Raw genomic sequence first — 55,276 nt, 5'->3', positions numbered from 1 at the left:
CGGCGCGCTCGTTGAAGTAATAGAGCCCAAAGACGTAATCGACATTACCCAGACCGCCCACAGCCTGGAATTCCTGGCTGAACTGGCGGGCGTTGAGAAACGAGAGCGAATAGCGGCTGAACGACTGGCTGGGCAGGAACGAAGGGCTGCGGTGCGCGCCGCCCGAATTGTCCCACTGTTCCGAATCGACGGTCCGCCAGGCCGTGATCGAACGCAGCTCAAGCCCGTCCGCCACCTTCCAGCGCAGGTTGCTCGAAAAGCCCTTGGTCTTGCCCAGGCTGACCTGCTGCGGAACGCCGATATCGGCCACATCCATCCGATCACCGGTGACGACCACCATTGACGGCAGCGGCGCGATCATGCCGGCGGGCAACTGGTTGCCGTTGGCCTGGATCTGCGCAAGCGTGGCGACCGGGAAGCCATCCGGATTGAAATTGATCAGCTGGCTGTAGAACGGGGTGTTCTCATCACGGCTGATGTCAAAGGCCAAATCGGCGGTGAAGCCGTCCATCGGCTTCCAGCGTGCGGCCAGCCGCCCGCCATAGCGGTGGTACTGGTTCCATCCGGCCTGGCCTTGCAGCGGGTTCTTCACCGTCGGGTCCTGATGGCTGATCACGGTGTCGAGCTTGAGCGCGAAGCCGGCCACTTCGGGCAAGTTGAGGTGCAGGCCGGCGTTATAGCTGCCGATATTGCCAACCCCCACGTTCATGCGGCCGCCGAATTCTCCGGTCGGAGCCTTGCTGATCAGGCTGACCGCACCGCCTTCGGTGTTGCGGCCAAACAGGGTGCCCTGCGGGCCCTTCAGCACTTCGATCCGGTCCACTTCGAACAGTGCGGCGTTGAGGCCGTGCTGGCGGGCCAGGTAGATCCCGTCGATATAGACCCCGACACCCGGTTCGCGGGCCGGCTGGTTCGCATCGCCCGGAACGATCCCGCGGATCCCCACGGTCAGTGCGGTCTGGCGCGATTCATAGGTCGCCACACGCAGCGACGGGATCGAACCATCACCCAGATCGAGCAAGCTCTGCACCTTGCGTTCGCGGATCATTTCCGCGCCCATGACCGAGATCGAGATCGGGGTCTTCTGCAGATTGGTTTCGCGCTTGGTTGCGGTAACGACGATTTCGGTCAGCCCCGGGTCGCGGGTTTCGCTGCCAGCATCCTCGGGAGAACTTGTCGCGGGTTCGGCGGCAGCATCGGCATCGCCCGCGGCGGCATCGACGGTCACACGGTCGTCGGTCACCTTGACCGCAGCGTGCGCGGTGCCAGCCATCAGCAGGCTGGCCGCCAGCGCGGCAAAGGAAGCGGTCGAGCGGCAAGAATAGCGGATCATTGGGTTCATTCCCTGGTTCAAATGGCGTCTGTCTGGTTCGACGCCGGCCCGGGAAGGACCCCTGCGATATGCGAATCGCCCCCGTCCGGCCTCGCCGCCGAACTAGGCGGGCCGTGTGACTCCTCGGCGTAGCTGGGGTGACAGCGAGGTGACCGGAATGTGTCAGCCGTTATTCAATGTGGGCCGATTGCAGCATCGCCAGCCATTGCCCGCGCGATGCCGCGTCAAGGTCATCGCGTGACAGGACCGCCAGCATGAACAGCGAGCCCTTGCCCTGCACGATCAGGTAGATCGCATTGCGCGGATAGGAACCGGGGCACTTGTCGGCGCGCCGCTCGGCAAGAATGGTGCGCGCGTCCTGCGACAGAACCGCCAGATCGACGCCGCAGCGCCGCCGGGCATCGCCGCGCAATTCATCCAGCCATTGCGCGGCGGTTCGCACCTTTGCACCCGGAGCCCGGGCAATGATCACCAGCGCCTCGTCCCAGTCTTTGGCCGAACGCCCCCGCACGGCAATGACATCGGTGATATAGCGCGGGTTGGACCCATCGTAGTCGATCATCGCGGCGTTGCCGCTATCGAGCGCCGCCTTCAACGCGGGCACGAGCCGGTGATCGAACGACAGCTTTTCCGCCCAGGCCGGCCCCGCCAACGCAAGCAGGGCCAGGAACGCGCCAAGGCGCAGACGACGAAGCGGGTTCGACTTTGACATGTCCGCAGAATAGCGCCGCAAGCCGCAGGATTCATGCGTTTTCATGTGACAGCAATATGACAATCGCGGCGTAACCCGACTGTCACAATTCCATCACGAATCCGTCACTTGCGCAGCGCATATGATGTCGCTCAATCGTCAAAACTATGTCCGGTCATGAACAAGCATACGACACTTCTGCTTACCGCCCCGCCCGCCGGACTGCTGGCCGACATCGCGCGCAAACGGCCCGGTTGGGAGATCGTGCCGCTCGAAGAGCTGCCGCCATCCGGGCCACTGGATGGCAGGGTATGGGGCTTTATCGACTGGCTTTGCCCGACGATGTCGGGACTGGAGTTGTGCCGCCGTCTGCGCGAGACCGAAGCGACCCGCGACGCTCACCTCACTCTGGTCCTCGACGAGCCGAGCCAGGAAGCCCGCCGCCGCGCGCTTCAGGCCGGGGCTGACGACTATCTGATCGGCCCGCTCGACGTCACACGGCTGCTTGAACGGATCGACAGTGTGGCCGATGAACCCGCACCGCAGCGCCGCCAGCTCGTCAACGGCGCGATCAGCCTCGATCCGACCGCGCATCAGGTGCGCGTCCATGGCGCACCGGTGGCAATGCGCCCCAACGAGTTCCGCCTGCTGCTGCATTTCATGGAGCACCCCGACCAGGTCTTCAGCCGCACCGCCCTGATCGACCGGCTGGGCAAGGACGATGAAGCGATCGATGATCGGACTGTGGACGTCTGGATCGGCCGCCTGCGCCGCGCCCTGATCGCCTCCGGGGCGCCCGATCCGCTGCGCACAGTCCGCTCCCTGGGCTATGTGATGGATTCGGTGGAAGGCTGAGCGACAAGGCGACGGCCGCCCTTGCCCTTCGCGGCCCTTGGAGGCATAGGCGCCTTCGTTACCTCCCCCTTGCCAGCGAAAGGCCCGCCCCATGAAGGTCCGCGTATTCGTCTCCCTCAAGAACGGGGTGCTCGACCCGCAGGGCCGGGCGATCCACCATGCGATCGAAGGCCTGGGGATCAATGGCGTCAACGATGTTCGCGCCGGCAAGATGATCGAGCTTGATGTCGATGCCAGCGTGACCGACGACCAGCTGGAAACCATGTGCAAGCAGCTGCTCGCCAACATGGTGATCGAAAACTACCGGATCGAGAGGCTTGCAGCGTGAGCGCGTTCCGCTCCGCCGTCATCACTTTCCCCGGATCGAACTGCGATCGCGACATGGCGGTAGCGGTTGAGCAGGTCTGCGGAGGTGAAGTGCTGCGGGTCTGGCACGGCGATGCCGCATTGCCCGACCGGCTCGATTTCATCGCCCTGCCCGGCGGCTTCTCCTATGGCGACTACCTGCGTTCGGGCGCCATGGCCGCGCGCAGCCCGATCATGCAGGCCGTGGTCGAAGCGGCGGGGCGCGGGGTTCCGGTGCTGGGCGTGTGCAACGGCTTTCAGGTACTGACCGAAAGCGGGCTGCTGCCCGGCGCGCTGCTGCGCAATGCCGGCATGAATTTCGTCTGCCGCGAAGTGGCGCTGACGGTCGAAAACAACCAGAGCCTGTTCACCGCCGGCTACAGCGCGGGCCAGCAGATCACGATCCCGGTGGCGCATCACGATGGCAATTACTTCGCCGATGCCGAAACCCTGGACCGGCTGGAAGGCGAAGGACGCGTTGCCTTCCGCTATGCTGAGCAAGTCAACGGATCGGCCCGCCAGATCGCCGGTGTGCTCAATGCCGCGGGCAATGTGCTGGGCATGATGCCCCACCCCGAACGGATGATCGAACCGGCCCACGGCGGCAGCGATGGCCGCGCCCTGTTCGAAAACCTGGTGCGCGGTCTGGTTACCGCCTGACACCGGTCAGGCGCGGCGGATATTGGCCTCGCTGAACAGGTTGCGCGCTTCGGCCGAGGGCATCGGCCGCCCGAAGTAGAAGCCCTGGATCTTGCGGCAACCAAGGCCGCGGATGATCTCAAGCTCACGCTCGGTTTCGACGCCTTCGGCCGTGGTCGACATCTCAAGGCTTTCGGCCATCGCCACCACGGCGCGGATGATCGCCAGGCTTTCGGGGCTGCCGGCCGATGCGCCCTGCACGAATGTGCGGTCGATCTTGATCGTCGAAAAGCGCAGGTCGCGGATGTAGGCCAGCGAGGAATAGCCGGTGCCGAAATCGTCGAGCGCGATCCCGCAGCCCAGCGACATGATCTGTTCCAGCGCCTGCCGCGCGGTTGAGGCATCGCGCACGAAGATCGATTCCGTCACTTCCAGTTCCAGCCGCTGGGCCGGAAGCCCGCTCATGCTGAGCGCCTGGACGACCGAGGGAATGAACCCCGGATCAAGCAGCTGTTCGCCCGAGACGTTGACCGCCACCTTGACGTTTGCGGGCCAGCGCACCGCTTCGCGGCAGGCCTCGCGCAGGACCCATTCGCCGATCGGCACGATCAGACGGGTGTCTTCGGCCAGGGGGATGAACTTGCCCGGGCTGACGAAGCCGTGCTCCTCGCTGTTCCAGCGAACCAGCGCTTCGAAGCTCAGGATCTGTTCGTCCACAGCATCGACCACCGGCTGGTAATGCAGCACCAGCTCGTTCTTCTCGAGCGCGCGGCGCAGCGAGAATTCAAGCTTGCGGCGTTCTTCGGCATGGGCGTGCAGCGCAGGCTCATAGCCAAAGTGCAAGCCGCCGCCTTCTTCCTTGGAACGGTAGAGCGCGAGGTCAGCATTGCGCATCAATGTTTCGACGGTCGAACCGTCGCGCGGGCCGATTGCCGAGCCGACCGAGGCGCCGATGTACAGCGTGTGGTGATCGACTTCGTAGGGCCGCGACAGCAGTTCGATCACCGCTTCGGCCACACGGGTAACGCGGTTGTGGTCGCTGGCATCGCGGATCACCACGGCGAATTCATCGCCGCCCAGGCGTCCGCACAGTTCGTTGTCGGTAACCAGGCTCTTGAGCCGTTCCGAAACCCGCGCCAGCAGCTGGTCGCCCACCAGGTGACCCAGGGTATCGTTGACCGACTTGAACCGGTCGAGGTCGATCATCAGGAAGGCACAGCGGGTACGCCACTGATCGGCATAGCGCATGGCTTCGCCCAGCGCTTCGGTCACCATCATGCGGTTGGGCAGCCCAGTCAGCGTATCGAACCGCGCCATGTGCGCGATCTTTTCGCTCGATTCGCGCTGTTCGGTAACGTCCGAGCCAACCCCGCGGAACCCGTCGAAGGCGCCGCTATCGGTCAGCTTGGGGGTGCCCGATAGCTCCCACCAGCGCTGCTGGCCATTGATCGTCACGCGCACCAGCACGTTCGAGAAACTCTCGCGCCGCTTCAGCCGTTCGGCCAGATCGTGCAGGCTCGACGGGAACTGGCCCGTATCCCAGGCCGGCCCCGCGATCAGCTGAATGAAAGGCTTGCCTTCGATATCGTCAGGCGAAAGCCCCAGCGCAAAGGCAAAGCGCGGGCTGGCAGCGCGTACGCGGCGGGCGGTGTCGATCTGCCACAGCCAGTCAGCCTCACCCTCTTCGAATTCGCGCAGCAGCATCGAAACCACTTCGCTTTTTTCGGCCATCGCACTTTCGGCAATGCGCGCAGTCAGGAACGAACGCGCATTCTCGATTGCCCCCAGGGTGATGACCACCCCGAACAGGACAGCCAGCAGTGCCATTTCATAGGAACCGGCCCAGGCAAAGCTGGCCAGCGCGGAAACCGCCATGATCCCGGCAAAGACCAGGTTGGCCAACGGCACGGCGGAAAGCAGCACCGCCGAAGCGGTCAGCAGCATCGCAGTGATCGCCCACAACTCCAGTTGCTGGGACCCGTCACCGAAGGGCGCAAAGGCTGCCATCGGCACCACCCAGACCAGCGCAATGGCGATCGAACTGTAGGTCTGCTTCTGGACCTCGTCGCGCCCGATCCGGCGCCGATCGACATCGACCAGCGACTTGTCGATCATCGCACCGTGGTAAAGGCTGGCACCCAGCGCCGCGAACCAGCCGAGCAATGCGGCCAGGTGCACAGTGCCGAAATAGACCTTCATCGCCGCCAGCGCGGCGATGACATGGGCGATAACCCGGACCTGGGTGACGCGGGCAAGGCTGGAATATTGCAGCCCGCGCAGCCGGCCCCAATCGCCGTCTTGCGTATCGGACAGCCCAAGGACCGCCATCACGGGCAGGTCGCGGGGCAGTTTGGCGGGCTTGAACGTCTGGTCGGTCACGCCCGCGTAGTTAACCGCCAAATGTTAGCGTCACGTAAAGGTTGATACGGATTCAAACATTGCGGCGGGCGTTGGCGGCTTCCCAGTTCTGGCCATCGAACGGAACCACGCTGGCCTGCAATTCATGCCCGGAATCGAGGCAGCGATAGTGAACGCTCCAGGCCTCAGGATGGGTGCGCGGCTGATAGAAGCTCTTGATCCCGCAGGTCTTGCAGAACAGGTGTTCCGCCGCGCCAGTGCCGAAGCGGTATGAAGTGAGGCTGTCTCGTCCCTGCAACAGGGTGAACTGTCCATGCGGGACGAACAGGTGCAGATAGCCGGTCTTCGAACAGATCGAGCAATTGCAATCCAGCAGCGAAACCTGCGGCTCAACCGCAATCTCGAACCGCACCGCACCGCAATGGCAGCCGCCTTGCAGGTTCATTCCACCGTCACCGACTTGGCCAGGTTCCTCGGCTGGTCGACATCCGTGCCCTTTACGCAGGCAACATGATAGGCCAGCAGCTGCACCGGCACGGCATAGACCAGCGGTGCGATCAGTGGGTGGACCTTGGGCATTTCGATCGTCGCCAGGCAGCCCTCGCCTGCTTCATCAAGCCCTTCGCGATCAGAGATCAGCACGATCTTGCCGCCGCGGGCGCGGACTTCCTGCATGTTCGATACGGTCTTTTCGAACAGCGGCCCGCTGGGCGCCAGAACGATCACCGGAACCGCCTCGTCAATCAGCGCGATCGGGCCATGCTTCATTTCGCCTGACGCATAACCTTCGGCATGAATGTAACTGATTTCTTTGAGTTTTAGCGCGCCTTCCAAGGCCAGCGGATAGTCCTGCCCGCGGCCCAGATAGAGCACGTCGCGGGCCGGTGCGATCAGGTGCGCCATGGCCGCAATTTCGTCGTCATGGGCCAGCGCGGCGTTAAGGCTGGCCGGGGTTTCGAGCAGGTGCTTGACCACCTCGTTCTCTTCCGCGCGGTCCATCAGCCCGCGCCTGACCGCCAGGTGCGCAGCGAGAGCGGCCAGCACTGCCAGCTGGCAGGTGAAGGCCTTGGTGCTGGCCACGCCGATTTCCGGCCCGGCATGGGTCGGCAGCAGCAGGTCAGCCTCGCGCGCCATCGAACTGGTCGGCACATTGACCACCACCGCGATGGTCTGCCCCTGCGCCTTGCAGTGGCGCAGCGCGGCGAGCGTATCGGCGGTCTCCCCGCTTTGCGAGATGAACAGCGCCAGCCCGCCCGGTTCCATCACCGGCTCGCGGTAACGAAACTCGGATGCGAAATCGATGTCGGCCGGCAGCCGTGCGAACTGTTCGAACCAGTACTTGGCGACCATCCCGGCGTAATAGCTGGTTCCGCAGGCGACGATCGTGACCCGGTTGATCTTCGACAGATCGAAATCGAACTGCGGCAGCGCGACCGACTGATCGACCTGGCGGATGTAGCTGCGCAGTGTCTGCGCCACCACGGTCGGCTGCTCGAAGATCTCCTTCTGCATGAAGTGGCGGTAATTGCCCTTCTCGATCTCTGCCGCCGATGCGCCCGAAGTGGTCACCTCGCGCTCTACCGGATTATTGTCCTTATCGAAGATCCGGGCACCATCGCGGGTGATCACCACCCAGTCACCTTCGTCGAGATAGCAGATCTGCTGGGTCAGCGGGGCCAGCGCCAGCGCGTCTGACCCAAGGTAGGTCTCGCCCTCGCCAAAGCCCAGCACCAGCGGTGAACCCAGCCGCGCGCCGATCAGCATGTCGGGGAACTGCTTGAAGGCGATCGCCAGGGCAAAGGCGCCGCGCAGCTGCGGCAAGGTGGCCTTGACCGCTTCCTCGGGGCTCATGCCCGCCTCAACCTGTTCGGACAGCAGGTGCGCGACCACTTCGGTATCGGTATCGCTTTCGAAGCTGCGGCCGCGCGCGGTCAGCGCATCCTTAAGTTGACGGAAGTTCTCGATGATCCCGTTGTGGACCAGCGCCAGCACTTCGGTGGCGTGCGGGTGGGCATTGGCCGCGGTCGGCGCGCCGTGGGTGGCCCAGCGGGTGTGAGCGATCCCGGTGGTGCCCGGCGCGGGATCGCGCGCCAGTTCGCGCACCAGGTTGACCAGCTTGCCCGGCGCGCGGCGACGGACCAGCTGGCCATCGCTGACGGTGCAGACCCCGGCGCTGTCATAGCCGCGGTATTCCATCCGCCTGAGGCCATCAACCAGACGGTCCGCGACCTGTTCCTTGCCGACGATGCCAATGATGCCACACATGGGTCTTTGCCTTCTTCAGAGAGTATAGGGTACGCGGATTCCCGGCATAGCTGCCGGAAAGTCCTTGATATTACGTGTAATCAGAATTCGCCCGGCAGTCTGCGCCGATGCGAGGATCACCGCGTTTTCCAGCGACAGGCCGGGCCGCTGCCCGCGCAATTGCGCCGCGCAGCGGGCAATCTCGTCGCTGACCTCGATCACGCTGAAGTGCGAGAGGAACCCTTCGGCGCGCTGGACATCGTCGGGCTGGGCGCGGCTCATCACCTCGATCCAGCTCAGCCGGCTGATGAACCGCTGGCGATAACGCTGCAACTCCGCCCCGGCCCCGGGATGCCCTTCCAGAGCATCGACTAGCACCGCCGTATCGAACGCGGCGGCGCTCACCTTGCCCCCTCGCGATCTGCCCAGATCCCGAAATAGCGCTCGATCCCCTGCTGCTCACCCGCCGCCCGATAGGCCGTCACCGCATCGCGCAGCACCGAAGCACGCGACTTGCCCTGCTCGGCCGCACGGGCATCGAGCCACTTGATGTCCTCTTCGGGCAGATCGGCGAGAATGCGAGTCATTGATATACTGATATCATATCATGATATCATGTCAATGAATCCTTGCGGATGCATCGGCCGCAAAATCAAACCCACTTCAGATCATCCTGGATTGAGGGCTGAGAAGTCATTCGCATCTATTAGCCGCCTCACATGGGGAGGGTACAATTCCCGCCGCCACTATAATTTTTATAAGTTTCGCGCGCCTGCGAATTTGTTAGCAGATAAAATGTTGGCGAAAGTGTTCTCAAGTCCAATTCGATAAATATAAAAAAATCCGCATTGCCTTTTGCGTTCATGTCCACTGGCCAACGAGTTATTTCTGACGCACGGTTGACGAACTGCCGCGTTTTCACTTCTATTGATTTCGCCTGACCATCTACAACAACTATTATATCGTGCCCGGGTGCACCCTCTGGACTGATATAGGCGGCATATCCGAGGGTGTTCAGCTTGGCCACTGCAAGCAGCTCGCCAAGCGTTCCAGACTGCAGCGAAGACAGCTTGGTCAACATCAACCCTTCTTCTCCGCTTTCTTCTTCTTCATCGCATCATGGAACCGGTCGGCCCAGCCCGGCTTGACCAGCTGTTCCGCCCGCACGATCCGCAGCTCTCCCGCCGCCACATCGCGCGTCACTGCAGAGCCCGCTGCGACGATCGCATCGGCGCCGATCTTGACCGGGGCGACCAGTGCCGAGTTCGAACCGATGAAGGCGCGTTCGCCGATTACGGTCTTGTGCTTGAAATAGCCGTCGTAATTGCAGGTGATCGTGCCCGCGCCGATGTTGGCCCCCGCGCCCACTTCGGCATCGCCGATGTAGGCCAGGTGGTTGGCCTTGGCGCCCTTGCCCATGGTCGCCTTCTTGACCTCGACGAAATTGCCGACCTTCGCCTTCTCTTCCAGCACCGCGCCGGGGCGAAGGCGCGCGAAGGGCCCGACTTCGCAATTCGGCCCGACCGAGGCGCCCTCGATATGGCAATTGGCGCGGATCTTCGCGCCGTCGGCCACGCTTACGCCGGGGCCGAAGAACACATTGGGTTCAATCAGGACATCGCGGCCCAGCCGTGTATCCCAGGCAAACCACACCGTTTCGGGCGCGATCAGGCTGGCGCCATCGTCCATCGCCTGCCTGCGGCGGCGCTGCTGCCAGCGCTGTTCGGCATCGGCCAGCTCGGCCCGGCTGTTGATCCCCATCACTTCGGTCTCGTCAGCCTCAACCACCGCAACCCGCGCACCTTCGGCGATCGCGTGCATGGCAACATCGGGGAGGTAGAACTCCCGCGCCGCATTGTTGTCATCGACTTTGGCGAGCAGCCGCCACATGTCATCACTGTGCGCCACCAGCACGCCCGAGTTGCAGAGGTTCACCGCGCGCTCTTCCGGGCTGGCATCCTTGTGCTCAACCATCTTGGTGACGGTGCCATCGGCATCGGCGATGATCCGGCCATAGGCGGCGCTATCGGCCGGACGGAACCCCAGCACCGCAACCCTGGCCTGATCCAGCGCCGCGCAAAGCCGGGCAACCGTGCTGCCCGACAGGAACGGCACGTCGCCAAAGCAGACCAGCACCAGCCCGGTGAAGTCAGCCAGCGCATCCTTGGCCATCAGCGCCGCATGGGCGGTGCCCAGCTGCGGGTCCTGCACCACCACTTCGGCGCCAGAGCCGGCCAGCGCCGCCTCGATCTGCTCGCGGCGATCCCCCGCAACGATCACCTGCCGCGCCGGGCTGAGCTCGCCCAGGCTGCCAAGCAGGTGCAGCAGCATCGGGTGCCCTGCGATCGGGTGCAGCACCTTGTGCAGGTCTGATTTCATGCGGGTGCCCTTGCCCGCGGCAAGGACGATAACGGCAAGCGGAGTTTCGGCAGTCATGGTTAACGCACATGCCACCAAATTCTTGCACTTTCCACAACGCGCGTGCGATGGGCGCGCGCGATGACCATTCCCTTCGATATCGTCGGCTTCGATCTTGACGGCACCCTGCTCGATACCTCGCGTGACCTGGGCGTGGCGCTCAACCATGCGTTGACCACGATCGGGCGGCCTGAAGTGCCCTACGATCAGGTCCGTAACCTCATCGGCGGCGGTTCCGGGCTGATGCTGCGCCGGGCGCTGGCGCTGACCGGCGGGGACGAAGGGATCGATTTCGAAGCGCTGCGCCAGGTGCTGGTGCGCTTCTATGGCGAGAACATCGCCCACCACACCGCGCTGTTCCCGGGCGGCGAGGCGATGCTGGATGATCTGGCCGCGGCCGGCGTCAAAGTGGCGGTGGTCACCAACAAGCCGCACGCCTTGGCCATCCGTCTGTTCGACGAGCTGGGCCTCTCGCCCCGGTTCGCCAGCGTGATCGGCGGCGGAACCTTTCCGCTCAAGCCCGAACCCGACGCGCTGCACGCCATGGTTGAGCAGTGCGGCGGCGGGCGCGCGGCCTTTGTCGGCGATACCACCTTCGATACCGGCGCCGCGCGGGCCGCCGGGATGCCCTGCGTGGCGGTCAGCTTCGGCTTTGTCGATGCCCCGCTGGACGAGCTGGGCGCCGATGCGGTGATCGACCATTTCGACCAGCTGGTGCCCGCGCTGTGTAGCCTTTGATACCCCGAGTCGCGCCCAAATCCGGCGCTGCGCCTGCGTAGCCACCCTGATTGACGCTAGGGAAAGCAAGTGCTGCACTGCGGCATATTGCCAAGCCCTGCCCGGCCATGCCATGCCGCGCCCGCTTCCCCCCAAGAGATCACTGGTGGGATACCCCTTTTCAGCGGAGAAACGCTCATGACCATTTCGTTCAAGGATCGCGTCGCGATCGTCACCGGCGCCGGCGGCGGGCTGGGCCGGGCCTATGCGCTCGAACTCGCTGCGCGCGGGGCCAAGGTTGTCGTCAACGACCTCGGCGGCAGCCGCGATGGCACCGGCCATTCGGATGCCGCGCTCAAGGTGGTAGAGGAAATCAAGGCCGCTGGCGGCGAAGCCATGTCGAACGGCGGCTCGGTCACCGAATACGAACAGATGGTCGAGATGGTCGCCAAGGCCAAGGAGGCCTGGGGCGGCGTTCACGTGCTGATCAACAACGCCGGGATCCTGCGCGACAAGAGCTTCGCCAAGATGGACATGGCCGACTGGAAGCTGGTCGTCGATGTCCACCTCAACGGCAGCGCCAACTGCACCAAGGCGGTGTGGGATACGATGCGCGAACAGGCCTATGGCCGCATTCTCAACACCGCCAGCAGCACCGGGCTGTTCGGCAACTTCGGCCAGGCCAACTATGGCGCGGCCAAGCTGGGCCTGGCGGGCTTCACCAAGACGCTGGCGCTGGAAGGCGCGAAGTACAACGTGCGGGTCAACACGCTGGCCCCGGTCGCCGGCACCCGGATGACCGAAGACCTGGGCATGCCCGAAGCCTTCTTCCAGGCGCTGGCTCCTGAAAACGTCGCCCCGATGGCGCTCTATCTGGTCAGCGAGGATGCGCCGACCAACATGATCTGCGGTGCCGGCGCGGGCGCGTTCCACGCCGCCTATGTCACCCTGACCCCGGGCGTCGCCCTCCCCGCCGACGAGCGCACCCCCGAAGGGATCGCCGCGCACTGGGACCAGATCATCGACCGCACCGGCGAGATCGTCCCCCAGTCGGGCGGCGAACAGAGCCAGGTCGTGCTGGCCGCGCTCGCCAAGATCGGCGGACTGGGCTGAACGGCTCGCCCCTCCCCCCACTGGGGGAGGTGGCAGACCGCAGGGCTGACGGAGGGGAACCGCGAAAGCCCCCTCCGCCCCCCGCCTCCCCGAGCCGGGGAAGATGCACACCCGATCATGGGTGAAACGCGCCCGCTTCGAGCGCCATAAAGTCCTCCTTTCCGGCCTGCGCCGAGAGCCGCCGGAACAGCCCCAACAGCGCAGAATCATCGCATTTCTGGGCGATTGCCACACAGCGCCCGCGCCAGACTATCGGTTTCACCAACCCCTCAATTGCGGCGATCCGGCGCTCTTCGGGTGTAAACTTCCGCAGCGGCACCATTGTGCCTGCCTGCACCGCATCCCAGCTGGCCGCAAAGCTCTCCGCCCCCGTCCGGTTGCGAAGCTGATAGGCCGAAACCCGCGACAGTCCCACCTCTCGCGCCGCCGCCGCCACCGACCGGGTGCGCGCAAGCGCAACCAGGAACTGTGCCTGCCGCAGGGCGGTCCAGCCATCGCAGCGGGCCCGCAAGGGCACCGGCAAGAATGGCGGGACACGGATGTGGCGCGCCTTGGTTCGGTGCCTGGGGGGATTGCCTTGCATCGCTGAGCGTAAGACACATTCAGGCCGTGTAGGAAAGCCATCCTTACCACCGTATTGACACACTAATACACCCGTGCCACACTCCCCGCATTCCTTAGGGGAGGTTTTCCGATGTATTCAGAAGCAGACCTACAATCGGCGGTCACGGCTGGTGCGATCAGCCATGAAGCTGCCGAGGCATTCCGCGCCCATGCGGCGGGCATGCGTTCCGCGCCGGTGGCGGATGAAGAACACTTTCGGCTGATCACCGGCTTCAACGACATCTTCGTGACCATCGCGGCAGTGCTGCTGCTGATGGCGGCGGCCGGGATCGGTCATGCCATCGCGCCGGGCATTGCCGGGGTGCTGGTGGCCGGTGCAGCCTGGATGCTGGCCGAATTCTTCACCCGCAAGCGGCGGATGGCGCTGCCTTCGATTGTGCTGCTGCTGGCCTTCGTTGGCGGCGTGGCTGCGGTGCCGATCAATTACCTGGCCGAAACCAATGCCAACCTGAGCGAAACAACCGGTACCATGGTGGGCGCGGGCATCGGCTTGCTGGCCGCTGGCGCCGCCTGGCTGCACTGGCGGCGCTTCATGGTGCCGATCACGGTTGCGGCGGGCGCTGCGGGCCTGGTGGTTACCGCCATTGCACTGGTCGTCACCGCCTGGCACAGCGCTACCGGCAACCGCGATCCCGAGCCGATCCTGCTGCCGCTGACCTTCCTTTTTGGCCTGGCCGTCTTTGCCGTGGCGATGCGCTGGGACATGAGCGATCCCAAGCGCGAAACCCGCCGCAGCGATGTGGCCTTCTGGCTGCACCTGCTGGCCGCGCCGATGATTGCCCACCCGCTGTTTGCCTGGCTGGGCGTAAGCGATGGTGAAAACATCGGTGCTGCGGCGGCGCTGGGCGTGCTGGCGATCTATGTGCTGATGGGCGCGGTGGCGCTGGCGGTAGATCGCCGCGCGCTGCTGGTCTCGGCGCTGGCCTATGTGCTGCTGGCACTGACCTGGCTGTTCCGCGAATTCGGGATGGTCGAACTGAACGTCGCGCTCACCGGACTGGTGATCGGCTCGGCGCTGCTGGCGCTCTCGGCCTTCTGGACCCCGATCCGTTCGGCTCTGGTCCAGCGCCTGCCGGATACGCTCCAGTCGATGCTGCCGCAGGGACTGCTGGCCCACGCCTGATCGGTTTCACCAACACTTGCGCTGTCTCCGATCGGCGCTAGTTTCCCCCCGAAGGCACTGCTTTCGGGGGGATTTTCATGGTCGGAATGCGGGTTGAACGTGGAGTGGCCTCGCTCAAGCTACGCGCGGTGGTAACCCAGGCGCTGCTGGCGCTGTTCCTGCTGGTGACCGGACTGGTGGCATTGGCCACGCTGCTTTTGGCGGTGCAGGAGTTTCAGGGCGGCTATTCAGCCTGGCTGATCACCACCCCGGCCTTTGTGTTCTACATCGTGCTGACCTTTGTGCCCGCCGCGATCGCGCTGACGCTGTGGGTCTGGCGAGCGCATGCCAACCTCCACGCCGATCAGCTTGACGGACTGAACTATGCACCCGGCTGGACTGCAGTGAGCCTGTGGGTCCCGGGCTTCAACCTCTATGCCCCCAAAGGCGCGATGCGCGAGCTGTGGAACCGCAGCCACGGCGAGGAACCCTGGTTCGCGAACCAGAGCGTCGATGCAGTCAATTCATGGTGGACCTGTTATGTCGTGGGAATCCTGATCGTCAGCCTGCTGACCGTGATGGTACTGATCGACCGGTTCAGCTTCTTCGTGTTCCTGACACCGCCCGGCACCAATATGCTGGCCTTGGCCTTTGCCAGCCTGCTGCTGGCCGGATCGGCCTGGTTCCTGATCCGGATCGTGGGCCGGATCACCAAGGCGCAGGAAACGGTGACAAGCGTGGGCGATACCTTTGCCTGATCGCTGCGCTCAATCCTGCCCCGATCCGTTGCATTCGATGCAATAGCATTTGCCCCGGCAGGATGGACAGACCACCTTGCCGCCACCGCGCTGCAATTGCTTTGAGGGATGCGGCGTTACCGACTTGCCATCGCCGCTGCCGCCGCAGGTCCGGCACCGGCCACTGCCACCACAGGTTCCGCACTTTGCCATCCGCTAACCCTCCACCACCTTGAGCAGCCGCCGTTCGATCGGGAACAGCACGCCGGCCAGTTCATGCCCGCGCTTGAGCACTTGCCCGCCCTCACCAAACAGGGTCCACATGCCTTGCTTGCCGCGCAGCGCCGGGCGCTTTTCGATCCGGGCCTCGGGGCGTTCGGCGGTGCGGCGAAAGGCGCTGAACACCGCCGCGTCCTTGCTGAAATCCATCGCATAGTCGCGCCACATCCCGGCCGCGACCATACGCCCATAAAGATCGAGGATGCGCATCAGTTCGTCACGTTCAAAGCCAACCTGCGCGGTGCGCGCCGCCAGACTGGGAAAGGGCGTGACGGTGGCGCTCAAGCCTGCTTCGTGCCCCCGCGCTTGCGGCCGGCGCTCTGCTTGGCGGCAGTGGCATCGCGTTCTTCAAGCAGCTGGGCCAGCCGCTTTTGCATGACCTGCATTTCGCACTGTAGCAGTTCCAGCTTCTGCGTCGCCGGATCGAAGCGTTCGGTGCACGGGGTGCCATAGGGCACGAAATTCTGCGTTTCGGGCTTCACCTCGACCAGCGTCGGCTTGGCCGGGATGCCCACCATGGTCGCGCCTTCGGCCACGTCCTTGGTCACCACGGCATTGGCGCCGATCCGCGCGCCCGCGCCCACCGTGATCGGCCCCAGGATCGCCGCGCCCAGGCTGACGATCACATTGTCACCGATAGTCGGGTGGCGCTTGCCGCCCTGGCCGTTGGTTGGGTTGGTGCCGCCCAGGGTCGATCCCTGGTACATGGTCACATTGTCGCCGATCTCGGCGGTTTCACCGATCACCACGAAACCGTGATCGATAAAGAAATTGCGCCCGATGGTGGCCCCGGGGTGGATGTCGATCGCGGTCAGCAGGCGGCTGAAATGGTTGACGATGCGGGCCAGGAAAAACAGCTCGGCCTCAAACAGCCAGTGCGCCACGCGGTGCAGGCCCAGGGCCCAGACCCCGGGATAGAGCAGCACTTCCCAACGCGAACGCGGGCTGGGATCGCGCGCGACGATCGAGTCGAGATAGCGGGTCAGCTCTTGCAACATGGTTCCCCCAGTGTCCCACGGGCGACGTGCTAAAGCAAGCGCGGCTCGTTGGGGCCGTAAAGCTCCTCAAGCGCCTCGCGCCAGATCCCCTGCGTGGGCGGCGCCTTGCGTTCAAGGCTCAGCCGGTCGATCGTCTCGACCAGCCGTTCAACTGCGATATGGGTACGCTCGATCCGCGGCACAAGATAGGCCGCCGCATCGGGTCCAAGCGCCAGCCCGCGTTGCTCGGCATGGACCAGCAGCAGATCCTCCAGCAAGGCCTCATCCGGCGCGCCGATCGCCAGCTGCAGCGCAGCGCCAAGCCGTGAGGCAAGATCGGGCAAGGTGATCCGCCAGCCATGCTCGTGCTGGCCGGTCACCAATAGCAGCGGCGTGGCGCGTTCCTGGGCGCGGTTCCAGCGGTGAAACAGCTCGGTCTCGTCCACCCGGTCGGCGTCGTCGATCGCTTCGCCCAGCCCGCGATCCGCAAACCAGCGTGCCAGCAGCGTCTTGCCCGAACGCGGCGGGCCAGACAGCACGGCGGTGCGGAACGGCCAGGTCTGCGCCATGGCCAGCGCCTCGACCGCAGCCTGGTTGGCCGGGCCGAGCACGATCCGCGAAGGGCCATGGCCCCCCGCCTTCAGCGGGAGCGCGATCTGGCCCATCAGCGCTTGATCGAAAGGGCGTTGGCGCCGACGGTTACCCGCCACCCGCGGCCGCGCAGCGCGGCGGCCAGAGTGTCGATATCGCCTTCATAGGTAACCCGCATCACCGATGTGCCGCCCATTGCCAGGCTGGTGGTCGAAGCGCCCTTGACCCCCGGGGCCGAGCGCACCGCGCCCAGCGCGGCATCGACCGCGCCGGCATCAGGCGAAGCGAACTGGACGGTAAAGGTACGCGTTTCGACCGGTGCGGCGGTGGGCGTAGGCGTGGCGCTGGCTTCGGCGGTGGGTGCCGCGCTGGGCGCGGCCTGTTGGGGCGCCTGCCCGGCGGCGATCAGCGCTGCCAGCCCAGGATCCATCTGCGCCTGCATGTTGAGCGAGGTATCGGGCTTGAGCTGACCTTCTTCGAGCGCCTGACCATAGAGCTGGTCCAGCCGCACCACGGCTTCGGACAGCATCTTGGGCAGGCCGGCCTCATCATTGGCGGTCAGCGTGAAGCTGCCCAGGAAGGTGTTGTCAGGGCCATACCGCGCGGTGAAGGTGCCGCGCACCGGCCCGCCCGGCCACTGCCGCTCAAGCCGCGCTTCGGGCACGATCACATCGCGCGCACCATACTGGCTGAGCACATTGCGCCACCATGCCCGGCTGCGGCGGCCTGGCTGCCCGGCGGTGACCAGCAGCGAATCCCCGCCGGCACCGACCGGGCGGACATAGTCGATCGGGCTGTTGCCGGCGCGAAATTCAGCCCAGGCCTTTTGCCAGGGGCCTTTGACCTCAAAGACCTGCGCAACGCCGCCCGAATAGAGCACCGGAATCACCAGCAGCGGCGCCGAATGCGCACGTCCGCCGTTGGTGCCGCCCAGATACTGCCCGGCGCGGGCGCGGTCGAACACCACACCCAGTGTGGCGATGTAGCGGCGCGGCCCGATCTGTTCGCGCTGGATCACCACCGCCGAAACCATCGACTGGATCGAGCCATCGTCCATCGACGGCCCGCCCGCCTTCTTCCACGCCAGCCGCGCGGCTTCCTGCCAGCCCTTGGACCGGGCTTCCTGCGCGTTGGAGCCGGTGGTGTTGACCTCAACATCGTTGATCTGAATGTCCGATGTGCTGGCCACCGGCACGATCCCGCGATCCCCTTCGATCTGCGCCCACAGCCGGGCCGGGCCCAGCGCGAGCAGGCCAGCGATCAGCGCGAGCGCCAGCCCGCCAAGCAGCGTGGCGGCGGGTCCGGGGCGCCATGTGCGCAGCGAGGAAAGGTGTATTGCGACAGCCATCGGGGAAAACCGCATGCCTTTTGCCCAATCATCCGTGGAAATCCAAGCGGGAAAGCGCTAGGCGCGCGTTCGATGTCTGAAAAGTCTTACAGCTATGAGCAAGCCGGCGTCTCGATTGCCGCCGGAAACGCGCTGGTCAAGGCGATCGGCCCGCTGGTCAAGGCCACCGCGCGGCCCGGCGCCGATGCCGAGATCGGCGGCTTTGGCGGGTTCTTCGATCCGCGCGCCGCGGGATACAATGATCCGCTGCTGGTTGCCGCCAACGACGGGGTCGGCACCAAGGTCAAGCTGGCGATCGACCATGACCGGCACGATTCGATCGGCCAGGACCTGGTCGCGATGTGCGTCAACGATCTGATCGTTCAGGGCGCGGAGCCGCTGTTCTTCCTCGACTATTTCGCCACCGGCAAGCTTGAAACCGGGGTGGCCGAACGCGTGGTCGCCAGTATTGCCGAAGGCTGCAAGCTGGCCGGCTGCGCGCTGATCGGCGGCGAAACCGCGGAAATGCCCGGAATGTATGCCGCCGGCGACTATGACCTGGCGGGTTTCTGCGTCGGCGCGGTTGAACGCGGCGAGCAGCTGACCGGCGACAAGGTGGCCGAAGGTGACGTGCTGCTGGGCCTGGCCAGCTCCGGCGTCCATTCGAACGGCTATTCGCTGGTCCGCCGGCTGGCAGCGGACAAGGGCTGGAAGCTGGACCGCCCCGCCCTGTTCGATCCCGATCGCCTGCTGATCGATACCCTGATAGAACCGACCCGGATCTATGTGAAAAGCCTGCTGCCCGCGATCCGCAGCGGCAAAATCCATGCCCTGGCTCACATTACCGGTGGCGGCCTGCTGGAAAACGTGCCGCGCGTCCTGCCCGCCGGGCTGCACGCGCGGATCGATGCCGGGGCCTGGGCCCAGCCGCGGTTGATGGCCTTCCTGCAGGCCCAGGGCAATATCGAACCGGCCGAAATGGCCCGCACCTTCAATTGCGGGATAGGCATGGTCCTGGCGGTGGCTGCCGATCAGGTTGCGGGCCTGACCGCCGAGCTGGCAGCCGCCGGCGAGACCGTCCATGTGATCGGCGCGATCGAGGCCGGCCCGCGCGGCTGCACCGTGCAGGGCAGCGCAGAGACCTGGTCGGCCCGCGAGGGCTGGGAAGCCACCCACCTTGCCTGATCGCGCCAAGGTCGCCGTGCTCATTTCGGGCAGCGGCACCAATATGGCGGCGCTGCTCTATGCCAGCCGGGCCGAGGACTGCCCGTACGAGCTGGTGCTGGTCGGCTCGAACAACCCCGAGGCCGGCGGCCTGAAACTGGCCGAGGCGGAAGGTGTTGCCACCTTCTGCCTGCCGCACAAGAGCATGGCCCGGCTCGATCATGACATGGCGATGGATGCGGCAATCCGTGCCAGCGGCGCGCAATTCGTTGCCCTGGCCGGCTATATGCGGATCCTGACCCCGGAATTCGTCACCGGCTGGCAGGGCCGGATGGTCAACATCCATCCCAGCCTGCTGCCCAAATACAAGGGCCTGCACACCCACGAACGCGCGATCGAGGCGGGTGACAGCCATGGCGGCTGTACCGTCCACCTGGTCACCGCCGAGCTCGACGATGGACCGGTGCTGGGCCAGACCCCGGTGGCGATCGTTCCTGGTGACAGTGCCGACAGTCTGGCCGCCCGGGTGCTGATCGCCGAACACCAGCTCTATTCGCGCTGCCTGGCGGCACTGGTCAGCCGCGAAACATCGCCCGAATGGCTGGCCCAGCAGGTCCGCCAGCGCGCCCTGGCCCTGCCCGAAGCCGACGAGGTGCAAAGCCACGGCATGCCCTGCTTCGGGATCGTAAAGGGCAAGAAGTTCGCCTATGTCTCAAGCGACCACCATGGTGATGGCAAGGTGGCGCTGCTGGTCAAGATCAGCGGCGCGGACGAGCAGGCGCAGCTGATCGAGAACGATCCCGCCCGCTATTACCGCCCGGCCTATTTCGGCGACGGCTGGATCGGCATCCGGCTTGACCTGGGCGATACCGACTGGGACGCGATTGCCGACTGGCTGGCGCGCAGTTGGCGCAGCGTGGCTCCTAAGAAGCTGACTTCATTGATCGACGCAGCCGACGCGTTCTGATCGTTAAGATCCGCTAACCGCATTCTGGAAGGCGCAGGTAACTCTATGCTTCTATTCGAAATTATCGATAGTCGAAGCCAGGAGACCAGACATGGCTTTTTTCCGTAAGCTTATTGCCGATACTACCGGAACCTCCGCAGTCGAATACGGCATTATCTGCGGCCTGATGGTTACCGGTATCCTTGTCGGCGTGCAGGGCCTGGGCGCTGAAGTGGTGGAAAGCTACAACAGCACCGCCGAAGCCGTCCACAACGCCTCGGCCGGTTAAGCTATCTCAGAGCCGTCCACCAAGGGGCGGCTCTCCCGCGTTCCCTTGTAGCGTGCGTCGGGCTCGGTCGGGCCCGGCGAAATCACCACATGATCGGCATGCACTTCCAGCAGCGTGCCGACAAACGGCCAGTCTTCCATCGTGCTGACCCGATAGCTGACCGTATCGCCCACCTTGAACGTGGCCGGATCGAAGTTGAATTCGAACGGGCAATCCTCGCCCCCTCCGCCCATGCCTTTCATCGCGATTCTCCTTTGCCTGCAGCATAGGACTGGATTTCGCGGCGAAAAGGCCCAGAATCGTTTCAATGCTGCGCGATTTCACATCTTTGCTGACCCTGGGTGTCTTTGCCCTGGAACTGGTGGTGTTGCTGCGCGCACTGCTGCGCCCCCAGCGCGAGCCGGCCTCGCGGATCGCCTGGTTCATCACCATTCTGGTGCTGCCGGTGGTGGGGGTGATCGCCTATCTGCTGATCGGTGAGGCGCGGATCAGCCAGCGCCGCCGCGCCCGCTTTACCGCAATCGACGCCCAGCTGCCGCGCCCCGGCGGCGATCCCGAGGCCGCGCGCGAGCTGGGTCAGGGTCCCTGGGCGGCGCCCTTCGCTCTGGCCCGCACGGTCAATGGCCTGCCGCCCACGCTGGGCAACCGCGCAACGCTGGCCGCAGACAACAAGGCCGCGATTGCCGGTATGGTCGCCGATATCGATGCCGCCCAAAGCACGGTCCACCTGTGCTTCTACATCTGGCTGGCCGATGCCAGCGGGATCGCGATCAAGGACGCGCTGATCCGCGCCGCAGCGCGCGGGGTCAAGGTGCGGGTGCTGGCCGACGCGCTGGGTTCGCGCCAGTTCCTGCGCTCCAGCCACTGGCAGGACCTGCTGAACGGCGGGGTCGATGCCCGCATGGCGCTGCCGGTGGGCGGGATCGTCTGGACCTTCATCCGCGGCCGGGTTGACCTGCGCAACCACCGCAAGTTGCTGATCCTGGATAACCGGATCGCCTGGTGCGGCAGCCAGAACGCCGCCGATCCCGAATTCCGGATCAAGTGGCGCTATGCCCCCTGGGTCGATCTGATGACCCGCTGGGAAGGCGGGGTTGCGCGGCATTGCCAGTTCCTGTTCGCCAGCGACTGGATGGCCGAACACGGCGACGATGTGACCGCGCTGTTCGCTCCTGAACCGCCCCGCCCGATCGCCGCGCCGCACCACATCACGGCCCAGGTGATCGGTACCGGGCCGATCCTGTCCTATCCGGCGATGACCGGCTGCTTTGCCGAGCTGATCCATGCCGCCCGGCGCGAACTGGTGGTCACCACGCCCTATTTCGTTCCTGACGAACAATTGCTGTTCGCACTGACCAGCGCCGCCCGGCGCGGGGTGCGCGTGGTGCTGGTGCTGCCGCGCCGCAACGACAGCCGCGTGGTGGCCGGGGCCAGCCGGTCCTACTACCGCGAGCTGATCGCGGCCGGGGTCGAGATCCACGAATTCCGCCCCGGCCTGCTCCATGCCAAGACCATGATCGCCGACAGCGAAGTGGGCCTGATCGGATCGGCCAACCTTGACCGGCGCAGTTTCGAGCTGAACTTCGAAAACAACGTGCTGTTCGCCAACCCCGATTTCGCCGCGCAAATCCGTGCGCGGCAAGACCAGTGGATCGCCCAGTCAGACCGGATCACGCACGACACCGTCGCGCGCTACAACATGTTTCGCCGGCTGTGGCAGAACCTGCTGGCGATGTTCAGCCCGTTGCTGTGAGTCAGCCCCTGGCCTTGGCGACCATCCCCGAAATCTCGTCGAGCAGCGCCAGACGCTTTTTCTTGAGCGTTTCGGTATATTCGTCGGACGGGGTTTCGATCTCCACCTCGATGCGATGAATCTCTCCGTTCAGTTCATGATAGCGCTCGGCCAGGGTCACGAAGTGGGCGTTGTGCAGCTTCAGTTCGTGCAGCACCGCGTGATCGTTGGGGAACTCGTCGGCCAGTTCGTGCGGGGTATGAGACATCCTTGCTCCAATGCTTAAGGTTGATGATTCGCAGTATCGAAAGCCCTGCTCTGCTGCGCCTTGCGTTGGGTCAAACTATGACAATAAAATGCAAAAAAAGGCCGCCGGATCGCTCCGGCAGCCCCTTGTCTTGCGAAGCCTTGCAGGCTGGCGGGATTAGCCGACCAGTTCTTCCGGCTTGAAGAAGAAGGCGATTTCGATCGCGGCGTTTTCATCGCTGTCCGAACCGTGGACGGTGTTTTCACCGATCGACAGGGCATGGGTCTTGCGGATGGTGCCTTCGGCGGCGTCGGCCGGGTTGGTGGCGCCCATCACTTCGCGGTTGCGGGCCACGGCGTCTTCGCCTTCCAGAACCTGGACAACCACCGGTTCGCTCATCATGAAATCGCACAGTTCGCCGAAGAAGGGGCGTTCCTTGTGGACGGCATAGAAGCCTTCGGCCTGTTCGCGGGTCATGAGGATGCGCTTCGAAGCGACGACACGCAGGCCGGCTTCTTCCAGCATCTTGGTGACCGCGCCGGTCAGGTTGCGGCGGGTGGCGTCGGGCTTGATGATCGAGAAGGTGCGGGTAACCGCCATGTCAAATTCCTTGCGAACTTTGTGGGTTTTGGGAGAGTGCGCGCGCCCCTAGCCGGGAAAATGCGGCACTGCAAGATATCAGAACACGGCGTCAGGCCGCCTTGACCCAGCCTTTGCCTTCCTGCCTCCAATAGTTCTTCTCGACACCTTCGCGCTCACCCAGCATGCGCCAGGTCGCGCGGGCATCGTCGATGCTTGAGCCGTCAAACAGCAGGAACACCCGTTCGAACGCGTCAGCGCCTTCGCGCCACTGGCCGTCGGCCAGCGCCAGAAAGCTCGCGCCATTGGCCGCATCCAGACTGTGCGAGAGCAGGATCGGCTGGCGGGCATCATGCGGGCCGCCAGCCGGGGCATGGGCCAGGAACTGGTCCTTCACTGCCCACAGCGCGGCACTGACCCGCGCAAGCTGCGCCTCGTCAGCCGAAACCACCAGTACCCGCGCGCCGCTGCCCAGCATCTTGGCAGCGAGCGCGGGCAGAGCCTCCTCAAGCGAGGACTGGCTCAACTGGTAGAAATCAACCCTCAAGACTGTCGCGCACGAAGCGATCGAGCACGCGCACGCCATAACCGGTTGCGCCCTTGTCCCAGGTTTGGCCGGGCTTCGAGGCCCAGACCATCCCGGCGATGTCGAGGTGCGCCCAGGGGGTGCCCTTTTCGACATAGCGCTGGATGAACTGCGCGGCGGTGATCGAGCCGCCTTCGCGCGGGCCGACGTTCTTCATGTCGGCAATCGGGCTGTCGATCAGCTTGTCGTAAGCCGGTGACAGCGGGAAGCGCCACAGCTTGTCGCCCGAGGCAAGGCCGGCGGCGACCAGCTTGCCCGCCAGGTCATCGTCGTTCGAGAAGATCCCGGCATGTTCATGGCCCAGGCTGATGATCATCGCCCCGGTCAGAGTGGCAAGATCGATCACCGCAGCGGGTGAATATTCCTTCTGCACCCAGGTGATCGCATCGCACAGCACCAGGCGGCCTTCGGCATCGGTGTTGATCACTTCGACCGTCTGGCCCGACATCGAGGTGACCACGTCACCCGGGCGCTGGGCGTTGCCATCGGGCATGTTTTCAACCAGCCCGCAGACCGCAACGACATTGGCCTTAGCCTTGCGCCGGGCAATCGCCAGCATGAACCCGGCAACCGCCCCGGCCCCGCCCATGTCCCACTTCATGTCTTCCATCCCGGCGGCGGGTTTCAGGCTGATCCCGCCGGTATCGAAAGTCACGCCCTTGCCCACGAAGGCGGTCGGCCTGGCACCGGCGTCCCCGCCGTTCCATTCCATCACCAGCAGGCGCGGCGGGCGGACCGAACCCTGGGCCACGCCCAGCAGCGCGCCCATGCCCAGCTTGCCCATTTCGGCTTCATCCAGCACGCGCACCTTTACGCCGCTGCCTTCCAGCCGCTTGGTGACGCGATCGACGAAGCTTTCGGGATAGATGATGTTGGCCGGTTCGGTCACCAGTTCACGGGTCAGTTCGACGCCATCGGCCAGCGCGGCTTCGATATCCCAGGCGGCTTCGGTGCCGGCGGGCGCGCCGGCAATCCGGATCGTGGTCAGCGAGGCCTGCTGATCGGCGGGCAGCTTGGTGCGATAAATATCGTGGCGCCAGCCGCGCAGCCGCGCGCCCAGGATCACCGCCGCGGCCTCACCAGCCGACAGTCCGGCATCGGACAGGTCGATCGTCACCGCGCTTTCGCCCGAGGCGATGTACTTGGCGGTGATCGCCGCACCGGCCTTTTCCAGCGCAGCGGTGCGATCCTTCGCACCCTTGTCGCCCGCACCGGCCAGAGCAACGCGCACGAACGCGCCTTCGCGGCTGACGAAGCCTTCGAACAGCTGCCCGGCTTTGCCGGCAAAGCGGCTGGCCTTGGCGCCTTCGGTCAGGACCGGATCAAGCGTGGCAGCCAGTCCATCCTGATTCACGACATGGGCAACCGGGCTGGTGGTGACGGGCAGCGGGGTGGAAACGAATTCGATTTTCATGCTTGCTCCCAAGGGAAATGTGCGGCGCCGCGCCGGAAGGTGGCCCGGCCGCGATGGCATGGATTGCAGTTAGGCGCGGGCGGTGCGATAGGCAAGCCATGGTCCTGCCTCAGCGGCGCTGCTGCCCGCAATTCCTGCTGCCTGCTTTCCGCCGCCGTGCTTCGGGCGCGTTGCTGGCGCTTGGCCTGCTTGCGGCGCCGGTTGCTGCACTGGCGCAAGAAGCCCCCCCGCCCCTGCAAACGACCACGCCGCTGGAGATCAGGGAAGGCGAGAAGATCGGCTTCGAAGCCGATGGCGCCAGCTATGACGACAACAGTGACCAGGTCAGCGTGTTCGGCAATGTGGTGCTGCGCCGGGGCGAACAGTCGGTCCGCGCCGACAAGGTCACCTGGGATCGCAAGACCGGCCAGATCCTGGCCGAAGGCAACATCCGCTTCGTCGATGTCGATGGCAACCAGCTGTTCACCGACCGGCTTGAGCTGACCGACGAGCTCAAGGCCGGGGCAATGCAGAACATGCTCTATGTCCTGCGCGAAGGCGGCCGTCTGGCTGCGCAGAGCGGTGAGCGCGGCGATAACGGCCAGGTAATCCTGCACAACGCCGCCTATTCGGCCTGCGCGGTTGAAGACAGCCAGGGCTGTCCGCGCCAGCCGTCATGGCGGTTGACTGCCAAACGGGTGGTCTTCGATCCCGACAGCAAGACTGTGCGGTTCTATGGATCGCGGATCGAGCTGTTCGGCGTTTCATTGCTGCCGATGCCAACCATTGCGCTGGCCACCGACGGTCGGCCAATCTCGGGCCTGCTGATTCCCGACGTGCAGCTTTCAGCGTCGAACGGGGTGCAGATTTCCGATACCTGGTACCAGCGGCTTGGCCCCAACCGCGAACTGTCGGTCACCGGTTATGTCTTTACCAAGGCACTGCCGATGGTTTCAGCGCAGTTCCGGCATCTGACCGGCAATGGCGCCTATCAGGTCACCGGCTATGCCACCCGCAGCTCGCGTATCCCGATCGGCAGCAGCAGCACGGTCACCCAAAAGGATTTCCGCGGCTATTTCTACACCAACGGCCATTTCCAGTTCAGCCCCAACTGGGGGCTGACCTTCTCCAGCCGGCTGGCATCCGATCGCACCTTCCTGCGCCGTTATGACATCAGCCGCGATGATCGCCTACGTTCGACCGTCGATCTCGAACGGATCGATCCCGACAGCTACCTGTCGATCTCGGGCTGGGCGACGCAGACCTTGCGGGTCGGCGATTCGCAGGGGCTGGTGCCCTTTGCCGTCCCGGTGATCGACTACCGCCGGCGGCTGGCCGATCCGGTGCTGGGCGGTCGGATCCAGTTGCAGGCCAATTCGATGGCGATCACCCGCACCAGCGGGCAGGATACCCAGCGCGCCTTTGCCAGCGCGCAGTGGGATCTCAGGCGGATCACCCCGATGGGTCAGGAACTGACGCTGACCGCGCTGGCCCGGGGCGATATCTACCATTCCGATGAGAACGCCCTCACCTCGACCGTGATCTATCGCGGTGATCCGGGCTGGCAGGCCCGGGCGATGGCCACCGTGGCGTTTGACGCCAAGTGGCCGCTGGTCGGCAGCTTTCTGGGCGGCACCCAGGTGCTGACCCCGCGTTTTCAGGTTGTCGCCAGCCCCACCCTGCGCAACCTGGCCGTGCCCAATGAAGACGCCCGCGCGATCGATCTTGAGGATTCGAACCTGTTCGCGCTCAACCGCTTCCCCGGCTATGACCGGATCGAGGACGGGGTGCGCTTTACCTATGGGTTCGACTGGCAATTCGAACGGCCAGGCTGGCGGATCAGCACGACAGTTGGGCAAAGCTACCGCCTGACCGACCGCCCAACTCTGCTGCCCGATGGCACCGGGCTTTCGACCCGCACCTCCGATATCGTCGGGCGGACCGAGGTGCGCTATCGCGACTTCGTCAAGTTCACGCACCGCTTCCGGCTCGACAAGGATAATTTCGCAGTCCGCCGCAACGAATTCGACGCCGCGATCGGGACCCGACGGACCTACCTGGAACTGGGCTACCTGCGGCTGAACCGCGACGTTTCTAGCGGGATCGAAGACCTGAAGGACCGCGAGGAAGCCCGCATCGCCGGGCGTGTCGGCTTTGCCCGCTACTGGTCGATTTTCGGATCGGGCGTGTTCGACCTGACCGGGAACAGCGACGACCCGACACTGGTCGGCGTCGATGGCTTCCAGCCGATCCGTACCCGGCTGGGCGTGGCCTATCAGGACGATTGCCTGGAAATCGACGTGACCTGGCGGCGCGACTATGTGGCGACCGGTGACGCGCGCCGGGGCAACACCTTCCAGATCCATATCGCGCTGCGCAATCTCGGCTTCCGGTGACAAGCCGCGATCGGCAATTGGCAGCCCGCGCCAAACACGCTATCCGCGCTCGCTCAGGCAAGGTTAAGCCGCAGGGCGGCATTGGCCGGGCAACTTCGGCGCGTTAAATCGCGCGGCAATTGGGATTTGTAGCACTGTGACTTCCAGCTTGCGTTTGCGTTCTCTTTCGCGACTTGCCCTGATCCCCCTGACTCTGGTGGCCCTGTCGCCGCTCGCTCCGCTGCAGGCCCGCCAGGGCCCGCCGGCGGGTGGGCTTAACCTGCCGGAAAACCCGCAGATCTTCGGCAAGCAGGATCCCAACCTGCGCACCGCGATGGTGGTGATCAACGGTGAAGTCATCACCGGCACCGATATCGATCAGCGCGTTGCCCTGGTTGTAAGTGCCAGCGGCGGCAAGATCGGGCCCGAGGAAATGGAGCGACTGCGCCTGCAGGTGCTGCGCAACCTGATGGACGAAACACTGCAGATTCAGGAAGCGAAGTCGCAGGACATCGCCGTCGCCGATGAGGAGGTGGATGCGTCCTATGACCGGATCGCCCGCCAGAATTTCAATCAGGATCCCAAGGCGCTCGACGCCTACCTGACCAAGATCGGCTCGTCGCCGGCCTCGCTCAAGCGCCAGATTCGCGGCGAATTGTCATGGCAGCGGCTGCTGCGCCGCAATGTCACGCCGTTCGTCAACGTCTCTGACGATGAAGTGCGCGACACGATCAAGCGCCAGGAAGAAGCCAAGGGCACCGAAGAATACCGGGTCGGCGAAATCTTCCTCTATGCGACCAGCGAAAACCGCGAAGCGGTGCTGCAGAACGCGAACAAGATCGTCGAGCAGATCAAGAAGGGCGGCAATTTCACCGCCTATGCCCGCCAGTTTTCCGAAGCCTCGACCGCGCCGGTCGGCGGCGATCTGGGCTGGGTGCGGCTGGGCATGCTGCCGGCGGAACTGCAGCAGGCGGTTGCCGGGCTTGAATCGGGCCAGATGATCGGCCCGGTCGAAGTGCGCGGCGGCTTCTCGATCGTGCTGCTGATCGACAAGCGCAAGGTGCTGACCGCCGATCCGCGCGATGCGCAGCTCAGCCTCAAGCAGGTTTCGATCCAGTTCGCCCCCGGCACCACCGAAGCGCAGGCGCGCGACCGCGCCAATGCCTTTGCCGAAGCAATGAAGGGCGCCAAGGGCTGCGGCTCGGTCGATCCGATTGCCCAGCAGCAAGGCGCCGAGGTGGTTTCAAGCGATCAGGTCAAGGCGCGCGATCTGCCGGGACCGTTACAGACCATGGTTCTGGGGCTGAACATCGGTGAAGCCACTCCGCCGTTCGGCTCGATCCAGGACGGCGTAAGCGTGCTGGTGCTGTGCGGCCGCGACGATCCGCAAGTGGCCGGCGGACCGACTTTCGACCAGGTCGAAAACCAGATCCTCGACGAGCGCATCAATAAGCGCGCGCAGGCCTATCTGCGCGACCTGCGCCGCGATGCAGTGATCGACTACGGCAACTGATCACGGATGGACTTTCCGCCTCTCGCTGTATCGCTGGGCGATCCGGCGGGGGTCGGCCCCGAACTGATCGCCGCTGCCTGGGCACGCCGCGAAGTTGAGGAACTGCCCCCGTTCTTTGTAGCCGGCGGAGCCGATATCCTGCGGGATGCCGGGCGCGCGCGCGGTTACGACCTGCCGGTGATCGAGATCTTCCATCCGGCTGAGGCGCTGGAGCTGTTCGGCCACAGCCTGCCGGTGCTGGCCGGGGCGGACGGCGAATACAGCCCGGGCCTGCCCAATCGCGAAGGCGCGGAACTGGCCTTCGCCTCGCTCACCGAGGCGACAGAGCTGGTGCTCGCCGGGGATGCGGCGGCGCTGGTCACCGCACCGATCGCCAAGGCGCGACTGGCCGAAGTGGGGTTCGACTATCCCGGGCAGACCGAATTCGTCGCGGCCGCCTGCGGTTATGCACCGGGCGATGCAGTGATGATGCTGGCCGGGCCGCAGCTGCGCACCGTGCCGCTGACGGTTCACGTGGCGCTGAAAGACGTGCCCGGCCTGATCAATGCCACCCTGATCGAGCGCAAGGCACGGATCGTGGCTTCGGCGCTGTTCCGCGATTTCGGGATCGAGATGCCGCGCCTGGCCGTGGCTGCGCTCAATCCGCATGCGGGTGAAGATGGCCGGATGGGCCGCGAGGACAGCGACATTGTCACCCCGACCATCGCCGCGCTGGCCGCCGAAGGGATCGCCATTTCCGGCCCGCATCCGGCCGACGGACTGTTCACGGCCCATGCCCGCGAAAGTTACGATGTGGCGCTGTGCATGTACCACGATCAGGCGCTGATCCCGCTGAAAGCGCTCGATTTCGATTCCGGGGTCAATGTCACGCTGGGCTTGCCGGTAGTGCGCACCAGCCCCGATCACGGCACCGCCTTTGGCATCGCCGGGCAGAACCTGGCCAATCCCGGTGCGATGATCGCTGCGATCCGCATGGCCGGGGAATGCGCGGCACGGCGGCTGGGGCTGTTCGATGACTGACCTTCCGCCGCTGCGCGAAGTGATTGCGCGGCACGGCCTCTCCGCCAGCAAGGCGCTGGGCCAGAATTTCCTGTTCGACGAGCAATTGCTGGACCGGATCGCAGCGATCCCGGGCAAGCTCAAGGCCCAGCAGGTGCTAGAGGTCGGCCCCGGTCCCGGCGGGCTGACCCGCGCACTGCTGCGCGCCGGGGCCCAGGTTACCGCGATCGAGATGGACCGGCGCTGCCTGCCCGCGCTGGCCGAACTGGCGGAGGCTTTCCCGGCCCAGCTGCGGGTGATCGAAGGCGATGCGACCAAGGTGGCGCACGGGATCGAGGGGCCGTACCACGTGGTCGCCAACCTGCCCTACAATGTCGGCACCGCGCTGTTCGTCGGCTGGCTGGGCGGTGAGGCCTGGCCGCCGCAGTGGGCCAGCCTGACCCTGATGTTCCAGCTTGAGGTCGCTCAGCGGATCATCGCCGAGGCCGGCAGCGATGCCTATGGCCGCCTGGCGGTGCTGGCACAGTGGCGCAGCGCGGCGAAACTGGCGATGAAAGTCCACCGCAGCGCCTTTACCCCGCCGCCCAAGGTGATGAGCGCGATCGTGCACGTGACGCCTGCGGAAATGCCCGAAGGCGTCTCGGCCAAAGTGCTCGAACGCGTCACCGAAGCCGCCTTTGGCCAGCGCCGCAAGATGCTGCGCCAGAGCCTGAAGGGCGTGCCTGGCGCGCTTGCAGCGCTGGAGCGATTGGGGATTGACCCGCAACGGAGAGCGGAGACGCTGAGCGTTGAGGAATTTGTCAGTGTGGCGCGTGAGCTGGGCTTGCCTCGTAAGTGAACTGCTGTATTAGCATTATATAGCACTAAAAATTACGAGGATTGGCAACTTTGATGCAATTCACGCGACGGGCCATGATGGCTGGAAGTGCCGCACTTTCGACGTCCGGTGCTTTGGCAAAGCCGGTCAAGCGGACGGCTTCAGGCAAGGGAATCGATGCCGCAGTGGCCGAAAGCCTGGCCAATCGGGGAACGCCAGGTGCAGCTGTTGCAGTCGCCCGTAACGGAACCATGGCCTATTCGCGCGGCTTCGGCATGGCCAACCTGGAAACCGGTACGCAGGTTGGACCTGACACCATCTTCGGCATCGGTTCGCTGACCAAGCAGTTCACTGCCGCTGCCGCGATCAAGCTTGCGGCGCAGGGCAAGCTTGATCTCAAGGCTCCGGTGGCCGAACGGCTTCCCGCTTTCAAGATACTCAAGCCGTTCTCGGCGCTTGAACTGATGCATCAGACCGCCGGCCTGCACAGCGATGAAAGCGACGAGCCGGTTGCCCCCAGAACCTTGACCCAGATCGAACTGGCGGCAGAGATCGCCGGGCAAAAGCAGCCGTTCGATTTCGAACCGGGCAGCGCGTGGCTTTACAGCAATGCCAATTACATCGTGCTGGGCGCGCTGATCGAGGCAGTATCCGGGCAGTCGTACGCCGATGCAATCAAGACCCTGATTGCCGGACCGCTGGGATTACCCCAACTGGCTTCGGATTCGAGCCGCGATATCGTTCCGCATCGCGCCTCGGGCTACTCCGCAACCGACAATGCGGCCCAAACGTTCATTCATGCCGCCAGTCTCGATCCCTCGCAGGCCGGCGGGGCCGGCGCGATGCGCGGCAGTGCCGAGGCCCTGTGTCACTGGCACCACGCGTTGCTGACTGCACGGCTGTTCGACCAGGCCCATGTTGACCTGATGCTGTCTCCGGGTCGTTTGCGCGATGGCCGCCTGAGCAGCGCCAACCGCTTCAACCCTGATGACGCACACTACGGCGATACCGAATATGCCTGCGGACTGCTGGTTTCAGGCCCCAGTGAAGCGCGCGCCAACCTGGTGCACTATGGCGCAATTTCGGGGTACAGTGCGGTGCTGCAGACTTACCGCGACCAAGGCGTGACCTTCGCGGTGCTGTGCAATGCCGACATCGGTCCCGGCGTGCCATTCCGCGCCGTCCGCAAGGCGGTGATCGCGGAATGGCTGCGCTAGGTTAGCCGCCCTTCTTGACCCGCCGCCAGGCATGCAGCAGCGGCTCGGTATAGCCGCTGGGCTGTTCCACCCCCTTGAAGACCAGGTCGAGCGCGGGGCAGGAACTGACGGGCCAAGACTTCGCACCGATCAACCAAACGCCAGTTTGAAGCCCAGCCAGATCACACAGCCGATCGCTACGCGCGAAGCGACATCCAGCCACACACGGTACCCTGCCAGCTCAGCGGCAAGCTCGCCATGAAGCTGCATCGGCTTCAGCGGACTGACATTCGCTCCTCCGGTATTTCCTTTGGGCAACCATCCCACCAGCCAGAACAGGGGTGAACCAATCAGCCTGATGATCTGACCCCGAACTTCCTTGTGGTTTCCGGTGAGCCGACCGATGCGTAGCATTGCCCAGTGCGAACGCAAGTGACGAACCAGCCAGCGTTGGCCCAGGATATGGGCGTGTTCCAGCTCTGCAAATGCCAGGCCGAACTCGCCCTTCTGTTCTGCCGCCAAGGCGCGGGCCATTGACTCTTCGAACAGCCGCTTGAGCTTCTTGCGATCCATATACCCTCCGATCAAACCGACCGAGATCCTAACTCTCGCGGAGCAGGACGGTCTTGAACAGAACGGTTGCCAGTTCAGGAAAGTGCCCGGTGCAAGCTTGCCGGGGTGATCCCCAGCATCGACCGCATGGTTCGCGTCAAATGCGCCTGGTCTGAAAAGCCGCCGGCAAATGCCGCATCGGCAGGCGCAGCGCCTTCGGTGATGGCAACACAGGCGCGCCGAAGCGACGCCCACCGTCGCCACCGGGCCAGCGGCATGCCCAGTTGCCGCGCGGCAATCGAGCGCAAGCGCACCGGTGACAAACCGACCGCCGCGGCGACCTCGGCCAGAGTCAGATCGTTACGACTGGAACGGGACAACAGCGTAGTGGCGTCGACGAGCCGTTGATCGAGCGAATGCGCCAGGCGGGCGGTACACAGCGCCTCGACCTGCCGACCACCGTCATTCAGGATCACCACGGCACGGTCAGACAGGCCCGTCAGCAAGGCTTCTCCCAGATCACTGACAGGTTCTATCAGGATCACCTTCAGATCTGCCTGGGGCACAAGGCGATGCCGCACATGTGGCCGGATCAGCAATGCCGAGCCGCAGAACTGCGTGCCGTCCCCCAGCTGAACGCAGCAATTGTTGCCAATGACAACCTGCGCCGCCGCATGACTGTGCAACCGGTTGTCACCGGTCTGCCCCTCAAAGACCGCATATCTATCGGCAAAGATCACGCGCCCTTGCCAGCGGGCTGACACTGTCACTTCCCGGTCCAATTCATGTCAAACCATCGGAAAACCGTTGCAATGAATTGGCGCCGGGAATCCAAGCCTTCTGCCCCTAGCTGGCCGCCTTCTTGCGCCTGCGCCAGGCATGCAACAGCGGTTCTGTATAGCCGCTGGGCTGCTCGACCCCCTTGAACACCAGGTCGAGCGCGGCGCGGAAGGCCGGGGCATCCTCGTTGCCGGTCAGCGGTTCATAGGCCGGATCACCTGCGTTCTGGGCATCGACCTTGGCCGCCATACGGCGCAGGCTGTCCATCACCTGGTCCTTAGTGCAGACCCCATGGAGCAGCCAGTTGGCCATGTGCTGGCTGGAAATCCGCAGAGTGGCGCGGTCTTCCATCAGGCCTATGTCATTGATATCCGGCACCTTCGAGCAGCCAACGCCCTGATCGATCCAGCGCACGACATAGCCCAGCAAGCCCTGCGCGTTGTTGTCCAGTTCCTCGCGGATCTCGTCTTCCGACCAGTTGGTGCCGGCCGCCAGCGGGACCGAGAGCAGCGGCTCCAGCCCCGGGCACGGCTGCCCGGCCAGTTCGCGTTGCACTGCAAACACATCGACCTGGTGGTAATGCATTGCATGCAATGTGGCGGCGGTGGGCGACGGGACCCAGGCGGTGTTGGCACCGGCCCTGGGGTGGCCAATCTTCTGGACCATCATCTCGCCCATCAGATCGGGTGCGGCCCACATGCCCTTGCCGATCTGTGCCTTGCCCGAAAGGCCGCAGGCAAGGCCGATCTGCACGTTGCGCGTCTCATATGCTTGAATCCACGCGCTTTTCTTCATGTCGCCCTTGCGGATCATCGGCCCGGCGCGCATCGAGGTGTGGATCTCATCCCCGGTGCGATCGAGGAAGCCGGTGTTGATGAACACGATCCGGTCCTTCACCGCATGGATGCAGGCGGCCAGATTGGCGGAAGTCCGACGTTCCTCGTCCATCACGCCGACCTTGATGGTGTGGCGATCCAGCCCCAGCAGGTCTTCGACCGCATCGAACAGCCGATCGGTAAAGGCGCATTCCTCCGGCCCGTGCTGCTTGGGTTTGACGATGTAGATCGAGCCCCTTCGGCTGTTACCAAACCGGCACTTGCCGCGCACATCATGGGCACCAATCGCGCTGGTCACCACCGCATCCATGATCCCCTCGGGCACTTCACTGCCATCAGTCAGCAGGATCGCCGGATTGGTCATCAGGTGGCCGACATTGCGCACGAACAGCAGGCTGCGTCCCGGCAGGATCAGATCACCCCATTGGCGATCAGGATTGAGTGTGCGGGTCATGGTCCGCCCGCCCTTGTCAAAGCTTTCCGACAGGTCGCCGCGGATCACGCCCAGCCAGTTGCGATAGGCCGCCAGCTTGTCCTGTCCATCGACCGCCGCGACCGAATCCTCCATGTCGCAGATCGTGGTCAGCGCGGCTTCGAGCAGCACGTCGGCAATGTGCAGCGGGTCGGTCTTGCCCACCGGGTGTTCGGGATCGACCACAACTTCGATGTGCAAACCATTGTTACGGAACAGATAGGCTCCGTCCTTCCGTGCGACCAGATGCTCGCAATCGCCGCCTTCCAGCGCCGACTGCCAGCCCGGCACCGCGCCGTGCAGGAACGCCCGCACCGCCTTGATCACCGCCGCGCCGCGTTCCTCGTCATAGCCGCCCGGACGGGCTGGCGGAGCATCGAGCGCATCGGTGCCGTAATAGGCATCGTAGAGGCTGCCCCACCGGGCATTGGCGGCGTTCAGCAGGAACCGCGCGTTGAGCACCGGCACCACCAGCTGCGGCCCGGCAAGGCCCGCGATTTCAGGATCGACGTTCTGCGTGCCGACCTGGAACGGTTCGGGCTCACGCACCAGATAGCCGATTTCGGCGAGGAAGGCCTGATAGGCCTCCTGATCGATCGGCTGCCCGGCGCGCTCCTGATGCCAAGCGTCGATCCGGGCCTGAAGCTCATCACGCTTGGCCAGCAGGGCGCGGTTTTCGGGCACGAACCGATCGAGCAGCGCGGCAAAGCCTGACCAGAACGCGCCGGCATCGTGCCCCAGCGGCGCCAGTACGTCGCTTTCGACAAAGGCGGCCAGTGCCGCATCGACCTGCAAACCAGACTTCTCAACGTACGCGCTCATATGCCCTCGCAATGTCACAGACCGCCGGCACATGCGTGCCGCGGCCAGTAATAGTCAACATTTCCGGGGGAGGAACACCGGGCCTATGCCGCAGTTGCGAAGAGTTGCCAACCGCTTTCCGAGCCGGGGGTTGGAAGCATTCGCCCTCTCGGCTAGAGACGGTTTCACATGCAACAGTTTACGCCCCTCGAAACGGCGCTGCTCGCAGCTGTCGATGCCGCTCCAATGCTGGGGCAGGTTCAGGCGTGGAGTGCGGTCAACACCGGCACTGGCAACCTTTCAGGACTGGCGCAGCAGGCAGGCCTGCTGGCCGATGCCTATGCCGCGCTGCCGGGTGAAGTAACGCTGGAGGAGCCCGCGCCGGTCTCCGCCGTGGGCGCTGACGGGGCCCAACGCGCGATCGAGCATGGCAAGCATCTGGTGCTGCGGGTGCGACCCGAGGCGCAGCGACGGTTCCTGCTGACCGGGCACATGGACACGGTCTTCCCGGCCAGTCACCCGTTCCAGCAGCAGGCCTGGCTTGATGCGGAGACGCTCAACGGCCCGGGCGTGGCTGACATGAAGGGCGGGATCGCAGTGATCCTGGCCGCGCTGAAGGCCTTTGAGCAAAGCGCGGCCGCCGCATCGGTCGGCTATGACGTGATGATCAATTCCGATGAGGAAACCGGCAGCCTCTCCTCCGCTCCGCTGATCGCCGGGCTGGCCCGCGGCAAGGCCGCCGCGCTGACCTATGAACCCAGCGCGCTGCCCGATGGCACCCTGGCCGGTGCGCGCGCGGGCAGCGGCAACTGGTCGCTGACGATCCACGGCCGTTCGGCCCACGCCGGGCGCAACCCGCAGGACGGGCGCAACGCGGTGGTTGCGGCGGCAGCCCTGGCGCTGGGGCTCAAGGCGCTTGAGCGCGAGGGACTGAGCGTCAACCCGGCCAAAATCGACGGTGGCAGCGCCAACAATGTGGTGCCCGATCTGGCAGTGCTGCGGTTCAACATCCGTCCACGCGAACTGGCGCTGGCCGAAGCGTTCGAGGCAGGTCTGGCCGAACTGATCGCCCGGATCCAGGCCGAGCACGAAGTTCATGTCCACCGCCACGGCGGCATGTCACGCCCGCCCAAACCGATCGACGCCCGCGCCGAAAAGCTGTTCGGCATCGTCGAGGAATGCAGCGCGCTGCTCGGCCAGCCGATCACCCGCAAGGCCTCGGGCGGGGTCTGCGATGGCAACAACATCGCGGCCTGCGGCGTGCCCGTGGTCGATACCATGGGCGTGCGCGGCGGCGCGATCCACTCACCGGACGAATTCCTGATCGTCCCCAGTCTTGAGGAACGCGCGAGGCTATCTGCGCTGGTCCTCCACCGTCTTGCTACCGGAGCTTCCCTGTGACTTTTGTGATCCGCGCGGCCAATGCCGACGACCTGCAGCACCTTTATGAAATGGCCAAGCGCACCGGTGGTGGCTTCACCAACCTGCCGCCCGATCGCAAGGCGCTGGCTGCCAAGCTGGAACGCGGCGCGCAGGGGTTCGCCCGCACCGAAGAGACCGTGGCCGATGACCTGTTCGTCTTCGTGCTGGAAAACACCGAAACCGGGGAGGTGCGCGGCACCTGCCAGGTCTTTTCGGCAGTCGGGCAGAAGTGGCCGTTCTACAGCTACCGGATCGGCGCACTGACCCAGCACAGCGAAGAGCTGGGCCGTACTTTTCGCGCTGATATCCTGAACTTGTCAACCGATCTTGAGGGATCGAGCGAAGTTGGCGGGCTGTTCCTGCACCCCGGCGAACGGGCCGGCGGCCTGGGCATGCTGATCGCGCGCAGCCGCTATCTGTTCATCCGCAACCACCGCGCGCGCTTTGCCGACCGCTGCCTGGCCGAACTGCGCGGGGTGATCGACGAGGCCGGCGGATCGCCGTTCTGGGACGGCGTTGCCGGCCGGTTCTTCGGGATGAATTTCCAGGACGCTGATGAATTCAACGCCAAGTATGGCAACCAGTTCATTGCCGACCTGATGCCCAAGCATCCCGTCTATATCGCGATGCTGAGTGAGGCCGCACGCCATGTGATCGGCATTCCCCACCCCACCGGCCGCGCCGCGATGCGGATGCTGGAAGTGGAAGGCTTCGCCTGGGAAAGCTACATCGACATCTTCGATGGCGGCCCGACCATGACGGCACGCACCGACCAGATCCGTTCGGTTCGCGAGGCGGTGGATGACACGATCGTCGCGATCGATGCCAGGCTGGGCGATCACAAGGAAGGCGAAAAGCGGCTGGTCTCCAGCGGCCGCCTGGCTGGGTTCCGCGCTGCCTATGGCTGGATCGAGCACCGCGACGGCGGCATCGCGCTCGATCCCGATTGCGCCAGATCGCTGGGCGTTGAGCCGGGGCAGAGCGTTACCCACGTGGCGCGGTGGTAAGTTAGCAATCCTCCCCCTTCGGGGGAGGTGGCAGGCCGAAGGCCTGACGGTGGGGGCCCCCACCGCCTCGCTCCGCTCGGCACCTCACCCATAGGGGGAGGATTTGGGAGGATTGAATGCCAATCTGTGAAATCAACTTCGACGGGATCGTCGGACCCAGCCACAACTATGCCGGGCTGAGCCTGGGCAACCTGGCCTCGGCGAACAATGCCGGCGATACTTCCTACCCGCGCGCGGCGGCGCTGCAGGGGCTGGCGAAGATGCGCCACAATCTGGCGCTGGGTCTGGCGCAGGGCTTCCTGCTGCCACTGCCGCGCCCCAACCCCGTATTCCTGGCCGCGATCGGCGCCGATGGCAGTGAGGACCGGCGTCTGCTGGCCGCAAGCTGGTCAGCCAGTTCGATGTGGACCGCCAATGCCGCCACTGTCTCTCCCGCCCCCGATACCCGCGACGGGCGCTGCCACCTGAGCGCCGCGAACCTGGTCACCATGCCGCACCGCAGCCAGGAATGGCCCGATACGGTGCGTCAGTTGCGCCTGGCCTTTGCCGATCCGGCGCACTTTGCAGTGCATGATGCCGTGCCGCCGTGCTTTGGCGATGAAGGTGCGGCCAACCACATGCGGATGTGCGCGGGCCACGATCAGCCCGGGCTGGAAGTGTTCGTCTATGGCAAATCGGGCGGGGCCTTCCCTGCCCGCCAGCACGAACAGGCCAGCCGCGCGGTGGCGCGCCTGCACGGGCTTGATCCGGCGCGCTGCCTGTTCGTCGAACAGAACCCCGAAGCAATCGCGGCGGGCGCCTTTCACAACGATGTGGTGGCGGTGGCCAACGAACGGGTGCTGTTCACCCACGAACAGGCCTTTGCCGATCCCGAAGGCACCTATGCCGCGATCCGCGCCGCGTTGCCCGAAGCGGAAATCGTGGTGGTTCCGGCCGCTGCTGTCAGCCTGGCCGATGCGATCAAGAGCTACCTGTTCAACGCCCAGCTGCTGACCCTGCCTTCGGGCGGCCCCGGCTCGGAGGCCGGGGCAGGAATGGGTCTGGTGATCCCGCTGGAAGCCTGGGAACATCCGCGCGTGCGCGCCTGGCTTGATCAGATGCTGGCCTCGAACGGGCCAATCCGCCGGGTCCTGCCGGTCGATGTCCGCCAGTCGATGGCCAATGGTGGCGGTCCGGCCTGCCTGCGGCTGCGGGTGGTGGCCGATCCCGCCACCGTCGATCCGCGCTTCATGCTCGATCCGGCCAAGGCCGAACGGATCGAAAATGTCATCGCCGCCTGGTGGCCCGAAGCGATCGCTCCCGACCAGCTGGGCGATCCTGCTCTGGCCGATCAGGTAATTGGCGCCCGCGCGGCGCTGCTCGATGCGCTCGATCTGAGTGAGCTGGCCTGATCCTTGTCGGAACCGTTTACAAGCGGGACAGTCGGTAACCATTGGCTTGCGCACAATTGCGCAACTGGCATGATGGTTGCTGAGAATCGCGTTAAGAAATTGGGATCGCCATGCTGCAGAAAATCAAACGCCTGTTTGTGATCAAGACTCCGGTTGAGGCGTACCTGATTATCTATGCACTGGCGCTGGGCGCGGTCGAACGCGGGCGGATCTATCTGGTGAAGTTCCCCGGCTATGGCGGCAAGCTGCTGTTCCTGGCCTGCACCTGTGCGGTGTTCCTGGCCGGGGCCAAGATCCTCGACTGCCTGAAGCACGAAAAGCGCTTGCGGGAACGGCCCGAAACGGCGTTCTGATACACGGGATTTAAGGGATAGTGGAGGGATTCTGTTGCTAGGCTCCCTCCGGGCCCCCGGTTTCCGATTCTGTTACCCGGTTCGGTCCGAACCGTGCTGTCGCTTTATAACGTCAGGGCGTTAGCCCCTAAAATTACGCGGCGAGAGCAAGTGCTTCGTTGTCGTTGGCACTTGTGAGTTTTGAGCCTTGAACGGGTTACTCAGCCCGGGCGAAAACATCGCTTTTCAACACACGTCGATCCTAGTTCGGCCCCGTCATTTATCCTGCCGGAGCAGGAAAAGTGGTGGAGCCGCCGGGTACCGCCCCCGGGTCCGCTGCGCCTATTGCACGGTGCAGTTTATCGCCATAGCCGGGCGAACCCGGCGAAACCCAATATAGGGACCCAACCGTAAATGAAAAGGGCGGAGACCGCACCGCGATCCCCGCCCTTGCATTTTTCGCCTGAAATCCGTTATTTCTTCAGCGCATCGCGGATTTCGGTAAGCAGATCGACTTCGCTCGGCCCGGCCGGAGCCTCTTCCGGCTTGACCATCACCTTGTTGGCCTGGCGCACGATCAGGAAGATCACGAAAGCCAGGATCAGGAAGTTGATGATCGCAGTGATGAAGCTGCCCCAGGCCAGCACGTTGGCGCCGGCTTCCTTGGCCGCTGCCAGCGGCGTGCCTTCGGCAACATTGCCGCTCAAAACCATGTACTTGTTCGAAAAATCGGTATCGCCGACGATCGCACTGATCAGCGGCATCAGCACATCATCGGTCAACGAGGACACGATCTTGCCAAATGCCGCACCGATGATCACGCCGACTGCCAGATCAAGCACGTTGCCGCGCGCGATGAAGGCCTTGAATTCACTAAACATGGTGCAACTCCCCTTTTCGGTTTCCCTTGGTTAAGGGTCTGCCACCATTTGACAAATCTGCCAAGCGTTGAAGCTCACCGCATTTTTCCGGTCAGTGCTTGAACCGGGACAGAGCGACGCTACATTCGCTGCGCAACCCGGCGCTGTCTGCCGGGCCCGAACAGAGGAAAGTGCGCCCATGTCCGCTTCGTTCCCCACCAGCTTTTCCCGCGCGATGATCGTGGCCGTCGGCGCCGCCAGCCTGGCCGGCTGCGGGGTCAACGCGATCCCCACCGCCGAAGAACAGGCCAAGGCCAAGTGGGCCGATGTCCAGGCCGCCTTCCAGGAACGTGCCAACCTGATCCCGAACCTGGCCGCCGTGGCCAAGGGCGCGGCCGAGCAGGAAAAGGGCATCCTCGTCGGCGTGACCGAAGCCCGGGCCAAGGCCACCAGCATCCAGATCAAGGCCGAAGACCTGACCGACCCGGCCAAGATGAAGGCGTTCCAGGACGCCCAGAACCAGCTGTCTGGCGCGCTGGGCGGGTTTGGCCGGCTGCTGGCCAATGCCGAAGCCTATCCGGACCTCAAGAGCATCACCAATTACCAGATGCTGCAGAGCCAGTTGGAAGGGCAGGAGAACCGCATCCGCGTGGCGGTGCGCGACTATAACGAAGCCGTGCGCGCCTATAACACCGAGATCCGCACCTTCCCCAGCATCATTGGCGCCAAGGTGATCTACGGTTCCAAGCCGATGGTCCCCTATGAAGCCAAGACCCCGGGCGCGGAAGTGGCGCCCAGCCTTGAAGGCAAGATCTAGGCGAAAGGGCCAGCCGATGGGGCCCCGCCCCCTGCCCAGCATGAACCGCGCGCTCGCCCAGGTGGCGGGCGCGCTGGTGCTGCTGTTTGCCGTGCTGGTGCCAAACTGGGCCCAGGCGCAGAGCTTTCCCGAACTGACCGGCCCGGTGGTCGATCAGGCCAATGTCATCCCGGACGATCAGGAGGCCCGGATCGCCCAGAAACTGGTCGCGCTGAAGACCCAGTCGCAGCGCCAGTTGCAGGTTGTGACGGTCTCCAGCCTCGAAGGCTATGACATTGCCGACTATGCCAACCGGCTGTTCCGCTCCTGGCAACTGGGCGACAAGCAGCGCAACGATGGCGTGATGCTGCTGATCGCCCCCAATGACCGCAAGCTGCGGATCGAGGTGGGTTATGGCATGGAAGGGATCGTCACCGACGGCTACTCGTTCCTGGTCATAAACCAGATCATCCTGCCCAAGTTCAAGGCCGGCGACATGCCCGGCGGGATCGAGGCAGGCGCCGACGCGCTGGTCAAGCAGATGGGCCTGAGCGCGGAAGAGGCACAGCGGGTTGCCGCCCAGGCCCCTGTTGCCGACAGCAAGCAATCGGATTTCGATCCCAGCGCGATCGTTTGGCTGGCGTTCTTCTTCCTGTTCTTCATCCTGCCCATGCTGCGCGGTTCCGCCGGTCGGCGGCGGCGGCGTGCCAGCGGGGTGGGCGAAGTGATCCTGTGGAGCGTGCTGGAAGGCCTCGCCAATTCGGGCAGCCACCGCAGCAGCGGCGGTGGCGGCTGGAGCGGCGGCGGTGGCGGCTGGTCGGGCGGCGGCGGCTCGTCCGGTGGCGGCGGCGCCTCGGGTAGCTGGTAGGGAGCGCGCGCATGGCCCAGCAATTTTCCCTGACCGAGACCGATCGTGCCGCTGTAAGCGCCGCGGTCGCCAAGGCCGAAGAAGCCACCGCCGGCGAGATCGTGACGATCATGGCCGACCGTTCGGACAGCTATCACGATGTCGCGCTGTGGTGGTCGGCTTTTGCCGCCATCCTCGCGCTTGCAGTGCTCGGCTGGTTCTGGCCGGTCTACCTGCCGCTGGTCGATCGGGTGACCGGGGCCTGGCAGGCGGAATGGCATCCCGGCAAGGTGCTGGGGCTGGCTCTGCTGGTGGCCACGCTCAAGTTCCTGGGCATGTACCTGCTCCAGCTGTGGCAGCCGCTGCGGCTGCTGCTGGTTCCCGGCCCGCTCAAGCATGCCCGGGTTCGCGCCCGCGCAGTGACCAATTTCAAGATCGGGGCCGAACGCCGCACCCATGGGCGCACCGGGGTGCTGATCTATCTCAGCCTGGCCGAACATCGCGCCGAAATTGTCGCCGACGCAGCAATTGCCAGCAAGGTCCCGCCCGAGGTCTGGGGCGAGGCGATGGCCACGCTGGTCGGCGGGATCCGCCGGGGCGAAGCGGGTGCGGGCCTGGTCGGTGCGATCGAGCAGGTCGGGGAGATCCTGGCCCAGCACTTCCCCCGCGCCGATGACGACACAAACGAATTGCCCGATCGCTTGATCGAGGTCTAAGGCCTTCCTCGCAAGGGGAGGACCATGAGCGACAACGAACCCGAAGAGATCCGCTGGGCCGGCAAGTTCATCACCGCGCGCACCCGCGGCAAGTGGGAATATGTCACCCGCGCCCGCGGGATCCGCGCTGCGGTGATTCTGGCGGTGGACGAGGAGGATCACGTGATCCTGGTCGAACAGTTCCGCGTGCCCCTGCAGAAGCGCTGCCTGGAACTCCCCGCCGGGCTGATCGGCGATGACGAAGGCGCCGAGGGTGAGGATGCGCTGATGGCCGCCGCGCGCGAGCTGGAGGAAGAGACCGGCTATGCCGCGCAGCGGATCGAGCACCTGGGCGAATTCTATTCCTCTCCCGGCATGGTCAGCGAGAGCTTCACGCTGGTCCGCGCGCATGGGCTCAGCAAGGTCGGCCCGGGCGGCGGCATCGCCGGCGAGGACATCGTCGTCCACCGCGTCGCGCGCTCCCATCTGCCGCAATTTGTCGAAATGGCGCGCAGCCGCGGATTGGGGATTGACGTGCGGCTGCTGATGCTGCTGGCTCCGGGACTGTTGGGAGGACAATGACGATGGGCGGACGGGTTCAAGGCAAGAAGGCGCTGGTCACCGGCGCGGCGCAGGGTCTGGGTGCGGCGCAGGCCGCGATGCTGGCCCGGCACGGCGCGCAGGTGCTGCTGGCCGATATCAACGCGGCCGGGGCCGAGGCGCAGGCCAAGGCGATCAACGCCGAGTTCGGCGCCGGCACCGCACATGCCGTATCGCTCGACGTGACCCGCGAAGACCAGTGGATCGAGGCGATCGAGGCGGCGAACGAGCTGATGGGCGGCCTCTCGATCCTGGTCAACAACGCCGGCGTCGGCGTGCGCGGCAATATCGAGACCTGCACCCTGGCCGACTGGCAGCGCGGCTTCGCGATCAACGTCGATTCGGTCTTCCTCGGCTGCCAGAAGGCGCTGCCGCTGATGAAGGACACCCAGCCCGGCTCGATCGTCAACATCTCCTCGATCGCCGGCCTGATCGCGTCGGACACCATGCCCGGCTACAACGCCAGCAAGGCGGCGGTGTGGATGCTGTCCAAGTCGGTCGCACTGTACTGCGCCAAGATGGGCTGGGACATCCGCTGCAACTCGGTCCACCCGACCTTCATCGATACTCCGATCCTTGACGGCATGGTCACCAGCACCGGCAAGCCCAAGGAAGTGATCATGGACAAGCTGGCCCGCCAGATCCCGCTCAAGCGCGTCGGCCATCCCGACGATATCGCCAACGGCGTGCTCTACCTCGCCTCCGACGAGAGCCGCTTCATGACCGGGGCCGAACTCAAACTCGACGGCGGCATCTCGGCGATGTAGAGCGGTCCGATGGGAGACACCCAGGACAAGCCCCGCCCCCGCCCGTTCCGCGTCACCTCGTTCGATGTCGCGGCCGAGGCGGGTGTCAGCCAGTCAACCGTCAGCCGCGCGCTGGCGGGCGATCCGGTGGTCAGCGAGGCAACCCGGCTGCGGGTCGCCGAGGCCGCGCGCAAGCTCAACTACTTCGTTGACGAGAACGCCGCCCGCCTGCGCACCGGCCGCACCGGCACCCTGGCGGTGGTGGTGGTCTGCCGCCCGGGCGAAGACCGCAAGGACCTCAACCCGTTCCACTCCGCGCTGCTCGCCTCGCTGTGCGGCGCGGCCTCGCTCCGGGGCTATGAAACCCTGGTCAGCTTCCAGGACGGGCCCGACAATTTCAACGGCCGTTACCAGGAACAGCGCAAGGCCGACGGGCTGGCGGTGATCGGCACGACCGAGAACTATTCGGCCTGGGACTATTTCCGCCAGCTTGGCCAGGGCGGGATGCACTGGGTCTGCTGGGGCGCGCCGTTCGACGATGTCGAATGGATCCGCAGCGACAACCACGGCGGCGGCCGGATGGCGACCCGCCACCTGATCGACCAGGGCTATCGCCAGATCGTCTGCCTCGGCTCCGAAACCTCGCCGCAGCGCCAGTTTGGTGAGCGCTACGATGGCTATGCCGAGGAAATGCGCGCCGCCGGGCTCGACCCCGTGCTGCTGCCGATCGAAAAGGGCCTGCCGCGTGAGGAACAGGGCCGCCGCGCCGTCGCCGCCCTGATCGAGGCCGGAACCCCGTTCGACGCGCTGTTCGCGGTCTGCGATCCGATCGCGCTGGGCGCGCTTGACGAGCTGCACGCCCGGGGCCTGGCCGTGCCCGGCACGGTCGGGCTGGTCGGCTTCGACGGGATCCGCGCCGGCGCCTACTCCGCCCCGCCGCTCACCTCGGTCGAACCCGATTTCCGCGTCGCCGGGGAAATGATGGTCGACAAGCTGCTGGCCGAGATCGCCGGCGAACCGCTCGACAGCCGCCGCGTCCCCGTCCGCCTGCTGGTCCGCGAAAGCTCGAAGCGCGGCTGAAGCGGCACTTGGCGACGAACCGCTGCAAAAGCGCGTCAGTTGGTGACATTTTCGTGCCCCAAACGCGCAAGACTTTCAAACACCTCTACTGAAAACAAACGCTTTTCCGGCGTTAGTTGATGAAACACATGCGCGCACAAACTATGCGGCCATAGCCAAGCCTCGCCACCCGGCCCGCGCCGGGGGCTGTCCTGGAAGAGACCGACAATGAGAATGAGCGGATCGCGCCCAGCATGACACAGGCCGGCCAAGTAGGAAAATGGCAGGGTTGGATTGGGTTCACACGAAGACACGAAGACACAAAGATGGCACGCGAGGCGGCATGCTTGCGCCTCCCCGCGAAGCGGGCCCAATTGGATCGGTTGAATACAATACGAGCTTTGCGAGAGAAACGGGAGTGGTGTCCTCGCCAGACCTCTTCGTGTCTTCGTGTCTTCGTGTGAACTAATTGCCCCTCCCCCACGGGGGAGGATCAGCGCAGCACCTTCTCCAGCGCCCGGCCCTTGGCCAGTTCATCGACCAGCTTGTCGCAGATCCGGATCTCGCGCATCAGCGGCTCGGCCACTTCCTGCACCTTCACCCCGCAGACCGCCCCGGTCACCAGCGAGCGCGCCGGATTGAGCAAGGGCGCCCCGCCAAAGAAGAGCTCCACCGACACCCCGCCCGCCACCGCCGCAGCCAGGCTTTCAGCCGTATGCCCGGTGAGCCAGCACAACACCTGGTCCAGCTCCGCCTGCGAACGCCCCTTGCGCTCCACCTTGTTGATGTAAGCGCGATGGATCGCGGCGAAGGGCATGGCGTAGATGCGGTGGGTCATGTGTTTTGCTTCACCCTGAAAGATCCTCCCCCGCTCGTCCTGAACCTGCCAAAGACCCAAAGATCCTCCCCCCTTGGGGGAGGTGGCAGCGCGCAGCGCTGACGGAGGGGGCTAACGCACCCTCACCACTTCCCGCCCAGCTTCTCGATCTCCGCCAGCAGCGCACGCTTCGATGCGGTGCGGTTCTTGCCGGAATTGCGAGGTGGATCCACATCGCCCACGACCGCGCGGCGGCGCTCGATCGATTGACCCAGCGCTTCCAGCGTCACCGGCTCACGCCGCGTCTTCAAGGTCTTGAACGCCATATTGGCCGCCTGTTTCCTCACAAATGCGGCGCTCCATATAGCCCAGGTCGAGCTGTTCGGACAGTCCGAACAGTGCCCGCGCCTGCCCCAGCATTTCCGGCGCACTGCCAGAGGCATACTGCCCCATCCGGTCGGCAATGATATCCTCGGGCGCAATCACCGCCACCGCGCCATCGGGTGCCAGTTCGACCACGCGCACCATCGTGCGGTCGGCCAGCCCGTCGAGCAGCACATCGGACACCACTTCGAAACCCAGCTTGAATCCGGGATGCACCCAGCCGCGCGTCGCCACACCCGGACCCGACGGGCGAACGAAACCGTATTGCTGCATCAGGGCCTCAAGAATGTCCTGCCGCCCGCAGGACAGATCGAAGTCCCCGGTATTGATCGCCCCGCGCGTATAAATCTCAACCGCCCCGCCCCCGACCAGCACCGGCGGACGATACCCCGCCGCATCCATCGCCGAACTGATCTGCGCGAGCAGCCGCAAGGCGGCTTCGAACTCGGGGCGGTATGGGGAGCTTGGCGGCATGCGGTGAGGTTAGCGGGTGGGGCTGGCGGAGCAAGTGGGGTTCGCGCAGAGAACGCAGAGGAAGAAGGGAGACGCGGAGAGGGCGAAATTGGTAAACTGGCACCGTAACCTAAACTGGCACCGCAACTTTACTTCTGTCGTCGAAACGTCAGTGATCATCAAAGTTGGGAATAAGGCTGCAGTCACTGATTGAAGAGCCTGAGTCATAAGCCGATAAAAGGATTCACACTGAATCGATTCAACCTGGAATCTGAATCATGGCGATATTAACATCACAACTGAATGAAATTATCGGCGCTCTGACCACGCTAAATAATCAGGTGCAAAATCAATTTCCAGATGGTGCATCGTTTTCTGAACACTTTAGCTGGCAGAATCCAGGAATTTCGAAACAAGATTTTTCCGACAGGATCGCAAGAACTATAGAACATCTTTCTTCTTCAATAAATGTAGATGTATCCGATCAATCGATCGTGGATAGATTCTCTCGAATTCCTGCAACTGTGAACTTTCTGAGCGGAAACACTCTTCCAAATTCAAACGGAGGCAATGCGTATTTCGCTTATATAGCGATTTTCCCAATGCTAGATGCAATCGATGCCCTACTGGAAAAGATCGACCCGACCCAGCCAAACTGGGAAGAAATTCAAGAAAAATCTCTCGTGCCGGCATCTATAAAGAAGCGACTGGACACAGTTGATCGCGGCGTTCGGAATATTGAGAAACAGTTCGGCGAGGTTGGCGGCAAGATTCGTTTAATTGACGAGGCACACCAAGCGGCCAACGCGCTCCCAGCCAGTCTTTCCGGATTGGACGATGCGAGAGCAAAGTTCGAAAATGCTACAAGATTGATTGCCAACCTATCAAAACAAGCAGAAGATTCCGACAAAAAGATATCCGAATATGTTGAACGAATCGAGAGAAATCTTGTAACAAGCCATGAACTGACGAGCTCGATCGATGGCATTCAAAGGGCTGCAATTCGTCAAGGATTGGGAAGGTCGTTCGCAAAAAGATCGAACGTATTGAGTATATCTACATATATTTTAATGGCACTGTTGGCTATATCACTTTTCACTGCTGCTAACATATCCCATTCGAGAATTCAGTTTATCGAGAAACTGTTGAGCAATCCCCGATTGGATCATCAGATTCTATGGGCAAACGTCGCGCTCACGGCATTGAGTGTAGCAGCTCCTGTTTGGTTTGCTTGGCTGCTGACAAGGCAAATTGGCCAACGCTTCCGGCTTTCGGAAGACTACGGATTTAAGGCTTCAGTCGCGGAAGCGTATGAAGGCTATCGGCGCGAAAGCCAAGAAGTTGGTGATGAAGAGCTGCAAAAGCGGTTGCTAGGTATCGCCCTTGACCGGGTTGAAGAAGCACCACTTTCGCATATCGAAAAAGAAGAATCCTCAAGCCCATTGCACGACCTCGTTTCTAGATTCAGGGTTCCACCAAAGCCGCAGGCAGAGGAGTAGTGAAAATTGCTGTGACACGTCCCCAATCCCCCTAATCCCTTCCTATCTTCGTGTCTTCGTGTCTTCGTGTCTTTGTGTGAACCAATCCCGGCGAAGCCGTAACCTTCAGCGCGCCGCGCTACCCCCCTCCCCGGCTCGAGAAGGGACCGCCCCCTCCGCCTGGCCCTCCGGGCCAGCCACCTCCCCCAAGGGGGGAGGATCTATCTGGTCAGCAGCGGCTTGAGGTAATGCCCCGTATAAGACCGCCCATTCTTCACCACATCCTCCGGTGTGCCCTCCGCGACAATCTCCCCGCCGCGCACGCCGCCTTCAGGCCCAAGGTCCACAATCCAGTCCGCCACCTTGATCACATCAAGGTTGTGCTCGATCACCACCACAGAATTCCCCTGATCGACCAGCCGCTGCAGCACTTCGAGCAGCTTGCGCACGTCTTCGAAGTGCAGCCCGGTGGTCGGTTCGTCGAGGATGTAGAGCGTCTGCCCGGTTGACCGCCTTGACAGTTCCTTCGCCAGTTTCACCCGCTGCGCCTCGCCGCCGCTGAGTGTTGTGGCCTGCTGGCCGACCTTGACGTAGCCCAGGCCGACCTCGTTCAGCATGTGCATCTTTTCGCGGATCGGGGGGACGGCCTTGAAGAACTCTTCCGCGTCCTCGATCGTCATGTCGAGCACGTCGGCGATGCTGTGGCCCTTGAACTTCACTTCCAGCGTTTCGCGGTTGTAGCGCTTGCCGCCGCATTCCTCACACGTCACGTAAACGTCGGGCAGGAAGTGCATCTCGATCTTGATCAGCCCGTCGCCCTGGCACGCCTCGCACCGGCCGCCCTTGACGTTGAAGCTGAAGCGCCCGGCCTTGTAGCCGCGCGCCTCGCTTTCAGGCAGCCCGGCGAACCAGTCGCGGATCGGGGTGAAGGCGCCGGTGTAGGTGGCGGGGTTGGAGCGCGGGGTGCGGCCGATCGGCGACTGGTCGATCTCGATCACCTTGTCGCACAGTTCGAGGCCGGTGATCTTGTCATGCGGCCCGGCGATCACCCGTGCGCCGTTGAGCGCGCGCGCGGCGCCGGCGTAGAGCGTGTCGATCGTGAAGCTTGACTTGCCCGAGCCGGAGACGCCGGTGATGCAGGTGAAGGTGCCGAGCGGGATCGCGGCGGTGACACCCCGCAGGTTGTTGGCCCGCGCGCCGTGGACCGTCAGGTGGTGGCCGTTGCCCTTGCGCCGCGCCTTGGGCACCTCGATCCGGCGGGTGCCGGAAAGGTACTGCCCGGTCAGGCTTTCGGTGCTGGCGAGGATATCGTCGAGCGTGCCCTGGGCGACGATCTCACCCCCGTGCACCCCGGCGCCGGGGCCCAGATCGACGATGTGATCGGCGTGGCGGATCGCGTCCTCGTCATGCTCGACCACGATCACGGTGTTGCCCAGATCGCGCAGGCGTTTCAGCGTTTCGAGCAGCCGGTCGTTGTCGCGCTGGTGCAGGCCGATGCTGGGTTCGTCGAGCACGTAGAGCACGCCCGAGAGGCCCGAACCAATCTGGCTGGCGAGCCGGATCCGCTGGCTCTCCCCCCCGCTCAGCGTACCTGAAGTGCGGTTGAGGTTCAGATAGTCGAGCCCGACATTGTTAAGGAATCCAAGGCGTTCGTTGATCTCTTTCAGAATTGCCTTGGCGATCTGCTGCTGCTGCGGGTTGAGCTGGTCGTTGAGCGCCAGGAACCAGTCCACCGCCGCCGCGACCGACAGCACGGTGATGCTGGAGATATCCGCGCCGGCCACTTTCACCGCCAGCGCCTCGGGCTTGAGGCGTTTGCCATCGCAGGCCTCGCACGGCTGCGCGGTCTGGAACTTGCCCAGTTCCTCGCGCATCCAGGCGCTCTCGGTCTGCAGCATGCGGCGGTTGAGATTGCCGATCACGCCTTCGAACGCCTTCTTGACCGTGTAGCTCTTTTTCCCGTCGGTGAAGGTCAGGTTGACCGCGCGCCCGGCGGTGCCGTGGAGAATCACGATCCGCACCTCGACCGGCAGGTCCTGCCAGGGGGTTTCCAGGCTGAAGCCGAATTCGGCGGCCAGGCTGGAGAGCACCTGCATGTAATAGGGGCTTGGCGGGTTGCTCTTCGCCCAGGGCACGATCGCCCCCTGTTTGAGGCTAAGCGCCTCGTTCGGGACCACCAGCTGCGGATCGAACAGCAGCTTTTCGCCCAGGCCATCGCAGGCCGGGCAGGCACCCATCGGCGCGTTGAAGCTGAACAGCCGCGGTTCCAGGCTTTCGATCGTGAAGCCCGAGACCGGGCAGGCGAACTTTTCGCTGAAGACGATGCGGTTGGCGGGCAGGCCGGCGCCCTTCATCGCCCCGCCCTTCTCCTCCTCGCGCCCCGGCACCGTACCGTCCGCCAGGTCGATATAGGCCAGCCCCTCGGCCAGCTTGAGCGCCTGTTCGAAGCTGTCGGCCAGCCGGGTTTCGATGCCTTCGCGCACCGCAATCCGGTCAACCACCACCTCGATGTCGTGCTTGTACTTCTTGTCGAGCGTGGGGGCCTCTTCGATCGCGTAGAACTCACCGTCGATCCGCACGCGGGTGAAGCCGGCCTTCTGCCATTCGGCCAGTTCCTTGCGGTATTCGCCCTTGCGCCCGCGCACCACCGGGGCGAGCAGATAGGCGCGCGTGCCTTCCGGCAGCGCCATCACCCGGTCAACCATCTGGCTAACCGTCTGCGCGCTGATCGGCTCACCCGTGGCGGGCGAATAGGGCACGCCGACCCGCGCCCACAGCAGGCGCATGTAGTCATAGATCTCGGTCACCGTGGCGACGGTGGAGCGCGGGTTGCGGCTGGTGGTCTTCTGCTCGATCGAGATCGCGGGGCTCAGCCCGTCGATATGTTCGACATCGGGCTTCTGCATCATCTCGAGGAACTGGCGGGCATAGGCCGACAGGCTCTCGACATAACGCCGCTGCCCTTCGGCATAGATCGTATCGAACGCGAGGCTGCTTTTCCCCGAGCCCGACAGCCCGGTGATCACGATCAGGCTGTCACGCGGCAGGGTGACGTCAAAGCCCTTGAGGTTATGCTCGCGCGCCCCGCGCACGACGATCTGGGTAAGCGACATGGCGCTGCGTGTTCCAGATTTGTTCGATTCTGGCAAGGGGCGGTTTGGTGCCAAGCCGGATCCTGCGGACAGTCCCCTGACGGCTTTTCACAAGGCCCGGGCCAGCGCGCGCCTTATGCAGCGGTTCAGCTTTGGGCAAAGTGCGCCGCGCAATCGTGCTGTCGGCCGCGCGGCCGGGCATGGTTGGGGGATAGCAATGCGCAGTTTTGCAACTCGTTCAGGTGTTTCGCGGCTGGCGCTGGGGGCCGTTGCCCTGGCCGTGGCGGGGCTGGTGCCGCTGGCCGCGCCGATCGACCGCGAGACCGCCGGGCAACTGGGCCTGCCCACCGCGCTGGCCGATCTGGGCGCCGCCCAGGCCGCCACTGCCAAGCCCAAGGCGAAGAAGAAGGTGGTCAGAAAGCCGGCTGCGACCAAGCGGGTCTGCACCACCACCAAGGTCAAGGGCAAGAAGGTGACCAAGTGCACCACGGTGAAGGTCGCGCCTGCCGCCGCGCCGGCCCAGCCGGTCGTTCCGGTGGTAACCGCGCTGGCACCGGCAACCGCTCCGGTTCCGCAGGTGCCCTACGCCGCGCCGCCAGCACCGCCGCCGCCTCCCCCACCGCCGCCGGCCCCCGCGCCGATCCCGGCGGCATCCTATTACTGGATCGACCAGGCCGACAGCCTGGCCAATGCCTTTGGCGATTCCCCGCCCGATTTCACCTTCCCCTACAACGGGATCGATTGCTGGGCCTGGATCAGCCGCAGCGGCGAAGTGCTGGTGGTTGAACCCGGCCGCGACGGGGTGGTGCAGTACTATTTCGAAGCGCGCGGATCGGCGCCCTATCTGGTCCGCGATTCCTATTACGCCTATGCGTTCGATGGCCCGCGGCTGGTGCAGGTCTATGACAACAACGGCCGACTGTGGGTCGCCGACCTTTCGGGCCGCCAGCGCGATGACAGCTATTACATGCTCGATCGCGGCCGTGCGCTCTATGCAGCCTCGCTGCGCCAGCGCCGGTGGGACTATGGCTCGGCCATGACCTGGAGCAGCTGGCAAGGCAGCTATGGCTTCTACGGCGGCTGGAACCAGGGCTGGGGCGGCGCCTGGCGCGAGCACAAGGACTGGCGCGATTTCTACAACCGCTCGCAGCGCAGCCACCCGCCGCGCCGGCTGGATGAGGAACGCTGGACCCGCCGCGATGCGCGCAACGGGTTTGACAGCTGGCGCCGCAATGGCAGCCAGGGTGCACCGCCGCCGACCGGCAATCCGCAGGTGGCCCCGCCGCCCCCACCCCCGCCCGCTCCGCGCCCGGCTCCGGTTCCGGCACCTGCTCTGACACCCGCGCCCGCGCCGGCTCCTGCGCCTGCTCCGGCCCCAACACCACGATCGATCTTTGGCGGAGCAGGTGCCCCTGCCCCCCAGGTCACACCGCCGCCTCCGCCGCCACCTCCGCCGGCCCCGGAACCCATACGCTGGGGCCCGCGTCGTCCGGCGCCTGCTCCGGAACCGGCCCCGCCGCCGCCTCCGCCTGCTCCGGTTTACCAACCGCAGGTGCAGGCACCGCCTCCGCCCCCGCCGCCTCCGCCGCCACCTCCGCCGCCCCCGTCACCGGAGCCGGTGGCCCCACCTCCGCCACCACCGCCACCTCCGCCCCCGCCACCGCCACCGCCTCCTCCTCCTCCTCCGCCGCCGCCGCCGCCAGAGGTGAGAGTCGATCCGGGTCCGCAAACTAACGACGGTCCGCTGCCATGAACGGCACGGCGCGCGGGGCTTCCCTCCCCCGCGCGCCGTCGCTAAGCTCCCGGTCTCGCGACCCGAGGAGACCCGAGATGAAGACCATTCGCACCGTGCTGTCCGGAGTTCTGTTCGCAGCCACCGCGCTGGCCCTGGCCGCCAGCCCGGCCGATGCGCGCGGCAAGCGCAAACAGCAGCCCGCCGCTCCCGCAGCTACTGCGGCGCCGGCGGCAACCGAAACGGTCGAGCAGCAGCGCGCCCGGCTCAACGCGGAGCAGGCCGCCAGCGCCCAGGCCCAGGCCAAGGCCAACACCGACGCGCAGGCCGCCTACGAACAGGCGCTCAAGGATCGCGAAGCCAAGATCGCCGCCGACAGGGCCGCCTACGATGCCGCCATGGCCAAGTGGAAGGCTGATAGCGAAGCCTGCAAGGCCGGCGACAAGACCAAATGCACCCCGCCGCAATAGCGCGCTGACACCAGCCGCCAGGCCCAACAGGCCGCCTGTCCCTCGGGGCCGGCGGCCTTTTTGTCGCGCGGATTGGACGCGTGATGGGGATCACGGACGGATATGATCGCGCCGCTAGACAAAGCTACATCCAGCAGGGAGGAAATGATGGCACAGCGCTCTGGATCGGCTGAATTTCGCGGTTTTACCAAGACGATCCTGGCATTGATTGCTACAGGAACTGCCCTTTCCGGCTGCGCAAGCCTCAACAGCATAAATCGGTCAAGGACCGTAAAACCAACCGACAATGCCGTGGCCGTAATCACGGTCGATGCCAAGCAGCGTCACCTGTTCATGTATCCAGAGGATGGCGGCAATAGCTGGCGGGTCTGCGCCGAGGCTGCACCGGACGTGTTCAGCGCATTTGCCACCAGCCTTGGCGCGAAAGGCAACAAGGATGGTGGCGAATTCAGCCTTTCCTCTGCCGAAGCAGCCGCAACCATTGAACGCACTCAGACCATCAACATGCTGCGCGAATCTTTCTACCGTACCTGCGAGCGTTACGCTTCCGGTGCAATCACCAAGGCACAGTTCATCATCCAGGCTGCTCGCGATCAGCGCACGATGATTACCATCCTGGGGATCGAACAACTGACCGGCGCGGTTCGTCCAAAATCGACTGTGCTGTTGGGTCCGCCAACCTCCGCCTCGACTTTGTCGGGTGCGGATGCCGCCGCGCTGGTCAACGACTACAATGATCGTCTCAAAGCAGCAGAGGCTAATTACGAGGCAGCCAAGAAGAGGGTGGCCGCCGCGAAGGAGGAAGGTGGGATCTGCGCAGAAGGCGACGCGAATGATCCTGCGGCATGCCAAGCTTTGGAAGCGGAAGCCGATGCCGCGAAAAAGGACCGGGACAAGGCGCAAGTCGGCCTGGACAATGCAGTAACTCTAGCAAAGGATTTGACCAGTGGCACGGTTGCGACCGCCGGAAACGCTGGCTCCACCCAAAGCGGCGGTGTCGCCTACAGCGAGGCTGCGCAAAGCAATATCGCCAGCGTCGCAGACGCTGTGGTCAAGATCACAGTGCTGAGCCAGATCAACGAACCCTTGATGTTCTGTATCGGCTATCTGAGCGCGCCCGATCCAAATCTTGAAGCCCGCTCCGTCGAAGGAACGACACTCGCCACGTTCGTTCAGAACAATGCCGGCGGCCGCGAAAGGATAACCGAAACCTGCCTGGAGATGCTGAAGAACCAGCAGAACCAGGACAATCTGGTCAGCGCCCAACTCACCTCTGGCACGGTCTTCCAACCCGTACGCGGGGCACAGGAGGACCGCCTGGCCAACTATCTTCGGCCCACCTTGAGTTCAGGTGAACTGAAACGCCGGATGGGAATCGCGATGCAGGCGCTGAGAGCACTGGCTCCGGGATCAACTCAGAAGGATCTGATCAATGTGCTGGTGTCGGGCCCTGAATCGCGGCGAAAGG

The 55,276-nt window shown here is 64.5% G+C and carries 58 protein-coding genes and 1 other RNA gene (2 of these 59 cut by a window edge); 30 read left to right on the top strand and 29 right to left on the bottom strand.

Features of this window, described 5'->3' with window-relative positions; all coding sequences use genetic code 11:
* Window positions 1-1,333, bottom strand: partial view of a TonB-dependent receptor gene (locus tag IT549_RS05970; protein WP_292970805.1) — the 5' portion only. The gene continues 1,115 nt to the left of window position 1, outside the view; 1,333 of the gene's 2,448 nt are visible here — the first part of the coding sequence; the start codon lies at window positions 1,331-1,333; the stop codon falls past the left edge of the window.
* A gap of 169 nt (window positions 1,334-1,502) precedes the next feature.
* Window positions 1,503-2,045 (bottom strand): hypothetical protein, encoded by a 543-nt coding sequence (locus tag IT549_RS05965; RefSeq protein ID WP_292970802.1) that lies wholly within the window; start codon window positions 2,043-2,045, stop codon window positions 1,503-1,505.
* Between the two features lie 156 nt (window positions 2,046-2,201).
* On the opposite strand from IT549_RS05965, the gene IT549_RS05960 reads away from it, so the two are divergent.
* The 3 genes from IT549_RS05960 (at window position 2,202) to purQ (ending at window position 3,884) form a co-directional block, all read left to right on the top strand.
* Window positions 2,202-2,879 carry a response regulator transcription factor gene (locus IT549_RS05960; RefSeq protein WP_292970800.1) on the top strand — a complete coding sequence of 226 codons (678 nt, stop codon included), beginning with the start codon at window positions 2,202-2,204 and terminating at the stop codon, window positions 2,877-2,879.
* Window positions 2,880-2,970: 91 nt separating this feature from the next.
* The gene (gene purS / locus IT549_RS05955; RefSeq protein WP_292970798.1) at window positions 2,971-3,207 is read left to right on the top strand and encodes a phosphoribosylformylglycinamidine synthase subunit PurS; all 237 of its coding nucleotides are present in this window, start codon (window positions 2,971-2,973) and stop codon (window positions 3,205-3,207) included.
* A complete protein-coding gene (gene purQ / locus IT549_RS05950) occupies window positions 3,204-3,884 on the top strand; it encodes a phosphoribosylformylglycinamidine synthase subunit PurQ (RefSeq protein ID WP_292970795.1) in 681 nt (226 codons plus the stop codon). The genes purS and purQ overlap by 4 nt, the downstream gene beginning before the upstream one ends.
* Before the next feature lie 6 nt (window positions 3,885-3,890).
* Here the strand turns inward: purQ and IT549_RS05945 are convergent, their stop codons facing one another.
* The 7 genes from IT549_RS05945 to glmU form a co-directional block, all read right to left on the bottom strand.
* The gene (locus IT549_RS05945; protein ID WP_292971109.1) at window positions 3,891-6,191 is read right to left on the bottom strand and encodes a GGDEF and EAL domain-containing protein; all 2,301 of its coding nucleotides are present in this window, start codon (window positions 6,189-6,191) and stop codon (window positions 3,891-3,893) included.
* A gap of 103 nt (window positions 6,192-6,294) precedes the next feature.
* Window positions 6,295-6,666, bottom strand: coding sequence for a GFA family protein (locus IT549_RS05940; protein WP_292970793.1), 372 nt, complete (start codon window positions 6,664-6,666; stop codon window positions 6,295-6,297).
* The gene (gene glmS, locus IT549_RS05935; RefSeq protein WP_292970791.1) at window positions 6,663-8,486 is read right to left on the bottom strand and encodes a glutamine--fructose-6-phosphate transaminase (isomerizing); all 1,824 of its coding nucleotides are present in this window, start codon (window positions 8,484-8,486) and stop codon (window positions 6,663-6,665) included. The genes IT549_RS05940 and glmS overlap by 4 nt, the downstream gene beginning before the upstream one ends.
* 15 nt (window positions 8,487-8,501) lie before the next feature.
* Window positions 8,502-8,870 carry a type II toxin-antitoxin system VapC family toxin gene (locus IT549_RS05930; RefSeq protein ID WP_292970788.1) on the bottom strand — a complete coding sequence of 123 codons (369 nt, stop codon included), beginning with the start codon at window positions 8,868-8,870 and terminating at the stop codon, window positions 8,502-8,504.
* Window positions 8,867-9,052, bottom strand: a complete 186-nt coding sequence (locus IT549_RS05925) for a ribbon-helix-helix protein, CopG family (protein WP_292970785.1) — start codon at window positions 9,050-9,052, stop codon at window positions 8,867-8,869. Before IT549_RS05925 ends, IT549_RS05930 begins: the two co-directional genes overlap by 4 nt.
* Before the next feature lie 128 nt (window positions 9,053-9,180).
* Window positions 9,181-9,546 carry a hypothetical protein gene (locus tag IT549_RS05920; protein ID WP_292970783.1) on the bottom strand — a complete coding sequence of 122 codons (366 nt, stop codon included), beginning with the start codon at window positions 9,544-9,546 and terminating at the stop codon, window positions 9,181-9,183.
* A complete protein-coding gene (glmU, locus tag IT549_RS05915; protein ID WP_292970781.1) occupies window positions 9,546-10,901 on the bottom strand; it encodes a bifunctional UDP-N-acetylglucosamine diphosphorylase/glucosamine-1-phosphate N-acetyltransferase GlmU in 1,356 nt (451 codons plus the stop codon). Before glmU ends, IT549_RS05920 begins: the two co-directional genes overlap by 1 nt.
* A 63-nt stretch (window positions 10,902-10,964) precedes the next feature.
* Here glmU and IT549_RS05910 point away from each other — a divergent pair, with 63 nt between their 5' ends.
* Entirely contained in the window at window positions 10,965-11,621 is a 657-nt protein-coding gene (locus IT549_RS05910) for an HAD-IA family hydrolase (protein ID WP_292970780.1), read from the top strand.
* A gap of 177 nt (window positions 11,622-11,798) precedes the next feature.
* Window positions 11,799-12,713 (top strand): SDR family oxidoreductase, encoded by a 915-nt coding sequence (locus IT549_RS05905; RefSeq protein WP_292970778.1) that lies wholly within the window; start codon window positions 11,799-11,801, stop codon window positions 12,711-12,713.
* 115 nt (window positions 12,714-12,828) lie between these two features.
* Here the strand turns inward: IT549_RS05905 and IT549_RS05900 are convergent, their stop codons facing one another.
* Window positions 12,829-13,296: a LysR family transcriptional regulator gene (locus IT549_RS05900; RefSeq protein ID WP_292970777.1), complete on the bottom strand. Its 468-nt coding sequence runs from the start codon at window positions 13,294-13,296 to the stop codon at window positions 12,829-12,831.
* A gap of 111 nt (window positions 13,297-13,407) precedes the next feature.
* Here IT549_RS05900 and IT549_RS05895 point away from each other — a divergent pair, with 111 nt between their 5' ends.
* Window positions 13,408-14,460 carry a hypothetical protein gene (locus IT549_RS05895; RefSeq protein WP_292970775.1) on the top strand — a complete coding sequence of 351 codons (1,053 nt, stop codon included), beginning with the start codon at window positions 13,408-13,410 and terminating at the stop codon, window positions 14,458-14,460.
* A gap of 77 nt (window positions 14,461-14,537) precedes the next feature.
* Entirely contained in the window at window positions 14,538-15,197 is a 660-nt protein-coding gene (locus tag IT549_RS05890; RefSeq protein WP_292970773.1) for a DUF4328 domain-containing protein, read from the top strand.
* Window positions 15,198-15,392: 195 nt separating this feature from the next.
* Here the strand turns inward: IT549_RS05890 and IT549_RS05885 are convergent, their stop codons facing one another.
* From IT549_RS05885 to IT549_RS05870, 4 genes are read right to left on the bottom strand one after another with little or no spacing between them, the layout of a single operon-like run.
* On the bottom strand, window positions 15,393-15,740 hold the full coding sequence (locus tag IT549_RS05885; protein ID WP_292970771.1) for a DUF2794 domain-containing protein: 348 nt from the start codon (window positions 15,738-15,740) through the stop codon (window positions 15,393-15,395).
* Entirely contained in the window at window positions 15,737-16,453 is a 717-nt protein-coding gene (epsC, locus tag IT549_RS05880; RefSeq protein ID WP_292970768.1) for a serine O-acetyltransferase EpsC, read from the bottom strand. Before epsC ends, IT549_RS05885 begins: the two co-directional genes overlap by 4 nt.
* Window positions 16,454-16,482: 29 nt before the next feature.
* The gene (locus IT549_RS05875; RefSeq protein WP_292970766.1) at window positions 16,483-17,097 is read right to left on the bottom strand and encodes an ATPase; all 615 of its coding nucleotides are present in this window, start codon (window positions 17,095-17,097) and stop codon (window positions 16,483-16,485) included.
* The gene (locus tag IT549_RS05870; RefSeq protein WP_292970764.1) at window positions 17,097-18,371 is read right to left on the bottom strand and encodes a heavy-metal-associated domain-containing protein; all 1,275 of its coding nucleotides are present in this window, start codon (window positions 18,369-18,371) and stop codon (window positions 17,097-17,099) included. The genes IT549_RS05875 and IT549_RS05870 overlap by 1 nt, the downstream gene beginning before the upstream one ends.
* A gap of 72 nt (window positions 18,372-18,443) precedes the next feature.
* Between IT549_RS05870 and purM the strand changes: the two genes are divergently transcribed.
* From purM to IT549_RS05855, 3 genes are all read left to right on the top strand, one after another.
* Window positions 18,444-19,535 (top strand): phosphoribosylformylglycinamidine cyclo-ligase, encoded by a 1,092-nt coding sequence (purM, locus tag IT549_RS05865; RefSeq protein ID WP_292970761.1) that lies wholly within the window; start codon window positions 18,444-18,446, stop codon window positions 19,533-19,535.
* Window positions 19,528-20,481, top strand: a complete 954-nt coding sequence (purN, locus tag IT549_RS05860; protein ID WP_292970758.1) for a phosphoribosylglycinamide formyltransferase — start codon at window positions 19,528-19,530, stop codon at window positions 20,479-20,481. The genes purM and purN overlap by 8 nt, the downstream gene beginning before the upstream one ends.
* Window positions 20,482-20,572: 91 nt before the next feature.
* Window positions 20,573-20,749, top strand: coding sequence for a hypothetical protein (locus IT549_RS05855; protein WP_292970756.1), 177 nt, complete (start codon window positions 20,573-20,575; stop codon window positions 20,747-20,749).
* Here the strand turns inward: IT549_RS05855 and IT549_RS05850 are convergent.
* Window positions 20,746-20,991, bottom strand: coding sequence for a hypothetical protein (locus IT549_RS05850; protein WP_292970754.1), 246 nt, complete (start codon window positions 20,989-20,991; stop codon window positions 20,746-20,748). The two genes, IT549_RS05855 and IT549_RS05850, sit on opposite strands and share 4 nt — an antisense overlap.
* A 65-nt stretch (window positions 20,992-21,056) precedes the next feature.
* Here IT549_RS05850 and cls point away from each other — a divergent pair, with 65 nt between their 5' ends.
* Window positions 21,057-22,502 (top strand): cardiolipin synthase, encoded by a 1,446-nt coding sequence (gene cls / locus IT549_RS05845; RefSeq protein WP_292970752.1) that lies wholly within the window; start codon window positions 21,057-21,059, stop codon window positions 22,500-22,502.
* Window position 22,503: 1 nt separating this feature from the next.
* Here cls and IT549_RS05840 read toward each other — a convergent pair whose 3' ends face one another.
* From IT549_RS05840 to IT549_RS05825, 4 genes are all read right to left on the bottom strand, one after another.
* Window positions 22,504-22,749: a DUF465 domain-containing protein gene (locus IT549_RS05840; protein ID WP_292970750.1), complete on the bottom strand. Its 246-nt coding sequence runs from the start codon at window positions 22,747-22,749 to the stop codon at window positions 22,504-22,506.
* Window positions 22,750-22,905: 156 nt separating this feature from the next.
* Complete coding sequence (gene ndk, locus IT549_RS05835) at window positions 22,906-23,328, bottom strand: nucleoside-diphosphate kinase (protein WP_292970748.1); 423 nt, start codon at window positions 23,326-23,328, stop codon at window positions 22,906-22,908.
* Between the two features lie 91 nt (window positions 23,329-23,419).
* Window positions 23,420-23,854: a DNA polymerase III subunit chi gene (locus IT549_RS05830; RefSeq protein ID WP_292970745.1), complete on the bottom strand. Its 435-nt coding sequence runs from the start codon at window positions 23,852-23,854 to the stop codon at window positions 23,420-23,422.
* Window positions 23,844-25,307: a leucyl aminopeptidase gene (locus IT549_RS05825; RefSeq protein ID WP_292970742.1), complete on the bottom strand. Its 1,464-nt coding sequence runs from the start codon at window positions 25,305-25,307 to the stop codon at window positions 23,844-23,846. The genes IT549_RS05830 and IT549_RS05825 overlap by 11 nt, the downstream gene beginning before the upstream one ends.
* 98 nt (window positions 25,308-25,405) lie before the next feature.
* Between IT549_RS05825 and lptD the strand changes: the two genes are divergently transcribed.
* The 5 genes from lptD to IT549_RS05800 all read left to right on the top strand — a co-directional run bounded on the left by lptD (window position 25,406) and on the right by IT549_RS05800 (window position 32,207).
* Window positions 25,406-27,682: an LPS assembly protein LptD gene (lptD, locus tag IT549_RS05820; protein ID WP_292970739.1), complete on the top strand. Its 2,277-nt coding sequence runs from the start codon at window positions 25,406-25,408 to the stop codon at window positions 27,680-27,682.
* A gap of 196 nt (window positions 27,683-27,878) precedes the next feature.
* On the top strand, window positions 27,879-29,174 hold the full coding sequence (locus IT549_RS05815; RefSeq protein ID WP_292970736.1) for a peptidylprolyl isomerase: 1,296 nt from the start codon (window positions 27,879-27,881) through the stop codon (window positions 29,172-29,174).
* Between the two features lie 6 nt (window positions 29,175-29,180).
* Window positions 29,181-30,194 carry a 4-hydroxythreonine-4-phosphate dehydrogenase PdxA gene (pdxA, locus tag IT549_RS05810; protein WP_292970734.1) on the top strand — a complete coding sequence of 338 codons (1,014 nt, stop codon included), beginning with the start codon at window positions 29,181-29,183 and terminating at the stop codon, window positions 30,192-30,194.
* Entirely contained in the window at window positions 30,187-31,011 is an 825-nt protein-coding gene (gene rsmA / locus IT549_RS05805) for a 16S rRNA (adenine(1518)-N(6)/adenine(1519)-N(6))-dimethyltransferase RsmA (protein WP_292970731.1), read from the top strand. The genes pdxA and rsmA overlap by 8 nt, the downstream gene beginning before the upstream one ends.
* 77 nt (window positions 31,012-31,088) lie before the next feature.
* Window positions 31,089-32,207 (top strand): serine hydrolase domain-containing protein, encoded by a 1,119-nt coding sequence (locus IT549_RS05800; RefSeq protein WP_292970729.1) that lies wholly within the window; start codon window positions 31,089-31,091, stop codon window positions 32,205-32,207.
* Window position 32,208: 1 nt separating this feature from the next.
* On the opposite strand, the gene IT549_RS05795 is transcribed toward IT549_RS05800, so the two are convergent.
* The 4 genes from IT549_RS05795 to IT549_RS05780 form a co-directional block, all read right to left on the bottom strand.
* Complete coding sequence (locus tag IT549_RS05795; protein ID WP_292970727.1) at window positions 32,209-32,340, bottom strand: hypothetical protein; 132 nt, start codon at window positions 32,338-32,340, stop codon at window positions 32,209-32,211.
* Window positions 32,337-32,759: a DUF3703 domain-containing protein gene (locus IT549_RS05790; RefSeq protein WP_292970725.1), complete on the bottom strand. Its 423-nt coding sequence runs from the start codon at window positions 32,757-32,759 to the stop codon at window positions 32,337-32,339. The genes IT549_RS05795 and IT549_RS05790 overlap by 4 nt, the downstream gene beginning before the upstream one ends.
* A 74-nt stretch (window positions 32,760-32,833) precedes the next feature.
* Window positions 32,834-33,502 carry an AraC family transcriptional regulator gene (locus IT549_RS05785; protein ID WP_292970722.1) on the bottom strand — a complete coding sequence of 223 codons (669 nt, stop codon included), beginning with the start codon at window positions 33,500-33,502 and terminating at the stop codon, window positions 32,834-32,836.
* An 82-nt stretch (window positions 33,503-33,584) separates the two neighbouring features.
* Complete coding sequence (locus IT549_RS05780) at window positions 33,585-35,648, bottom strand: malate synthase G (protein ID WP_292970720.1); 2,064 nt, start codon at window positions 35,646-35,648, stop codon at window positions 33,585-33,587.
* A 168-nt stretch (window positions 35,649-35,816) separates the two neighbouring features.
* On the opposite strand from IT549_RS05780, the gene IT549_RS05775 reads away from it, so the two are divergent.
* The 4 genes from IT549_RS05775 (at window position 35,817) to IT549_RS05760 (ending at window position 39,800) form a co-directional block, all read left to right on the top strand.
* Complete coding sequence (locus IT549_RS05775; protein WP_292970717.1) at window positions 35,817-37,028, top strand: hydrolase; 1,212 nt, start codon at window positions 35,817-35,819, stop codon at window positions 37,026-37,028.
* The gene (locus IT549_RS05770; protein WP_292970714.1) at window positions 37,025-38,056 is read left to right on the top strand and encodes an arginine N-succinyltransferase; all 1,032 of its coding nucleotides are present in this window, start codon (window positions 37,025-37,027) and stop codon (window positions 38,054-38,056) included. The genes IT549_RS05775 and IT549_RS05770 overlap by 4 nt, the downstream gene beginning before the upstream one ends.
* Window positions 38,057-38,172: 116 nt before the next feature.
* Window positions 38,173-39,447 (top strand): N-succinylarginine dihydrolase, encoded by a 1,275-nt coding sequence (locus IT549_RS05765; protein WP_292970711.1) that lies wholly within the window; start codon window positions 38,173-38,175, stop codon window positions 39,445-39,447.
* 110 nt (window positions 39,448-39,557) lie between these two features.
* Window positions 39,558-39,800 carry a hypothetical protein gene (locus IT549_RS05760; protein ID WP_292970708.1) on the top strand — a complete coding sequence of 81 codons (243 nt, stop codon included), beginning with the start codon at window positions 39,558-39,560 and terminating at the stop codon, window positions 39,798-39,800.
* A 19-nt stretch (window positions 39,801-39,819) separates the two neighbouring features.
* On the opposite strand, the gene ssrA is transcribed toward IT549_RS05760, so the two are convergent.
* Window positions 39,820-40,204, bottom strand: a transfer-messenger RNA (tmRNA) gene (gene ssrA, locus IT549_RS05755).
* Window positions 40,205-40,252: 48 nt separating this feature from the next.
* Window positions 40,253-40,660, bottom strand: coding sequence for a large conductance mechanosensitive channel protein MscL (gene mscL, locus IT549_RS05750; protein WP_292970706.1), 408 nt, complete (start codon window positions 40,658-40,660; stop codon window positions 40,253-40,255).
* A 178-nt stretch (window positions 40,661-40,838) separates the two neighbouring features.
* On the opposite strand from mscL, the gene IT549_RS05745 reads away from it, so the two are divergent.
* Genes IT549_RS05745 through IT549_RS05720 form a run of 6 tightly spaced genes read left to right on the top strand, consistent with a single transcriptional unit; the run spans window position 40,839 to window position 45,403 of the window.
* The gene (locus IT549_RS05745) at window positions 40,839-41,456 is read left to right on the top strand and encodes a LemA family protein (protein ID WP_292970704.1); all 618 of its coding nucleotides are present in this window, start codon (window positions 40,839-40,841) and stop codon (window positions 41,454-41,456) included.
* Between the two features lie 16 nt (window positions 41,457-41,472).
* Entirely contained in the window at window positions 41,473-42,303 is an 831-nt protein-coding gene (locus IT549_RS05740) for a TPM domain-containing protein (RefSeq protein WP_292970702.1), read from the top strand.
* Window positions 42,304-42,314: 11 nt separating this feature from the next.
* Window positions 42,315-42,998: a hypothetical protein gene (locus tag IT549_RS05735; RefSeq protein WP_292970700.1), complete on the top strand. Its 684-nt coding sequence runs from the start codon at window positions 42,315-42,317 to the stop codon at window positions 42,996-42,998.
* Window positions 42,999-43,022: 24 nt separating this feature from the next.
* Complete coding sequence (locus IT549_RS05730; protein ID WP_292970697.1) at window positions 43,023-43,559, top strand: NUDIX hydrolase; 537 nt, start codon at window positions 43,023-43,025, stop codon at window positions 43,557-43,559.
* 2 nt (window positions 43,560-43,561) lie between these two features.
* Window positions 43,562-44,344: an SDR family oxidoreductase gene (locus IT549_RS05725; RefSeq protein WP_292970695.1), complete on the top strand. Its 783-nt coding sequence runs from the start codon at window positions 43,562-43,564 to the stop codon at window positions 44,342-44,344.
* A 9-nt stretch (window positions 44,345-44,353) separates the two neighbouring features.
* On the top strand, window positions 44,354-45,403 hold the full coding sequence (locus tag IT549_RS05720; RefSeq protein WP_292970692.1) for a substrate-binding domain-containing protein: 1,050 nt from the start codon (window positions 44,354-44,356) through the stop codon (window positions 45,401-45,403).
* A gap of 472 nt (window positions 45,404-45,875) precedes the next feature.
* Here IT549_RS05720 and IT549_RS05715 read toward each other — a convergent pair whose 3' ends face one another.
* The 3 genes from IT549_RS05715 to IT549_RS05705 form a co-directional block, all read right to left on the bottom strand.
* Window positions 45,876-46,220 carry a DUF2200 domain-containing protein gene (locus tag IT549_RS05715; protein ID WP_292970689.1) on the bottom strand — a complete coding sequence of 115 codons (345 nt, stop codon included), beginning with the start codon at window positions 46,218-46,220 and terminating at the stop codon, window positions 45,876-45,878.
* Between the two features lie 122 nt (window positions 46,221-46,342).
* Window positions 46,343-46,525, bottom strand: coding sequence for a hypothetical protein (locus tag IT549_RS05710; protein WP_292970687.1), 183 nt, complete (start codon window positions 46,523-46,525; stop codon window positions 46,343-46,345).
* On the bottom strand, window positions 46,494-47,057 hold the full coding sequence (locus IT549_RS05705; RefSeq protein WP_292970685.1) for a hypothetical protein: 564 nt from the start codon (window positions 47,055-47,057) through the stop codon (window positions 46,494-46,496). The genes IT549_RS05710 and IT549_RS05705 overlap by 32 nt, the downstream gene beginning before the upstream one ends.
* 257 nt (window positions 47,058-47,314) lie before the next feature.
* On the opposite strand from IT549_RS05705, the gene IT549_RS05700 reads away from it, so the two are divergent.
* Window positions 47,315-48,535, top strand: a complete 1,221-nt coding sequence (locus tag IT549_RS05700) for a hypothetical protein (protein WP_292970683.1) — start codon at window positions 47,315-47,317, stop codon at window positions 48,533-48,535.
* A gap of 200 nt (window positions 48,536-48,735) precedes the next feature.
* On the opposite strand, the gene uvrA is transcribed toward IT549_RS05700, so the two are convergent.
* On the bottom strand, window positions 48,736-51,627 hold the full coding sequence (gene uvrA / locus IT549_RS05695) for an excinuclease ABC subunit UvrA (protein ID WP_292970682.1): 2,892 nt from the start codon (window positions 51,625-51,627) through the stop codon (window positions 48,736-48,738).
* Between the two features lie 196 nt (window positions 51,628-51,823).
* Between uvrA and IT549_RS05690 the strand changes: the two genes are divergently transcribed.
* The 3 genes from IT549_RS05690 to IT549_RS05680 all read left to right on the top strand — a co-directional run.
* Window positions 51,824-53,359, top strand: coding sequence for a hypothetical protein (locus IT549_RS05690; RefSeq protein ID WP_292970680.1), 1,536 nt, complete (start codon window positions 51,824-51,826; stop codon window positions 53,357-53,359).
* A gap of 77 nt (window positions 53,360-53,436) precedes the next feature.
* Window positions 53,437-53,808, top strand: a complete 372-nt coding sequence (locus IT549_RS05685) for a hypothetical protein (RefSeq protein WP_292970677.1) — start codon at window positions 53,437-53,439, stop codon at window positions 53,806-53,808.
* 147 nt (window positions 53,809-53,955) lie between these two features.
* Window positions 53,956-55,276, top strand: partial view of a hypothetical protein gene (locus tag IT549_RS05680; RefSeq protein WP_292970675.1) — the 5' portion only. Its footprint extends 68 nt past the window's final position; only the first 1,321 of its 1,389 coding nucleotides appear in the window; the start codon lies at window positions 53,956-53,958; its stop codon lies off the right edge, out of view.

Origin of the sequence: Novosphingobium sp., from assembly GCF_020852455.1 — a bacterium.
GTDB lineage: Bacteria > Pseudomonadota > Alphaproteobacteria > Sphingomonadales > Sphingomonadaceae > Novosphingobium.
Note: the sequence above shows the minus strand (reverse complement) of the source record. Positions and strands in the feature narration are given on the sequence as shown.

Bases quoted from the DNA above. Each gene is read 5' to 3' on its own strand.
- rsmA (WP_292970731.1), top strand. From the start codon at position 30,187: ATGACTGACCTTCCGCCGCTGCGCGAAGTGATTGCGCGGCACGGCCTC.
- IT549_RS05765 (WP_292970711.1), top strand. From the start codon at position 38,173: ATGCCAATCTGTGAAATCAACTTCGACGGGATCGTCGGACCCAGCCAC.
- IT549_RS05900 (WP_292970777.1), bottom strand. From the start codon at position 13,296: ATGCAAGGCAATCCCCCCAGGCACCGAACCAAGGCGCGCCACATCCGT.
- ndk (WP_292970748.1), bottom strand. From the start codon at position 23,328: ATGGCGGTTACCCGCACCTTCTCGATCATCAAGCCCGACGCCACCCGC.
- mscL (WP_292970706.1), bottom strand. From the start codon at position 40,660: ATGTTTAGTGAATTCAAGGCCTTCATCGCGCGCGGCAACGTGCTTGAT.
- glmS (WP_292970791.1), bottom strand. From the start codon at position 8,486: ATGTGTGGCATCATTGGCATCGTCGGCAAGGAACAGGTCGCGGACCGT.
- epsC (WP_292970768.1), bottom strand. From the start codon at position 16,453: ATGTTGCAAGAGCTGACCCGCTATCTCGACTCGATCGTCGCGCGCGAT.
- IT549_RS05870 (WP_292970764.1), bottom strand. From the start codon at position 18,371: ATGGCTGTCGCAATACACCTTTCCTCGCTGCGCACATGGCGCCCCGGA.
- IT549_RS05740 (WP_292970702.1), top strand. From the start codon at position 41,473: ATGGGGCCCCGCCCCCTGCCCAGCATGAACCGCGCGCTCGCCCAGGTG.
- IT549_RS05875 (WP_292970766.1), bottom strand. From the start codon at position 17,097: ATGGGCCAGATCGCGCTCCCGCTGAAGGCGGGGGGCCATGGCCCTTCG.
- glmU (WP_292970781.1), bottom strand. From the start codon at position 10,901: ATGACTGCCGAAACTCCGCTTGCCGTTATCGTCCTTGCCGCGGGCAAG.
- lptD (WP_292970739.1), top strand. From the start codon at position 25,406: ATGGTCCTGCCTCAGCGGCGCTGCTGCCCGCAATTCCTGCTGCCTGCT.
- IT549_RS05725 (WP_292970695.1), top strand. From the start codon at position 43,562: ATGGGCGGACGGGTTCAAGGCAAGAAGGCGCTGGTCACCGGCGCGGCG.
- IT549_RS05940 (WP_292970793.1), bottom strand. From the start codon at position 6,666: ATGAACCTGCAAGGCGGCTGCCATTGCGGTGCGGTGCGGTTCGAGATT.
- cls (WP_292970752.1), top strand. From the start codon at position 21,057: ATGCTGCGCGATTTCACATCTTTGCTGACCCTGGGTGTCTTTGCCCTG.
- IT549_RS05905 (WP_292970778.1), top strand. From the start codon at position 11,799: ATGACCATTTCGTTCAAGGATCGCGTCGCGATCGTCACCGGCGCCGGC.
- IT549_RS05760 (WP_292970708.1), top strand. From the start codon at position 39,558: ATGCTGCAGAAAATCAAACGCCTGTTTGTGATCAAGACTCCGGTTGAG.
- IT549_RS05730 (WP_292970697.1), top strand. From the start codon at position 43,023: ATGAGCGACAACGAACCCGAAGAGATCCGCTGGGCCGGCAAGTTCATC.
- IT549_RS05745 (WP_292970704.1), top strand. From the start codon at position 40,839: ATGTCCGCTTCGTTCCCCACCAGCTTTTCCCGCGCGATGATCGTGGCC.
- IT549_RS05685 (WP_292970677.1), top strand. From the start codon at position 53,437: ATGAAGACCATTCGCACCGTGCTGTCCGGAGTTCTGTTCGCAGCCACC.
- IT549_RS05960 (WP_292970800.1), top strand. From the start codon at position 2,202: ATGAACAAGCATACGACACTTCTGCTTACCGCCCCGCCCGCCGGACTG.
- IT549_RS05780 (WP_292970720.1), bottom strand. From the start codon at position 35,648: ATGAGCGCGTACGTTGAGAAGTCTGGTTTGCAGGTCGATGCGGCACTG.
- uvrA (WP_292970682.1), bottom strand. From the start codon at position 51,627: ATGTCGCTTACCCAGATCGTCGTGCGCGGGGCGCGCGAGCATAACCTC.
- IT549_RS05855 (WP_292970756.1), top strand. From the start codon at position 20,573: ATGGCTTTTTTCCGTAAGCTTATTGCCGATACTACCGGAACCTCCGCA.
- IT549_RS05945 (WP_292971109.1), bottom strand. From the start codon at position 6,191: ATGGCGGTCCTTGGGCTGTCCGATACGCAAGACGGCGATTGGGGCCGG.
- IT549_RS05715 (WP_292970689.1), bottom strand. From the start codon at position 46,220: ATGACCCACCGCATCTACGCCATGCCCTTCGCCGCGATCCATCGCGCT.
- purM (WP_292970761.1), top strand. From the start codon at position 18,444: ATGTCTGAAAAGTCTTACAGCTATGAGCAAGCCGGCGTCTCGATTGCC.
- IT549_RS05790 (WP_292970725.1), bottom strand. From the start codon at position 32,759: ATGGATCGCAAGAAGCTCAAGCGGCTGTTCGAAGAGTCAATGGCCCGC.
- IT549_RS05840 (WP_292970750.1), bottom strand. From the start codon at position 22,749: ATGTCTCATACCCCGCACGAACTGGCCGACGAGTTCCCCAACGATCAC.
- IT549_RS05720 (WP_292970692.1), top strand. From the start codon at position 44,354: ATGGGAGACACCCAGGACAAGCCCCGCCCCCGCCCGTTCCGCGTCACC.
- IT549_RS05690 (WP_292970680.1), top strand. From the start codon at position 51,824: ATGCGCAGTTTTGCAACTCGTTCAGGTGTTTCGCGGCTGGCGCTGGGG.
- IT549_RS05965 (WP_292970802.1), bottom strand. From the start codon at position 2,045: ATGTCAAAGTCGAACCCGCTTCGTCGTCTGCGCCTTGGCGCGTTCCTG.
- IT549_RS05700 (WP_292970683.1), top strand. From the start codon at position 47,315: ATGGCGATATTAACATCACAACTGAATGAAATTATCGGCGCTCTGACC.
- IT549_RS05735 (WP_292970700.1), top strand. From the start codon at position 42,315: ATGGCCCAGCAATTTTCCCTGACCGAGACCGATCGTGCCGCTGTAAGC.
- IT549_RS05800 (WP_292970729.1), top strand. From the start codon at position 31,089: ATGGCTGGAAGTGCCGCACTTTCGACGTCCGGTGCTTTGGCAAAGCCG.
- IT549_RS05850 (WP_292970754.1), bottom strand. From the start codon at position 20,991: ATGAAAGGCATGGGCGGAGGGGGCGAGGATTGCCCGTTCGAATTCAAC.
- IT549_RS05895 (WP_292970775.1), top strand. From the start codon at position 13,408: ATGTATTCAGAAGCAGACCTACAATCGGCGGTCACGGCTGGTGCGATC.
- IT549_RS05925 (WP_292970785.1), bottom strand. From the start codon at position 9,052: ATGACTCGCATTCTCGCCGATCTGCCCGAAGAGGACATCAAGTGGCTC.
- IT549_RS05890 (WP_292970773.1), top strand. From the start codon at position 14,538: ATGGTCGGAATGCGGGTTGAACGTGGAGTGGCCTCGCTCAAGCTACGC.
- IT549_RS05710 (WP_292970687.1), bottom strand. From the start codon at position 46,525: ATGGCGTTCAAGACCTTGAAGACGCGGCGTGAGCCGGTGACGCTGGAA.
- IT549_RS05825 (WP_292970742.1), bottom strand. From the start codon at position 25,307: ATGAAAATCGAATTCGTTTCCACCCCGCTGCCCGTCACCACCAGCCCG.
- purS (WP_292970798.1), top strand. From the start codon at position 2,971: ATGAAGGTCCGCGTATTCGTCTCCCTCAAGAACGGGGTGCTCGACCCG.
- IT549_RS05910 (WP_292970780.1), top strand. From the start codon at position 10,965: ATGACCATTCCCTTCGATATCGTCGGCTTCGATCTTGACGGCACCCTG.
- pdxA (WP_292970734.1), top strand. From the start codon at position 29,181: ATGGACTTTCCGCCTCTCGCTGTATCGCTGGGCGATCCGGCGGGGGTC.
- IT549_RS05775 (WP_292970717.1), top strand. From the start codon at position 35,817: ATGCAACAGTTTACGCCCCTCGAAACGGCGCTGCTCGCAGCTGTCGAT.
- IT549_RS05705 (WP_292970685.1), bottom strand. From the start codon at position 47,057: ATGCCGCCAAGCTCCCCATACCGCCCCGAGTTCGAAGCCGCCTTGCGG.
- IT549_RS05920 (WP_292970783.1), bottom strand. From the start codon at position 9,546: ATGTTGACCAAGCTGTCTTCGCTGCAGTCTGGAACGCTTGGCGAGCTG.